Annotated in this window: 52 protein-coding genes and 4 tRNA genes; 20 read left to right on the top strand and 36 right to left on the bottom strand. The window is 63.5% G+C overall.

Annotated features, from left to right (window positions below):
* Nucleotides 1-402 precede the first annotated feature (402 nt).
* From pnp to NOV74_RS14305, 3 genes are all read left to right on the top strand, one after another.
* A complete protein-coding gene (gene pnp / locus NOV74_RS14315) occupies nt 403-2,598 on the top strand; it encodes a polyribonucleotide nucleotidyltransferase (RefSeq protein WP_257313859.1) in 2,196 nt (731 codons plus the stop codon).
* A gap of 269 nt (nt 2,599-2,867) precedes the next feature.
* Complete coding sequence (locus NOV74_RS14310; protein WP_257313855.1) at nt 2,868-3,989, top strand: DUF1972 domain-containing protein; 1,122 nt, start codon at nt 2,868-2,870, stop codon at nt 3,987-3,989.
* 52 nt (nt 3,990-4,041) lie between these two features.
* Nucleotides 4,042-4,899, top strand: a complete 858-nt coding sequence (locus tag NOV74_RS14305; RefSeq protein WP_257313851.1) for a polysaccharide deacetylase family protein — start codon at nt 4,042-4,044, stop codon at nt 4,897-4,899.
* Nucleotides 4,900-4,910: 11 nt separating this feature from the next.
* Here NOV74_RS14305 and NOV74_RS14300 read toward each other — a convergent pair whose 3' ends face one another.
* From NOV74_RS14300 to NOV74_RS14290, 3 genes are read right to left on the bottom strand one after another with little or no spacing between them, the layout of a single operon-like run.
* On the bottom strand, nt 4,911-5,984 hold the full coding sequence (locus tag NOV74_RS14300; protein WP_257313849.1) for a GNAT family N-acetyltransferase: 1,074 nt from the start codon (nt 5,982-5,984) through the stop codon (nt 4,911-4,913).
* Nucleotides 5,981-6,727, bottom strand: coding sequence for an SDR family NAD(P)-dependent oxidoreductase (locus tag NOV74_RS14295; RefSeq protein ID WP_257313847.1), 747 nt, complete (start codon nt 6,725-6,727; stop codon nt 5,981-5,983). Before NOV74_RS14295 ends, NOV74_RS14300 begins: the two co-directional genes overlap by 4 nt.
* 41 nt (nt 6,728-6,768) lie before the next feature.
* Nucleotides 6,769-7,725 (bottom strand): 3-oxoacyl-ACP synthase III family protein, encoded by a 957-nt coding sequence (locus tag NOV74_RS14290; RefSeq protein ID WP_257313845.1) that lies wholly within the window; start codon nt 7,723-7,725, stop codon nt 6,769-6,771.
* 297 nt (nt 7,726-8,022) lie between these two features.
* Here NOV74_RS14290 and NOV74_RS14285 point away from each other — a divergent pair, with 297 nt between their 5' ends.
* Both NOV74_RS14285 and NOV74_RS14280 read left to right on the top strand, forming a co-directional pair.
* Entirely contained in the window at nt 8,023-9,120 is a 1,098-nt protein-coding gene (locus NOV74_RS14285; protein WP_257313869.1) for a glycosyltransferase family 4 protein, read from the top strand.
* Nucleotides 9,121-9,165: 45 nt separating this feature from the next.
* Entirely contained in the window at nt 9,166-10,488 is a 1,323-nt protein-coding gene (locus tag NOV74_RS14280; RefSeq protein ID WP_257313843.1) for a hypothetical protein, read from the top strand.
* 47 nt (nt 10,489-10,535) lie between these two features.
* Here the strand turns inward: NOV74_RS14280 and NOV74_RS14275 are convergent, their stop codons facing one another.
* The 27 genes from NOV74_RS14275 to frr all read right to left on the bottom strand — a co-directional run bounded on the left by NOV74_RS14275 (nt 10,536) and on the right by frr (nt 36,252).
* Nucleotides 10,536-11,390, bottom strand: a complete 855-nt coding sequence (locus NOV74_RS14275; RefSeq protein WP_257313840.1) for a glycosyltransferase family 2 protein — start codon at nt 11,388-11,390, stop codon at nt 10,536-10,538.
* A 108-nt stretch (nt 11,391-11,498) separates the two neighbouring features.
* On the bottom strand, nt 11,499-12,800 hold the full coding sequence (locus tag NOV74_RS14270) for a flippase (RefSeq protein WP_257313838.1): 1,302 nt from the start codon (nt 12,798-12,800) through the stop codon (nt 11,499-11,501).
* On the bottom strand, nt 12,797-13,771 hold the full coding sequence (rfbB, locus tag NOV74_RS14265; RefSeq protein WP_257313836.1) for a dTDP-glucose 4,6-dehydratase: 975 nt from the start codon (nt 13,769-13,771) through the stop codon (nt 12,797-12,799). Before rfbB ends, NOV74_RS14270 begins: the two co-directional genes overlap by 4 nt.
* An 86-nt stretch (nt 13,772-13,857) precedes the next feature.
* On the bottom strand, nt 13,858-14,706 hold the full coding sequence (rfbD, locus tag NOV74_RS14260; RefSeq protein ID WP_257313833.1) for a dTDP-4-dehydrorhamnose reductase: 849 nt from the start codon (nt 14,704-14,706) through the stop codon (nt 13,858-13,860).
* 136 nt (nt 14,707-14,842) lie between these two features.
* On the bottom strand, nt 14,843-15,250 hold the full coding sequence (locus NOV74_RS14255) for a GxxExxY protein (protein WP_257313830.1): 408 nt from the start codon (nt 15,248-15,250) through the stop codon (nt 14,843-14,845).
* Nucleotides 15,251-15,290: 40 nt separating this feature from the next.
* Nucleotides 15,291-15,791: a dTDP-4-dehydrorhamnose 3,5-epimerase family protein gene (locus tag NOV74_RS14250; RefSeq protein ID WP_257313827.1), complete on the bottom strand. Its 501-nt coding sequence runs from the start codon at nt 15,789-15,791 to the stop codon at nt 15,291-15,293.
* Nucleotides 15,792-15,793: 2 nt separating this feature from the next.
* Entirely contained in the window at nt 15,794-16,537 is a 744-nt protein-coding gene (locus NOV74_RS14245; protein WP_257313824.1) for a sugar phosphate nucleotidyltransferase, read from the bottom strand.
* Nucleotides 16,538-16,539: 2 nt separating this feature from the next.
* Entirely contained in the window at nt 16,540-17,520 is a 981-nt protein-coding gene (locus NOV74_RS14240) for a GumC domain-containing protein (protein ID WP_257313822.1), read from the bottom strand.
* Nucleotides 17,521-17,634: 114 nt separating this feature from the next.
* A complete protein-coding gene (rpoC, locus tag NOV74_RS14235; RefSeq protein WP_257313819.1) occupies nt 17,635-21,858 on the bottom strand; it encodes a DNA-directed RNA polymerase subunit beta' in 4,224 nt (1,407 codons plus the stop codon).
* Nucleotides 21,859-21,900: 42 nt separating this feature from the next.
* A complete protein-coding gene (rpoB, locus tag NOV74_RS14230; protein ID WP_257313815.1) occupies nt 21,901-26,295 on the bottom strand; it encodes a DNA-directed RNA polymerase subunit beta in 4,395 nt (1,464 codons plus the stop codon).
* A 375-nt stretch (nt 26,296-26,670) separates the two neighbouring features.
* On the bottom strand, nt 26,671-27,048 hold the full coding sequence (gene rplL, locus NOV74_RS14225) for a 50S ribosomal protein L7/L12 (protein WP_257313812.1): 378 nt from the start codon (nt 27,046-27,048) through the stop codon (nt 26,671-26,673).
* 54 nt (nt 27,049-27,102) lie between these two features.
* Complete coding sequence (gene rplJ, locus NOV74_RS14220; protein WP_257313809.1) at nt 27,103-27,591, bottom strand: 50S ribosomal protein L10; 489 nt, start codon at nt 27,589-27,591, stop codon at nt 27,103-27,105.
* A gap of 10 nt (nt 27,592-27,601) precedes the next feature.
* Complete coding sequence (rplA, locus tag NOV74_RS14215; protein WP_257313806.1) at nt 27,602-28,291, bottom strand: 50S ribosomal protein L1; 690 nt, start codon at nt 28,289-28,291, stop codon at nt 27,602-27,604.
* 135 nt (nt 28,292-28,426) lie between these two features.
* Complete coding sequence (gene rplK / locus NOV74_RS14210) at nt 28,427-28,858, bottom strand: 50S ribosomal protein L11 (protein WP_257313804.1); 432 nt, start codon at nt 28,856-28,858, stop codon at nt 28,427-28,429.
* Nucleotides 28,859-29,155: 297 nt separating this feature from the next.
* Complete coding sequence (gene nusG, locus NOV74_RS14205; RefSeq protein WP_257313801.1) at nt 29,156-29,794, bottom strand: transcription termination/antitermination protein NusG; 639 nt, start codon at nt 29,792-29,794, stop codon at nt 29,156-29,158.
* A 13-nt stretch (nt 29,795-29,807) separates the two neighbouring features.
* The gene (gene secE / locus NOV74_RS14200; RefSeq protein WP_257313799.1) at nt 29,808-30,002 is read right to left on the bottom strand and encodes a preprotein translocase subunit SecE; all 195 of its coding nucleotides are present in this window, start codon (nt 30,000-30,002) and stop codon (nt 29,808-29,810) included.
* Nucleotides 30,003-30,071: 69 nt separating this feature from the next.
* A tRNA-Trp gene (locus tag NOV74_RS14195) sits at nt 30,072-30,147 on the bottom strand.
* Nucleotides 30,148-30,201: 54 nt separating this feature from the next.
* Nucleotides 30,202-30,351: a 50S ribosomal protein L33 gene (gene rpmG, locus NOV74_RS14190; protein WP_257305623.1), complete on the bottom strand. Its 150-nt coding sequence runs from the start codon at nt 30,349-30,351 to the stop codon at nt 30,202-30,204.
* Nucleotides 30,352-30,385: 34 nt separating this feature from the next.
* Nucleotides 30,386-31,579, bottom strand: coding sequence for an elongation factor Tu (tuf, locus tag NOV74_RS14185; RefSeq protein WP_257313797.1), 1,194 nt, complete (start codon nt 31,577-31,579; stop codon nt 30,386-30,388).
* 56 nt (nt 31,580-31,635) lie between these two features.
* Nucleotides 31,636-31,710 (bottom strand) — tRNA-Thr (locus NOV74_RS14180).
* Nucleotides 31,711-31,784: 74 nt separating this feature from the next.
* Nucleotides 31,785-31,860 (bottom strand) — tRNA-Gly (locus tag NOV74_RS14175).
* Nucleotides 31,861-31,893: 33 nt separating this feature from the next.
* Nucleotides 31,894-31,980 (bottom strand) — tRNA-Tyr (locus tag NOV74_RS14170).
* A 181-nt stretch (nt 31,981-32,161) separates the two neighbouring features.
* Nucleotides 32,162-32,887, bottom strand: coding sequence for a 23S rRNA (guanosine(2251)-2'-O)-methyltransferase RlmB (rlmB, locus tag NOV74_RS14165; RefSeq protein WP_257313794.1), 726 nt, complete (start codon nt 32,885-32,887; stop codon nt 32,162-32,164).
* A 23-nt stretch (nt 32,888-32,910) separates the two neighbouring features.
* Nucleotides 32,911-34,281: an OmpP1/FadL family transporter gene (locus NOV74_RS14160; protein WP_257313792.1), complete on the bottom strand. Its 1,371-nt coding sequence runs from the start codon at nt 34,279-34,281 to the stop codon at nt 32,911-32,913.
* A 111-nt stretch (nt 34,282-34,392) separates the two neighbouring features.
* Complete coding sequence (locus NOV74_RS14155; RefSeq protein ID WP_257313790.1) at nt 34,393-34,680, bottom strand: hypothetical protein; 288 nt, start codon at nt 34,678-34,680, stop codon at nt 34,393-34,395.
* Nucleotides 34,681-34,723: 43 nt separating this feature from the next.
* Nucleotides 34,724-35,497: a TSUP family transporter gene (locus tag NOV74_RS14150; protein WP_257313788.1), complete on the bottom strand. Its 774-nt coding sequence runs from the start codon at nt 35,495-35,497 to the stop codon at nt 34,724-34,726.
* Between the two features lie 182 nt (nt 35,498-35,679).
* Nucleotides 35,680-36,252, bottom strand: coding sequence for a ribosome recycling factor (gene frr, locus NOV74_RS14145; RefSeq protein ID WP_257313786.1), 573 nt, complete (start codon nt 36,250-36,252; stop codon nt 35,680-35,682).
* 88 nt (nt 36,253-36,340) lie between these two features.
* Between frr and NOV74_RS14140 the strand changes: the two genes are divergently transcribed.
* Nucleotides 36,341-37,240 carry an alpha/beta hydrolase gene (locus NOV74_RS14140; RefSeq protein ID WP_257313784.1) on the top strand — a complete coding sequence of 300 codons (900 nt, stop codon included), beginning with the start codon at nt 36,341-36,343 and terminating at the stop codon, nt 37,238-37,240.
* A gap of 142 nt (nt 37,241-37,382) precedes the next feature.
* Here NOV74_RS14140 and aceA read toward each other — a convergent pair whose 3' ends face one another.
* Nucleotides 37,383-38,657 carry an isocitrate lyase gene (gene aceA, locus NOV74_RS14135; RefSeq protein ID WP_257313781.1) on the bottom strand — a complete coding sequence of 425 codons (1,275 nt, stop codon included), beginning with the start codon at nt 38,655-38,657 and terminating at the stop codon, nt 37,383-37,385.
* A gap of 154 nt (nt 38,658-38,811) precedes the next feature.
* On the opposite strand from aceA, the gene NOV74_RS14130 reads away from it, so the two are divergent.
* A complete protein-coding gene (locus NOV74_RS14130; RefSeq protein WP_257313780.1) occupies nt 38,812-40,254 on the top strand; it encodes a helix-turn-helix domain-containing protein in 1,443 nt (480 codons plus the stop codon).
* Here the strand turns inward: NOV74_RS14130 and NOV74_RS14125 are convergent, their stop codons facing one another.
* The 3 genes from NOV74_RS14125 to purM all read right to left on the bottom strand — a co-directional run bounded on the left by NOV74_RS14125 (nt 40,255) and on the right by purM (nt 44,370).
* Complete coding sequence (locus tag NOV74_RS14125; RefSeq protein WP_257313778.1) at nt 40,255-41,346, bottom strand: acyltransferase family protein; 1,092 nt, start codon at nt 41,344-41,346, stop codon at nt 40,255-40,257.
* A 75-nt stretch (nt 41,347-41,421) separates the two neighbouring features.
* A complete protein-coding gene (locus NOV74_RS14120) occupies nt 41,422-43,176 on the bottom strand; it encodes an NAD-dependent malic enzyme (protein ID WP_257313776.1) in 1,755 nt (584 codons plus the stop codon).
* 159 nt (nt 43,177-43,335) lie between these two features.
* Complete coding sequence (gene purM, locus NOV74_RS14115) at nt 43,336-44,370, bottom strand: phosphoribosylformylglycinamidine cyclo-ligase (RefSeq protein WP_257313774.1); 1,035 nt, start codon at nt 44,368-44,370, stop codon at nt 43,336-43,338.
* A 498-nt stretch (nt 44,371-44,868) separates the two neighbouring features.
* On the opposite strand from purM, the gene folE reads away from it, so the two are divergent.
* The 5 genes from folE to NOV74_RS14090 all read left to right on the top strand — a co-directional run bounded on the left by folE (nt 44,869) and on the right by NOV74_RS14090 (nt 49,729).
* The gene (gene folE, locus NOV74_RS14110) at nt 44,869-45,432 is read left to right on the top strand and encodes a GTP cyclohydrolase I (RefSeq protein ID WP_257313771.1); all 564 of its coding nucleotides are present in this window, start codon (nt 44,869-44,871) and stop codon (nt 45,430-45,432) included.
* A gap of 86 nt (nt 45,433-45,518) precedes the next feature.
* Nucleotides 45,519-47,495 carry a fibronectin type III domain-containing protein gene (locus tag NOV74_RS14105; protein ID WP_257313766.1) on the top strand — a complete coding sequence of 659 codons (1,977 nt, stop codon included), beginning with the start codon at nt 45,519-45,521 and terminating at the stop codon, nt 47,493-47,495.
* A gap of 303 nt (nt 47,496-47,798) precedes the next feature.
* Nucleotides 47,799-48,200, top strand: coding sequence for a hypothetical protein (locus NOV74_RS14100; RefSeq protein WP_257313763.1), 402 nt, complete (start codon nt 47,799-47,801; stop codon nt 48,198-48,200).
* 344 nt (nt 48,201-48,544) lie between these two features.
* Nucleotides 48,545-49,195, top strand: a complete 651-nt coding sequence (locus NOV74_RS14095; RefSeq protein ID WP_257313761.1) for a YidC/Oxa1 family membrane protein insertase — start codon at nt 48,545-48,547, stop codon at nt 49,193-49,195.
* 216 nt (nt 49,196-49,411) lie between these two features.
* Nucleotides 49,412-49,729, top strand: a complete 318-nt coding sequence (locus tag NOV74_RS14090; RefSeq protein WP_257313759.1) for a hypothetical protein — start codon at nt 49,412-49,414, stop codon at nt 49,727-49,729.
* A gap of 22 nt (nt 49,730-49,751) precedes the next feature.
* Here the strand turns inward: NOV74_RS14090 and NOV74_RS14085 are convergent, their stop codons facing one another.
* Both NOV74_RS14085 and NOV74_RS14080 read right to left on the bottom strand, forming a co-directional pair.
* Nucleotides 49,752-50,648: a CPBP family intramembrane glutamic endopeptidase gene (locus NOV74_RS14085; protein ID WP_257313756.1), complete on the bottom strand. Its 897-nt coding sequence runs from the start codon at nt 50,646-50,648 to the stop codon at nt 49,752-49,754.
* 98 nt (nt 50,649-50,746) lie between these two features.
* Nucleotides 50,747-51,205 (bottom strand): SRPBCC family protein, encoded by a 459-nt coding sequence (locus NOV74_RS14080; protein ID WP_257313754.1) that lies wholly within the window; start codon nt 51,203-51,205, stop codon nt 50,747-50,749.
* A 253-nt stretch (nt 51,206-51,458) separates the two neighbouring features.
* Between NOV74_RS14080 and NOV74_RS14075 the strand changes: the two genes are divergently transcribed.
* The 8 genes from NOV74_RS14075 to NOV74_RS14040 all read left to right on the top strand — a co-directional run bounded on the left by NOV74_RS14075 (nt 51,459) and on the right by NOV74_RS14040 (nt 55,154).
* Nucleotides 51,459-51,758 (top strand): YciI-like protein, encoded by a 300-nt coding sequence (locus NOV74_RS14075; RefSeq protein ID WP_257313751.1) that lies wholly within the window; start codon nt 51,459-51,461, stop codon nt 51,756-51,758.
* Between the two features lie 89 nt (nt 51,759-51,847).
* Nucleotides 51,848-52,234: a DoxX family protein gene (locus NOV74_RS14070; protein WP_257313748.1), complete on the top strand. Its 387-nt coding sequence runs from the start codon at nt 51,848-51,850 to the stop codon at nt 52,232-52,234.
* On the top strand, nt 52,231-52,455 hold the full coding sequence (locus tag NOV74_RS14065) for a hypothetical protein (protein WP_257313746.1): 225 nt from the start codon (nt 52,231-52,233) through the stop codon (nt 52,453-52,455). The genes NOV74_RS14070 and NOV74_RS14065 overlap by 4 nt, the downstream gene beginning before the upstream one ends.
* Complete coding sequence (locus NOV74_RS14060; protein ID WP_257313744.1) at nt 52,455-52,988, top strand: NADPH-dependent FMN reductase; 534 nt, start codon at nt 52,455-52,457, stop codon at nt 52,986-52,988. Before NOV74_RS14065 ends, NOV74_RS14060 begins: the two co-directional genes overlap by 1 nt.
* Nucleotides 52,985-53,458, top strand: a complete 474-nt coding sequence (locus tag NOV74_RS14055; RefSeq protein ID WP_257313741.1) for a YaiI/YqxD family protein — start codon at nt 52,985-52,987, stop codon at nt 53,456-53,458. The genes NOV74_RS14060 and NOV74_RS14055 overlap by 4 nt, the downstream gene beginning before the upstream one ends.
* Nucleotides 53,459-53,505: 47 nt before the next feature.
* A complete protein-coding gene (locus tag NOV74_RS14050; protein ID WP_257313738.1) occupies nt 53,506-53,679 on the top strand; it encodes a hypothetical protein in 174 nt (57 codons plus the stop codon).
* A gap of 66 nt (nt 53,680-53,745) precedes the next feature.
* The gene (bla, locus tag NOV74_RS14045) at nt 53,746-54,618 is read left to right on the top strand and encodes a class A beta-lactamase (protein ID WP_306672509.1); all 873 of its coding nucleotides are present in this window, start codon (nt 53,746-53,748) and stop codon (nt 54,616-54,618) included.
* A gap of 56 nt (nt 54,619-54,674) precedes the next feature.
* Complete coding sequence (locus tag NOV74_RS14040; RefSeq protein WP_257313735.1) at nt 54,675-55,154, top strand: HugZ family pyridoxamine 5'-phosphate oxidase; 480 nt, start codon at nt 54,675-54,677, stop codon at nt 55,152-55,154.
* Nucleotides 55,155-55,208: the final 54 nt, after the last annotated feature.

Here is a 55,208-nt window from a genome sequence, read left to right as displayed (position 1 = left end):
CCACCCCCCATGACTTCCGGCACCGCCGGAAGCCGCCTCCGGCGGGCCCATGCGGGAAGCATCCGAGGCCCAATCACCATCATCACTGTAATCAGCGGCAAAAATGCCTTTCGCTGAGAACCAGCCAAACCCCTGGTTCGCCAGCACCGCCCCATCGCCCCGATCATCGGCTAAGCCCAGGCCTGCCAGGCTGAAGCCCCAGAAACGGCCAGGCCCGGCCCGTGGTATCCTGGCCAAGCCGATTTTCACCTGCTCCCCTTCGGCGGCGACCTCTGCAGGAAGCCCACCTCCCCCTCCTGGCTCAGGATTCGGCGGACGGGTTTCATGGAGCGATCGCGGGAGATCCGGACGCGAGAGCCGGTCTCAGGGGAGCCCAGTGGGCCCGAGGGCCCAGGAGCTTGCATGAACGCATTGAAATTCAACCCCACGACCGTCTCGGTGGACCTGGGCGACGCGCCCATCAGCCTTGAGACCGGCCGTATCGCCAAGCAGGCCCACGGCGCCGTCGTCGTCCGCCAGGGCGACACCATGGTGCTTGTGGCCGTGTGCTACGGCACCCCCCGCGAAGGCATCGACTTCTTCCCCCTCACCGTGGACTACCGCGAGCCCGTGCTGGCGGCCGGCAAGATCCCCGGCGGCTGGTTCAAGCGCGAGGGCCGCCCCACCACCAAGGAAACCCTCACCAGCCGGCTCATCGACCGCCCCCTGCGGCCCCTCTTCGAAGAGGGCTACAACGGCGACACCATGATCACCGCCCAGGTGCTCAGCTACGACGGCCAGCACGCCCCCGAGACCCTCGCCATGGTGGGCGCCTCCGCGGCCCTCATCATCAGCGAGATCCCCTTCGTGAACCCCGTGGGCGGCGTCCGCGTGGGCCGCGTCAACGGCCAACTGGTGGTGAACCCCACCGTCGAGCAGCGCGCCGACAGCGACATCGACCTGCTGGTGGCCGGAACTTCCGACGCCCTGGTGATGGTGGAGTGCGGCGCCAAGGAAGTGCTCGAAGCCGACATGGTCAAGGCCCTCGCCTTCGGCCATGAGCAGATCAAGACCCTCGTGAAGCTGCAGAAGGATCTGCAGGCCAAGGTGGGCAAGCCCAAGGTCGCCGCCGCCAAGGCCGAGCGCAACGAGGCCCTCTACAAGGAAGTGGCCGCCGCCTTCGCCGAAAAGCTCTTCGCGGCGCTGACCATGAAGGTGAAGATCGAGAGCTACAAGGCCATCGACCTCCTCAAGAAGGAAGCCGTCGCCCAGTTCTGCGCCGACAAGCCCGAGCTGAAGAAGGATGCCTATACTCCTAAACAGCTTGGCGCCTGCTTCGACGAGCTGAAGGAGACCCTCTTCCGCAACGCCATCCTCAAGCAGGGCGTGCGTCTGGACGGCCGCAAGTTCGACCAGATCCGCCCCCTGAACATCGAGATCGGCGTCCTGCCCGCGGCTCACGGCAGCTGCCTCTTCACCCGCGGCGAGACCCAGGCCCTGGTTACCACCACCCTGGGCACCATCAACAACACCCAGATCATCGACGGGCTGGAGGAGGAGTACAAGAAGAAGTTCTACCTCCACTACAACTTCCCCGGCTACAGCGTGGGCGAGTGCAAGCCCAACCGCGGGCCCGGCCGTCGCGAGATCGGCCATGGCATGCTGGCCGAGCGCAGCCTCTTTGCCGTGTTCCCCACCCCCGAAGAGAACCCCTACACCGTGCGCGTGGTGTCGGACATCACCGAGAGCAACGGCTCGTCCAGCATGGCCACCATCTGCGGCGGAACGCTGGCCCTGATGGACGCCGGCATCAAGCTCAAGTCCCCGGTGGCGGGCGTGGCCATGGGCCTCGTCAGCGACGGTGACAAGTACGTCGTCCTGTCCGACATCGCCGGCCAGGAAGACCACTACGGCGACATGGACTTCAAGGTCGCCGGCACCGAGAAGGGCATCACCGCCCTGCAGATGGACATCAAGATCGGCGGCATCACCACCGAGATCCTCACCAAGGCCCTCGATCAGGCCAAGGCCGGCCGCCTGCACCTGCTGGATCTGATGGGCAAGGTGCTCGCCGCCCCCCGCGCCGAGTTCGCCAGCAACGCCCCCCAGATGCAGAGCGTCCAGCTTCCCAAGGAGAAGATCCGCGACGTCATCGGCAAGGGCGGCGCCACCATCCGCAACATCATCGAGGTGAGCGGCTGCGAGGTGAACATCGACGACGACGGCCTCTGCCAGGTCGCCGGCCCCACCCAGGAAAAGCTGCAGATCGCGATGAAGATGATCGCCGACCTCACGCAGACCGCTGAGGTTGGCAAGACCTACCTGGGTAAGGTCGCCAAGGTGGTCGAGTTCGGCGCGTTCGTGACCATCCTCCCCGGCCTGGACGGCCTGCTGCACGTCAGCGAGATCGCCCATCACCGCGTGAAGGAGCCAGCCGATGAGCTGACCGAAGGCCAGGAAGTCATGGTCAAGTGCATCGGCATCGACGAGAAGAGCGGCAAGATCAAGCTCAGCCGCAAGGCCCTCATCCCCAAGCCCGAAGGCATGGAAGAAGAGCCAGCCAGCGAAGGCGGCGAAGAACCCCGCCGCGAGCGTCGGCCGAGGCCCCGGCGGTCATAGCCGATCAAGGGTTCGCACACCTCAAGCATTTGAAGGATGGGGCCCGCTACGGGCCCCATCCTTTTTCAGTAGTGCCTCACGAGCAAGGTCCCCGGGTAGCCTTGATGGTGGGGGGTTTCAGCGATGAAAGTGTTCGTCATTGGACCGCCCAGATCTTTCGACCGCCCACCTGAGCAGGCTCGTAGAGACCTCGGAGCCTTCGATTAAAGGGCCTTTGCAGAGGCAGTTGTATGCAAGGCCAGAAGTGAGAACCAACTCCTAGGAGCCGCATGAAACCGATCAAGATCGCCATCCTTGGAACCCAGGGAATTCCGGCCCGCTACGGGGGATACGAAACGTTCGCAGAAGAGTTATCCACCAGATTGGTGCAACAGGGATTCGAAGTCACAGTCTACTGCCCCGTATCATCGGGCATCCCCCAACCTCCAATCCACCAAGGGGTCCGACTTAGATACATCAAGTCACCTGGACGGGGAGGTCTGGCAAACATCCTGTTCGATGTCTGGTGCCTCTTTGCTTGCCTAGGTAAGCACGACATTGTCTATCTCTGTGGGTACGGTGCCAGTTTTCTCGCCTTTCTCCCCCGCATCTTCGGAGCCCGCGTCTGGATCAACCTCGGCGGCCTGGAATGGAAACGAAGCAAATGGCCGGCTCCCGTTCGAGCCTACGTCAAGGTTTCCGAGTGGCTGTGCGGTCAGACGGCGAATCGCCTGATCTGCGATGCCAAGGCCATTCTCGCCTACTATGCATCGGAGTATCGATCCCGGGCCGAACTGAGCTTCCTTGCCTATGGGGTTGCCCCATTACCCCTGAGCGAAAAAAGCCGGGATTTGCTGCCCCCCCCTCTCACACCCTTTGGTTATGACGTCCTGGTATCTCGATTGGAACCGGAGAACAACATCAAGGAGATTGTCGAGGGTTACATGGGTAGGCGTGGCCCACGCCCACTGGTGGTGATCGGCAATCTCGATAAGCGCCCCTATGTGGATGCGCTCAGATCACTCGCAGACGATCGAATCATTTTTCTTGGCGGTGTGTACGACAAGGAAAAGTTGGCGGCCTTGCGCAGGTTTGCCTTCATCGCGTTCCATGGGCATTCCGTGGGCGGAACGAATCCGTCTCTGCTGGAGGCCATTGCCGCTGGCCGACCGATCCTGGCGCACGACAATCCCTTCAACCGTGAGGTGGGCGGTCCACTGCTCAGATTCTTCAAAACACCTTCCGACATCCCTGACCAGCTCGCCCTGATCGAAGCGCAGGGGCCCGCCGAATCACTCGACCAGAGTCAGCGTGCCCAGGCCTGGCTGGACGAGCACTACTCGTGGGACCAGATCGCCTCTGACTACGCCTCGCTTTTTCGCGAGGATCTGAAGTGCACCGCAAATGCCTGAAACACAATCACCCTCCAGCGGGTTCTCCCCTACTCTCCCCACTGGTGCTCTGGTGCGATCGCCCATCATCACCATCGACCTGGAGGACTGGTTCCACCTTCTCGAATGCGATGCCATTCCTGGGCCCGAAGCCTGGGGCACCTTGGAATCCAGGATCGAGCGGAACACGAACCGGGTGCTGGCGCTTCTTGCCAACCATGGCATTCGAGCGACATTCTTCACCCTAGGCTGGGTTGCAGAGACATACCCATCCCTTTTAAAAACGGTGGCATCCCAGGGGCATGAAATCGGATGCCACTCAGGCCTTCACACCCTCATCCACCAACAGACCCCTGAAGCATTCCGCATGGAGACCCGAAGGGCCGTTGATGCCATCTCCGGGTGCATTGGCCTGCCCGTGACGGCCTACCGTGCGCCCGGTTTCAGCCTGACCAGCCAATCCCTATGGGCCTTCGAGCTCCTAGGCGAGTTGGGCATCACCACGGATTGTTCTGTCTTCCCTGGTCGGCATGCCCACGGAGGAACAGGCGGACTCTTCCCGCCCGGCCCCTTCAAGCTCGAATGCCGCAATGGCATGCAGCTCCGCGAGTTCCCCATGACGCTGGCCCAGGTGGGGCCTTTGGACATCGCCTTCGCGGGTGGCGGATATTTCCGTTTCTTTCCCTACGCCATGATTGCCCGATGGATCCGCGCCAACCCGGACGCCATGACCTATTTCCATCCCAGGGACTTCGATGAAGGTCAACCCAGGATCCAAGGGCTGTCCGCCCTACGCAAGTTCAAAGCCTATGCGGGGCTCAAAGGTGCCCACCAGAAATTGGATCGGTTCCTTCATGAATTCGGCGGCCAATCCCTGGGAGAGGCCAGCGCCCGGATCGACTGGGATCAGTCCCCACTTGTACGGCTATAAATACCCCGCCATCACAGGTCGTCCGAATCAATCCACATGAGATGCCAGGCCTCCGGTCCGATTGGAAGCTTGGCCTGGGCCTTGGGACTCAGCCGTTTCACGATGAAGGAGAACACGGTCGGCGTCCGGAGGAAGCCGAGGCGCCATAGCCCCATCTTGGCGGCGTGATATTCGCTCAGCATCATCACCACAACCTCGCGCCCCCAGCGCCCCGCAAGCTCCAGCCACCCCCGCCGCATGGCCCAGAGAATCCGGCGATCTTCGCCGAGATGCATCAGGTCCAGCACCGCGAGAGAAGGCACCTGCTCCGGATCGCAAGCCCTCACGATGGAGATTCCCACCAGCTCGTTCCCCTTCTTCACTGTCACCACGCGGTAGTCAACCTCCTGGATCGAAAGCCTCCAATGAAGAAACTCCGGGGTCTTTTCCAGCGTCACCTTCCGGGTGGAAGCCCAATCTGCGACAAATGCGGGAAAGTCATGCGCCCCCAGGAAGGCCTTCCAGTCCCAGATCTCATGGACATACCCCCCTGCACCTCTCAGGCCGAGCAATCCCTGCATGGCCCACAGACAAGGATTGATCAGGCCCGCTAACCATCCGAAACCCTTGGTACCAAGCACACCATCAGCCTTGATCGGCAATAGGTACATCGGAAGCCGGAAGGCGATCTGCCAACCTACCTTCAAGTGGCCAGGAATCACGGCTGCCCGCCTGGGGTAACCCGTCACGAAATCGAAGCCCGCCTCCGTGATCTGCGCCAGGGAGTAGGCCCCCAGCTTGGTGAACACCCCCTTCCCCTGCATCCTCGGGGACGTCATCACATCGCACACCATGCCGCACCGGAAGGGTTCACCTTCGATCCGGTAGGTAAAGGGGATCGCGGCGTAATAACCCACGAATCCCGCTTCATCCTCGGCCACGTACTCCTGGGATGGGATCTGCGCCGGGTAGGACCGGAATTTGCGGTGGTAGTAGGCTTCGGTCTCCACGGGGAGTCCGGCGTTTTCGGGGAAGCTTTCAGAGAACAACTTCCGTTGGGCAGGCAACTTCTCTCGCCAATCGAATGGTGAGAACGACAAGCTCATAAGTACAGACCGCCATTCAGGTGGAGGATCTGGCCGGTCATAAATCCGGCATCTGGGCTGAGAAGGTAGCCCACCAGGGGCGCCAGCTCATCCGCGCTTCCCAGTCGTTTCAGTGGAACACGGCTCTTGATGACTTCCAGCATGTCGGCTGGAACATCGGCGATGATGCCCTGGTCGAAATAGCCGAGCGCCAGGCAGTTCGCGGTAATCTTCTTGGAAGCCACCTCTTGGGCGACGGCCCGGGTGAATCCTTCGATTCCCGCCTTCGCCGCACAGTAGTGGGACGCCCCGGCGATGCCGGTATGGGCGATCACGCTCGAGACATTGATGATGCGGCCTCCAGCCTGGTCGCGCATCCCCGGCAGGAATGTCTTTGTCGTCAGAAAGGTGGACACAAGGTTCGACTCCAACACCCGAGTGAACTCCTCCCTGGACATCTTCCAGGACATGGCGTTGGAGGAGGCCCCCGCGATGTTGACCAGCCCCCAGACGGGCCCGACCCGCTCAAGTACAGCCTTGCCCATGGCCGTAACCGCAGTTTCATCTGTCAACTCGGCCTGAAACAAGTGCTGCGCAGGATCCAGCCCATGGCTCGCAAGGAGCTCCGCGACAGCCTCTGACGAGGATCGGTAGTGGCAGGCAAGATTCGTGATCCCGGCTCGCAGCAGTCCTGCGACCAGACGAACGCCCAGACCGCCGTTCGCCCCCGTGATGAGCACCGCCCCTGGCAAGCTGTTCGACATTTCAAGCTCCCATTCAATCCCGATCCACACGGCCGGATGTGTTAATCCTGCCATCGATACAGGGCCGCGCCCCAGGTCCATCCCGAACCGACCGCAGCGAACACGACGAGATTCCCAGACTGGATGCGACCACCCCTGACGGTCTCATCCAGCAGAATCGGAATGGTGGCCCCAGCCGTGTTCGCATAGCGATCCATGTTCATGGCGACCCGCTCCGCGGGAAGTCCGAGTACTTCCGCGGTCCGCCGAAGCACACGAACCGAAGGTTGGTGAGGTATCAGGTGCGAGACGTCCGCCACCGACAGACCGTGCTTGGCCAACAGCCCTTGGATCGTCTGGGGGAGAACCGTGGTGGCCGTCTCGTAGACAGCCCTGCCGTTCATGGTGAAGTGCGGATGGCCTGGGTACACCGTGAAGTTGTCCTGCCCCCGGCCATCCGCCGACAATTCGAAGCAGAAGAATCCATCCTCCACTTCCGTCCTCTGGAGGATGACGGCACCGGCCCCATCACCGAAGAAGACGCAGTCCCGCCGGTCCCAGTTCGTGATTCGGGAAAAGGTGTCCGCACCGATCACCAGGACGTTCCGGTAGATCCCGCTCTGGATGAATTGGCTTCCCACCGACATGGCGTACAGGAACCCCGAACACACCGCGTTCAGGTCGAAGGCCGGGCAGCCGTTCGTCACACCGAGCTTATGCTGGACGATGCAGGCCGTGGAGGGGGACCCCCGATCTGGTGTGGCCGTGGCCACGATGATCACATCCAGATCATTGGGACCAAGCCCAGCAGCCTCGAGCGCACGTCGGGCCGCCTTCGTTCCAAGATCAGAGCAGAATTCGCCTGGCCCGATCACCCTGCGCTCGCGGATGCCCAGGTTCTCGACCACCCAGGATTCCTGCGTCCCAGCCCTGGCCACCAATTCGGCGTTGGATACGACCCGATCAGGCACGCAGGATCCCGTCCCAGCGATCCGGATGCATGAATTCACTTGGTGCATGGGAGCTACCTAAATAATTGACGGGAGAAGCCATGCCATTTCGAGGGAAACGGTTCGGCAAAGGACTGATCTTGGTGCCTCACCCCACTTGAGTTGCTGGGGGAAGCCGAACCATTCATGATCATATGATGACTGGGGTAGGCAAATCCGGAAAAACCTCAATGGCCAGCTGCTGGAAAAATTGTTAGAGCCACCGTGCTAATAGCACTTGGATCACGCCTCTCTGGAGCCTTCTTGTCTGTTCAGTTGAATCCAATCTCTGTGTCGATCATTGAGCCTGTGGGCGGGCACGGCGGAATGGGTCCCTACGACTTCAATCTGTGTCGGGGTCTGAGCCACAGCAGTGTGAATGTGGCGCTGTATACCTCAGACGCCACCTCGCCACCGACTCATCCAGACTTTGCCTTCCGGCCCGTTTATTGCGGGATATTCGGGAGAGGTTCGGTATTGCGGCGGGGTTTCCGTTACCTTCGGGGGACTCTTTTGGCCCTGCTGAGCTCGGTCCGGGAAGGACGACGTGTCTGCCACTTCCACTTCTTCAGTGTAGGGCCCCTAGAGTGGATGAACGTGACTCTGGCCCGTCTTCTTGGACGCCGGGTCGTCATAACGGCCCACGATGTGGAAGCATTCGTCAGCACTCAGGATACCCCGGGTTTGCCCAGGTTGGCCTACGGGATGGCCCATGCGGTCATCGCCCATAACCACATTAGTCGGGAGGAACTCCTTAACCGGATGGGGCTTCCCCAAGATAGGATACATGTGATTCCGGCAGGGAATCATTTGGAGTCTATCCCAAAGGTGTGCACACCTGCTGAAGCTAGGGTCCATTTGGGTCTTCCTGATTCCGGCGCAGTGCTTCTGTTCTTCGGCCAGATCAAGGAGGTTAAGGGCCTGGATGTGCTCCTGGAAGCGATGCCCAGCATCCTGTCCCAGCACCCGGACACGACCCTAGTCATCGCTGGGCGCCCCTGGAAATTGGAGTTCGAGGAATACCAGGGCCTGATCGACAAACTTAGCCTAAATGCGAATTGCATCACGCACATCCGATTCATCCCTGATGATGAGCTCCCCCTTTACTACCAGGCCTGCGATCTAGTCACCCTTCCTTACCGTAAAATCTACCAAAGCGATGTGGTACTTATGGCTATGAGCTACGGCAAGGCTGTCGTCACTTCGAACATCCCAGGCATGACCGAGATGATCCGGGACAGAGACACTGGATTTCTGTTCCAATCTGGCGATCCCATGGATCTTGCGAGGGTTGTTGGCCAAGCACTTTCCGACCCAGAACTCCGTGGAAAAGTGGCCTCTGGCGGATTGGACCTAATGAGAGAGAAATTTGGGTGGGATTCGATTGGCCGAGCTACGGCCGCACTCTACCGTTCTCTTTACTGATGCTTAAGGCTTCGCCATGGCACAGTCTTTAATTGAGCCGTTCACATGCCTACTAATCAACGTTCTCTAATTTTTCGCAATCAGACCGTTCGCCTAACCATCCTTTGTGTATCGTTTGCGCTATCTTTTCGCTCATTTCAGTTTTTCCCGGGAATGGGTCTCGTCCAGGAGGCTTGGTTCGTTCTTGCGGCTTTGGCTCTTGCAACTGTTTATCTCCGCTGGAAATTACCTCAAGGTCTCCACCCGAGTCGGTTTGAAGCATATGTATTTACGATCATGGTCATCATGCCATTTTGGTCAGCCTATGTGGCCCAGCAGGAATTTGGTCAACCATTGATATACGGGCTTTTAGCTCAACGTGGCATGGTCCTGATTGCAGCGGTTCCACTACTAACCCTCCAAGCCCTGGCGACGCGAACCATCAGCTTGAAAGATATAGAACGGGTCCTTATTATTCTTGCATGGGCCACCTTGGTGCTGTACCTCGGCATGGCCTTATTCTTAGAGCCCGGCTCCTACTTCAACACCTATGGTATAGGTTTCGTGACTGGCCCCGAGAAGGAGGCCGTATTCAAATTTGACGTGGTATTCATTGTATTCGGCTTCTATTATTATGCTTTTAAGGGAGTCAGGCGAAATTCCCTTATTTCATATTTACAGAGCGGAATATTCCTTCTATTTCTTCTGTTAATCATAAATGGTCGGTCATTGCTGCTATCTCTCATTGCCGCTTTCCTATGGTTCGCGGTTCTCTGGGCTCCAAACAAAGCTCGTTTGCTTGCATTTCTGCCAAAAGTCGCTCTTGCTATTAGCCTCATTTGGATCGGCCTTTATCTCCTCAATCATGATTTATATATCGCCTTGGTTGATAAATTTTCAAATGCTTTCACAGTTCTATTCACCGGAGAATTAACCGACGATCCCTCGGCAAATGCTCGAATTCACGAAACAGTTCTTGCTTATCCGTACATGATTAAACATTGGACCATGGGAAACGGGATGGTCAGCACACAATGGAACGGCGGGTTTGAAACCGCCATGTCTGGTTACTTCCACCCTTCAGACATTGGCATCTTAGGCGTGATCTTCCTCTACGGTATTCTAGGGGTCATTCTCTATCTCGGTGAGTTTTGGTTTGCTATTTCTTCCTGTAAAAGAACGAACCCGACTGCAACCCAATATCGCACATTGCATGATTCCACAAAGGGTTTGATTCTATTTTACGGTATACGATCACTGGCCACGGCTCATTTTGTGCATTATGCCGAGGTTATTTTATTCTTTGTAGGGTTGCTTATATATATTCAGAAAAATCATCCACTTGCCTCTAAAGAGAAATCCCCTACACTAAAAGTGGCAAGCTATTAACAAATTTCCGGAAATCTCAATTTGAACAATAATTGACAAACGTTAGCCTATTTTTGGGCATATAGTTTATTTCTCCGATTTTTTGCTCCATCGAAGAGGGCCTTTGCAAACAAATGACATAATTTGAAATCAAACTCAAAAATAGGTTTAATGACCCGCCAACAGTACCAAAATCCAGCTGAAAGAACCCACGATTGGCGATAGTGAGTGTACAGAAATTTCACCATGGATCGAGTCGAATAATAATACCTTAGCTGTGAAGCCCTTCCAATTGACGAGCTTTCGTCATGGAGGATGGAGGCGTCCAAGGCCACGTGTAGTTCATATCCGTGTTCGCGAAGACGATAACAGTAGTCTACATCCTCCCAGTAAAGAAAATAGTCTTCGGATATGAAGCCGATCGCCTGAATCACTGGTGTGGGGATGAGGATGGAGGCACCAGTCAAAAAATCTAACTTGTTTACATCTTCTAGCTTGGTGACGTGCCACGCGCGGGCAATCAAGGGGAACAACCGCCCCCCTCCCATCGCCAGCACCCGACTTGGATCTTGCTCGTCACGAATTACACATCCCACCGCCCCAGTCTTAGGATGTAATTGCGCCTCGCGGACCATGGCCGACAAGGTTGTGGGCATCACTTGAGTGTCGTTATTAAGCACCCAGACATAGACTGCCCCCCACTCTAGGCATCGTCTGACACCCAAGGCATTGCCACCGGCGTAGCCGAGGTTCTGATCGCTTTGGATGAGTTCAACTCCTGGGCTTCCCTGAGCAATCTGTTCAGCAGACCCATCCAATGATGCGTTATCAACCACGACAATGCGGTGATTTTGATAGTCCAATTTGGCCAGGGACTCAAGACAAGCAAGTGTCTTCGTGGCCCCTCGATAGTTGAGGACCACTATACCCACGAGGCCATCAGTCTTGTCGGGGAGATTCATTTTGTGTAAGTGTAATTGCATTAATATTATTCCCCGAGCTAAAATACAATTCAAAAAATATAAACCGTATTACGAATTACTAAATACGGTTAATCGGCTTTGAATCCTGCGAGCTGCCACTTCCAGAAGGATAAGGTCCAATGCGACCCTTAGTGTCCAGGCCCAAGCCACACCCAAAATTCCCAGGCGACTTCCCAGGCTCATTAATAATATTATATAAAGTGGCCCTTCAATTAAGTGGAATTTAGCTGTCAAATCCGGCCGGGCTGCCCCCTGAATAAAGGCGAAGGGAACGGCGGCCAGAGAGTTGGCCAAGACCCCCAGACACAGGATTTGCATAATGGCGCTGCCCCGCTGCGCGAAAGTTGGTCCTAGCCAATGCAGGAGGAGCCAGTGAGCCCCGAGGCCGAGCGCCAGAAGGATGGGAGCGAGCACCAGGAAAATAGTCCTCATCCCCTTACGATATAGTCGGATGGCCTCGAAGGGGTTCGCTCGGTGGAGTGCACCAAACATCGGGAATAACACGGACACCACCGCCCCGGATATGACGAGGAGTTTTGTGACCATGTCGAAGGGAGTCGCGTAATAGGCAATGGCTCCGACCGATAGGAAGGCCCCGATGAAAAACCGGTCCATGTTCACCATCAGGGGACTGATGATGTTGCTCACCGTCATCCAACCGCCAAATTTAAGCAAGACCTTCCAATGATTGGATTGAAAGGAAGCAGGCATGGTCATTTCAGGCACGACTCTGCGGCACATCCAGTAATGAGCGCCAAGGGCCGCATAGCGCATCACCTCCAAGCTAAGTACTACCCAGAAGAGATGCGTCGTCTTGAAGGACACCAGCCAAGGGCCCAAAAAGGTGAAGACACCCATGGCCAAGCGAAGCAGGTTGATCTCCAGGAAGTGCTGCCTCGCCTCAAGGAGGCCTCGAAGGCCCGCCAGAAGGGTGACCGCCGGAACTGAAAAAGCCATCAACCCAAAAGCATAGAGGACTTCCCTATGAAGGGCGGGAGACATCCTCAGAACCCGCCCCACGACCAGCGGGGAAGCCGCGCCGAGACACACTCCACCCACCAGACCAAGCCCCAGCATCATGATCAAGGCGGTCCGGATGATGTCTGGCAACGCTTTGTCGTTACCAGTCCCCGAACGCTCCGCCACCAGCTGGGTCAGCGCTCTGCCCAGCCCCAGATCGAACAGGCTGAAATAGCCCATCACGGCCCAGGTGAGGGTCAGAATGCCGAAACGGTCCACACCCAGCGCATGAACCAGCCTCGGGATGGTGATGAGGCCCACCAGCATGGGCAAGCCCTGACCCAGAAGGTTGTAGATCGAATTCCGGGTCAGGTTGCCGATCTTCATCATGGCTTCAGGTACCAGGCTACCGTCTGGCTAACCCCTTCCCGGAAACCGGAGCCCGCCTTCCACCCCAGTTCCGCCTGGATCTTCGTGGCGTCAATGGCGTATCGCCTGTCGTGCCCGGCGCGATCCTGGACGAAGGTCTTGAGCTTGCGGCTGGTGCCCTGGGGGCGGCCCAGGTGCTGGTCCACCAGGTCGCAGAGCAGGTCGATCAGGGCGAGGTTGGTCTGCTCGTTGTCGCCACCCACGCAGTAGGTTTCGCCGGCCACGCCCTTCAACATGACGGTTTCCAGGGCGGCGCAGTGGTCCTCCACGTAGAGCCAGTCGCGCACGTTCAGTCCGTCGCCGTAGATGGGGATGGGCTCGCCCTTGGCCATGCGGGTGATGGCGAGGGGGATGAGCTTTTCGGGGTGCTGGCGGGGGCCGTAGTTGTTCGAGCAGTTGGTGGTGACGACGTTCAGGCCGTAGGTGTGGTGGTAGGCCCGCACCAGGTGGTCGCTGCCGGCCTTGCTGGCGCTGTAGGGGCTGTTGGGGGCGTAGGCCATGGTTTCATGGAACTTGCCCGTGTCGCCCAGAGAGCCGTAGACCTCGTCCGTGCTGATGTGCAGGAAGCGGCAGTCCTGCTGACCGGCCCAAACCTGGCGGGCGGCTTCCAGCATGGCGAAAGTGCCGCCCAGGTTGGTCTGGATGAACTCGGCGGGTCCCGTGATGCTGCGGTCCACGTGGCTTTCCGCCGCCAGGTGGAAGACCTTGGTGACGCCGTTCTTATCAATGAGGTGGCGGGCCAGCTCCAGGTTCTGGATGTCGCCCACGACCAGTTCCACCCGGTCCAGGCCTTCGATCTGCTTCGGGTCCGCCGCGTAGGTGAGCTTGTCCAGCACCTGGATGCGGTCCTGCGGGTGGTTCCGGTGCCAGCGGTGGACCAGGTTGCTGCCGATGAAGCCGGCGCCACCGGTGATGAGGATGGTTTCAGGCATGGAATCTCACGAAAGATGAAAAGCGAATGAAACCACCGATGAACACCGATGGACACCGATGAAAGGCACTCTTTTTATATCGGTGTTCATCTGTGTTCATCGGTGGTTCCTTCTTTAAGGACTTCAAGAAGGGCCTCGTGCCAATGGGACATGAGGTCCGAGCCAAGGCTGCGGCGGCGGGTGCCGTCGAGGACGGAATAGGCGGGGCGCTGGGCGGGGGTGGGGTAGTCGGCGGTGGTGCAGGGGTGGAGGTCGGCGGCGATGCCCTTGGCCTCGAAGATGGCCTTCGCGAAGCCGTGCCAGGTGGTCTCGCCGGCGCAGGTGGTGTGGACGAGGCCCTGCCAGCCCTGCTCGGTGGCCACCTTGAGCTGGCGGGCCAAGGCCCGGCAGGTGGTGGGGGCGCCCCGCTGGTCATCCACCACGCGCAAGGCCCGTCCCTGGGCGGCGGCGGCCAGCATGGTGTTGAGGAAGTTCTTGCCCCAGGCGTCGTAAAGCCAGCTGGTGCGGGCGATGAGGTGCCTAGAACAACGGGCGGCCTGGCGCTCGCCCTCCAGCTTGGTGCGGCCATAGACGGAGACTGGGTTGGTGGGGTCGTCCTCCCGGTAGGGCCGTGTGCCGGTGCCGTCGAAGACGTAGTCCGTGCTGATCTGGATGAGCATGGCCTGCTGCGCCTCGCAGGCCTCGGCCAACCAGCCCACGGCGGTGGCATTGATGAGGTGGGCCAGATCGGCCTCGGACTCGCAGCGGTCCACCTGGGTGAAGGCGCCGCAGTTGACCACCACGTCCGGGCGGGTTTTGGAAACCACCGCCTGGATGGCGGCCTGCTGGCTCAGGTCCAGCACCGCTTCCTCAGGCAGGACCAGGTCATGCCCCGACCAGGTCTGGCGAATGGCGTGGGCCAACTGACCCGAGGCGCCGGTGACGAGGACCTTCATGACACGCCACCGCAGGAAAGAGCGATCACTGAATGAAAAGAAGAAGAAACCACCGATGAACACCGATGGACACCGATGAAAAACAAAGATTCGTTTTTATCGGTGTGCATCGGTGTCCATCGGTGGTTCCAAGCATTCATAGGGATATCCGCTTGATCTGGAGTTTGGGGGTGCCGAAGTTGAGCAGGAGGCAGGTGTGCAGACCGGTGGCCTTGAGGTAGTTCAGGCACTGGGCGATGTGGATGTCTTCGAGAGCCTTGCAGGCCTTCAGTTCCACGATCAGGCTGTCTTCGACTAGGAGGTCCGCGACATAGTTGCCGACCACCTGGCCATCGTAGGTCACCTGGATCTGGGTCTGCTGCACGACGACAAGGCCTGATTTCCTGAGGTCGTGGGCTAAGGCATTCTCATAGACCTTCTCGAGAAAGCCCGGCCCCAGGGTATTGACCACCTTGAAGGCACACCCCAGGACGGACTCGGTCAGAGCGTCGTGCTTCCACAAGGCTCCCTCGGCTTCCTTCAATCGGTGTCCATCGGTGTTCATCGGTGGCTCATCTTCTTTTTCTGCGACTTCTGAACGGTGGCTAGCAATGCACCCTTCGCGCCAGCTCGTCCTGCACGAACGGGTTCTCGGGATCGTCCTCGTGACGAATCTCGTCGATGGGTTCGGCTTTGGCCTTGCCCATGAACAGGCGGTCGGGGCAGTTGATGACGAAGCCGGGATCAACGCTGATGCAGCGGTAGCAGTGGACCACGCCCTTGGGGATGACGGCGGAGCCGGGGTGGTTGGCGCCCATCGCCACTTCCATGCGGTTCCGGTAGGTGGGGCTATCCGGGCGGTTGTCCCAGAGGGTGAGCTTGAAGTCGCCGGGCCCCACCCAGCAAAACAGGTCGGCCTGATCCACATGCTCGTGGGGCCCGCGCAGGACGCCTGGGTTCGTGACGCTGACATAGGACATCTCGGGACGAAACCAGGCGGGCAGCTCGTCATGCCGGAAGATCTCCGCCAGCCAGCCGCGCTCATCCACAAACTTGCGGAAGGGGGTGATCACCACGCCGTCGATGGGGCCTTTCTGGAATGCCATGCCTAGCTCCTGCCGTTGGCACGAGGAAACGGAGTGGTCTCCTTCAACGCCAGCTCGCTCGCATGGGCCAGGCTCGGGAAGGTGCCCGCGTCGGTCCACCAGCCCTGGAAGGTGCCGAAACTCAGCTGGCCCTTGGCAATGTAGGCGTTGTTCACGTCCGTGATCTCCATCTCGCCGCGACCCGAGGGCTTCACGGTGCGAATGATGTCGAACACGGAGGCGTCGTAGAAGTAGATGCCAGTCACAGACAGGTTGGACTTGGGCGCCTTGGGCTTCTCCTCGATGCCCAGTACCCGGCCATCCTTCACCTCGGCCACACCATAGCGCTGGGGATCCTCCACGGGCTTCAGCAGGATGCGGGCGCCCTGCCCCTGCTTTTCGTAGGCTTCGACCTCAGGTTTCAGGCTGTCCTGGAAGATGTTGTCGCCCAGGATCACGCAGATGGGCGAGCCCCCCGCGAAGTTCTCCGCCAGCCCCAGGGCCTGGGCGATGCCGCCAGCCTCGTCCTGCACCTTGTATGTGAAGCGGCAGCCGAAGTCCTTGCCGGACCCCATCAGTGCCACCACATCGCCCATGTGCTCGGTGCCGGTGACGATCAGGATCTCCTCGACCCCGGCCTCCTGGAGCTTCCACAGCGGGTGCCAGATCATGGGGGCCATCCCCACCGGAAGCAGGTGCTTGTTCGTCACCTTGGTCAGCGGGAACAGTCGAGAGCCGGTGCCCCCGGCGAGAACAACGCCCTTCATGATCACTCCTGGACAGGGGTTACGGATTCATCTTCGTCGGCCAGAAGCCGGGCCCGCACCCACTCGCGGTTGAGCCAGGTCCATCCCCCGGCACCCACCAGCAGCGTCACGAGGAGGACAATCACGGACCTGGCCGGCTTGCTTTTCTCGATGGGCAGGTTGCCCGGATCCAGCACGTTGAGGATAGGGATATCGTTCTTCTCTTCCAGCAACGCCTGCTCGCGGTTCATGGCGAGGGTGGTGACGAGCTGCTGGCGGAGGCGGAGCTCAGTCTCCAGACGGGAGCCCTTGAGGCGCACGGCAGGGTCGCCGCTGGTCTGGTAGTTCCGGTTGCCTTCCAGAAAACGACGGAAGGCCTCTTCGGCCTGGTCCATCTCGCCGCGGGCCTCGGCCAGACGGGCTTCGGCGAAGAGGACCTTGGCCCCGCCCCGGGTGTGGCCTTTATCCTGCAGGAAGGTTTCCAGCAGCTTCCCGGCCCGTTGCACCACCTGCTGGGACAGTTCGGGGGATTTGGTCTCGGCGCTGATGGTGATGACCTTGGATTTCAGGTCCCGAGTAGCCGACAGGACCACACCCACCTTCTTGACGGCGCGGTCCATGTTCTTTTCGTCCACGTAGTCGTAGAGAGTGCCCTTTCCCAGGCGTTCGGCGTCGAAGCGCCAGGAGCGGGCGTGGTACCGAAATTCGGTCTGGAGGAGCTGCTCCTTCAACCAGCGGCTGTTCAGGACATCGACGAAATTCGCATCGTTGCCCTCACCTCCTGGCACGCTGACGCCGAAGGCGGCTGCGGCGGTGGCGAGCCCACCGAGGCCACCGCCCAACCCCTTGGATTCCACCGGCAGGAGTCGGGCTTCGGAGCGGTAGTAGTTCGGCAGGAAGAGCGTGATGAGCGCGGTCAGGAGACCTGCGGCGAAAGCCCACTGGAGAGGCTTCTTCAGGCTGGCCTTGAGGTCGAGGACCGGAGGTTCAGTCGAGTTGGGCATAAGGGCATAGACTATCAGATTCCAGGCAGAGACTGCCTCGCGGATCCTGTGCTGGCGGGCACAAAAGCAAGGGCGGGATCGCTCCCGCCCTTGCTGGTGCTCTGAAGATTCCGGCTACAGGTCTTCGCCGTCGATCTCGGTCATGCCTTGCAGCTCTTCGACGTGCTGGGCCATGCGAGCGTATTCGTCGTCGAAGTCCTCGCCGCCCTGGAACTCGTTCTGGGTGGGCTCGGGATACTCGCCCTCCTCGATCTCCAGGTTGCGGTAGTGGGCCATGCCAGTGCCGGCGGGGATGAGCCGGCCCAGGATGACGTTCTCCTTGAGGCCGCGGAGGTAGTCCACGCGGCCTTCCAGGGCGGCCTCGGTGAGGACGCGGGTGGTCTCCTGGAAGCTGGCGGCGGAGATAAAGCTCTCGGAGGTCAGCGCGGCCTTGGTGATGCCGAGCAGCAGGGGCTCGCAGGTGGCGGGGGTGCCGCCATCCTTGAGGGCCTGCTCGTTGATCTCCTTGAAACGGTGCTTGTCCACCTTCTCCTCGACGATGAGCGGGGTGTCGCCCACGTCGGTGATGAGGACCCAGCGCATCATCTGGCGGATGATCACCTCGATGTGCTTGTCGTTGATGACCACGCCCTGGGCCCGGTAGACCTCCTGCACTTCGTTGACGAGGAAGGCCTGGAGGGCACGGTCGCCCTGGACCTTGAGCAGATCGTGGGGGCTGACGGCGCCCTCGGTGAGCTTCTCGCCGGCGCGGATCTCATCGCCGTCCTGCACCTGGATGTGCTTGCCGCGTGGGATGAGGTATTCGCCCTTCTCCCCGGTCTCCGCCTCGACGATGACCTTCTGGTTGCCGCGGACGCGGTTGCCGTACTTCGCGATGCCGGTGACTTCGCTGATGATGGCGGGTTCCTTGGGCTTGCGGCCTTCGAACAGCTCGGTGACGCGCGGCAGGCCGCCCGTGATGTCGCTGGTCTTGGCCTGCTGACGGCTGGTCTTGGCGATGACGTCGCCCGGCAGCAGCTCCTGGCCCTCTTCCACTTCGATGTAGGCGCCGGTGGGGATGTTGTAGCGCTTGAGCACCTTGTGGTTGTCCCCCTTGACGTTGATGTGGGGGTGGATCTTGTCGTCGGTGGGATCGATGACCTTCTTGCGGAAGTTGCCGGAGATCGGATCCTTTTCTTCCTGGTACGAGACGTTGACTTCGAATTCCTTGAAGTCCGCGATGCCGCCCACTTCGGTGAGCAGCACATCGTTGTAGGGATCCCACTCGGCGAGCACGGTGCGGGGCTCGACGGCCTCCTTGTCCTTGACCTTCAGGATGGCGCCGGAAGTGATCTTGTAGCGCTCACGCTCGTTGCCGTCCGTGTCGGTCACCAGGAGGTAGCCGTTGCGGGTGAGGGCCACGGTCTCGTCCTTGCGGTTGACGACGGTGCGGCCGTCGAGGCCTTCATACCGGACGATGCCGGCGATCTGGGCCTCGTGAGTGCTCTTCTCGGAGGTGCGGCTCGCGGCGCCGCCCACGTGGAAGGTACGCATGGTGAGCTGGGTGCCGGGTTCGCCGATGGACTGGGCGGCGATGACGCCCACGGCCTCGCCCAGATCCACCAGGCGGCCGGTGCTGAGGTTCAGGCCGTAGCACTTGGCGCAGATGCCGCGGCGGGCTTCGCAGGTGAGCGTGGAGCGGATCTTGACCTTGGCGATGCCGCTGGTCTCGATCTTGAAGGCCAGTTCCTCGGAAATGAGGGTGCCGGCCGGGGCCCGGACGATCGTGGGATCGTAGGGATCCACGATGTCTTCGAGGCAGACGCGGCCCATGATGCGGTCGCGCAGGCGGGAGCGGATGGTGCCGTCGCTGTTGACGATGGCCTCGACCTCGATGCCGCCCATGGTTTCGCAGTCATCCTCGTTGACGATGACGTCCTGGGCCACGTCCACCAGCTTGCGGGTGAGGTAGCCGGAGTCGGCCGTCTTCAACGCGGTGTCCGCGAGGCCCTTGCGAGCGCCGTGGGTCGAGATGAAGTACTGCAGCACCGAGAGGCCTTCCTTGAAGTTCGCGGTGATGGGCGTCTCGATGATGTCGCCGCTGGGCTTGGCCATGAGGCCACGCATGCCGGCAACCTGGCGGATCTGCGTCTTGGAACCGCGGGCGCCGGAGTCGGCCAGGATGTAAATGGAGTTGAGGAACTTGTCGTTCTCGTTCCGCTTCTCCAGCTCCTTCATCATGTCGCTGGCCACCTGGTCGCTGGTCTTGCCCCAGACTTCCAGGATGCGGTTGTAGCGGGTGGACGAGTCGAGGCGGCCCTCATAGGCCTCCTTCTCGATGGCGCGGACATCCTCAGTGGCCTTCTTGAGCAGCTTGGCCTTGGTGTCGGGCACGACAAGGTCGTCGATGCCCACGGACACGCCGGCCTTCATGGCCCACATGAACCCGGTGTCCTTCATCGCGTCAAGCATGCGGATGGTGACTTCGGGGCCGTTGAGCTTGTAGGCGCGGTTCACGAGGGAGAGCAGGCCCTCCTTCTTGAGCAGGCCATTGATGAAGGGCAGCTCGGCCGGCAGGGCTCGGTTGAAGAGCACGCGACCCACGGTGGTGGTCTTGATCTGGTGCTTCACGGTCTCGGCGGGGGCCTCGAAGACTTCCTGTTCAGAGTTCTTCTTGGGATCCTTCGCGTGCCAGGCCTCGGTGTCCACCCATTCGCCGGTATAGCGCAGCTGGATGATGGCGTGGGTGTCGACCACGCCGGCCTGATGGGCGGCGACCACGTCATTGACGTTGCCGAAGACCATGCCCTCGCCCTTGCGGTTCAGCCGCTTCTTGGTGAGGTAGTAGCCGCCGAGGACGATGTCCTGGCTGGGCACCACGTTGGGGCGCCCGTTGGCGGGGTTGAGGATGTTCTGGGTGGACATCATCAGCACCTTGGCCTCGATCTGAGCCATGGGGCTGAGGGGGACGTGCACGGCCATCTGGTCGCCGTCGAAGTCGGCGTTGAAAGCGGTGCAGACCAGGGGATGCAGACGGATGGCCTTGCCTTCGACCAGCACGGGCTGGAAGGCCTGGATGCCGAGGCGGTGCAGGGTCGGGGCGCGGTTCAGCAGGACCGGATGGTCCTTGATGACCTCTTCCAGCACGTCCCAGACCTCGGGACGGCCTTCCTCAACCATCTCCTTGGCCTGGCGGATGGTGGCGGCATAACCCTTGTGCTCAAGCCGATTGAAGATGAAGGGCTTGAAGAGCTCGAGCGCCATCTTCTTGGGCAGGCCGCACTGGTGCAGCTTGAGGTCGGGGCCCACCACGATGACGGAACGGCCCGAGTAGTCCACGCGCTTGCCGAGCAGGTTCTGGCGGAACCGGCCCTGCTTGCCCTTGAGGGCGTCGCTGAGGGACTTGAGGGGGCGGTTGCTGACGCCGCGCAGGAGGCGACCGCGCTTGCCGTTCTCGAAGAGGGCGTCCACGGCCTCCTGCAGCATGCGCTTTTCGTTGCGCACGATGACATCGGGGGCCTTGAGCTCCAGGAGCTTCTTGAGGCGGTTGTTGCGGTTGATGACGCGACGGTAGAGGTCGTTCAGATCGGAGGTGGCGAAGCGGCCGCCGTCGAGTGGCACCAGGGGGCGCAACTCGGGGGGCAGCACAGGCACCACGTCGAGGATCATCCACTCGGGCTTGTTGCCGGAGCGGTGGAAGGATTCCGCCACCTTGAGGCGCTTGGCGACCTTGCTGCGCTTCTGGCTGGAGGTTTCCTTCTTCATCAGGTCGCGGAGCTCGATGGTGAGCGCCTCGATGTCGACCTGCTTGAGCAGTTCCTTGATCGCTTCGGCGCCCATCTGGGCCTTGAAGCCCTCGCCATGGAGGCTGCGAGCCTCACGGAACTTGTCCTCGTTGAGGATCTCGCCTTCCTTCAGGGTGGTGCCGCCGGATTCGGTGACGGCATAGGCCTCGAAGTAGAGCACGCGCTCCAGATCCTTCAGGGGGATGTCCAGCAGGTAGCCGATGCGGCTGGGGACGCCCTTGAAGAACCACACGTGGCTGACCGGGCTGGCCAGCGCAATGTGGCCCATGCGTTCGCGGCGCACGGACTTCTTGGTGACTTCGACGCCGCACTTGTCGCAGGTGACGCCTTTGAACTTCTGCCGCTTGTACTTGCCGCAGAGGCATTCCCAGTCGTTCACGGGGCCGAAGATGCGGGCGCAGAAGAGGCCATCGCGCTCGGGCTTCAGGCTGCGGTAGTTGATGGTCTCGGGCTTGGTGACTTCGCCCTTGGACCAGGAACGCATCTTGTCCGGGCTGGCCAGGGACACCCGGATGCACTCATAGGCGTTGATGTTTTGCTGCTCAGGATACATGGGGACCTCTCAGGATTCGTCGGGAACGGAAGCGGAAGGAGATCAGCCTTCGATGGAGAAGGCGGCGGGTTCTTCTTCCACGAGGCCTGGATCCAGCTCTTCGCGGGTGAGCATCTCGACATCGATGCAGAGCGCGTTGAGTTCCTTCTTCACGACGTTGAAGCTCTCGGGGAGGCCGGGATCCTTGATGGTCTCGCCCTTGATGATGGCCTGGTAGATCTGGGTGCGGCCGTGCATGTCGTCGGATTTGTAGGTGAGGAGTTCCTGCAGCACGTGGGCGGCACCGTAGGCTTCCAGCGCCCACACTTCCATCTCGCCGAAGCGCTGGCCACCGAACTGGGCCTTGCCGCCGAGAGGCTGCTGCGTGATGAGGCTGTAGGGCCCAATGCTCCGGGCGTGGATTTTGTTGTCGACCAAGTGGTGCAGCTTGAGCATGTAGACGCAACCCACGTTCACGGGCTGCTCGAAGGCCTCGCCGGTCATGCCGTCGAACAGCATGGTCTTGCCGGTGACATCGGGGCCCAGCTTGTGGTTCTTCTCCCAGGCCTGGACGAGGAAGCCCTTGATGTCGGCTTCCCGGGCGCCGTCGAAGACGGGCGTGGAGAAGTGGACGCCGAGGGTCTTGCCGGCCCAGCCGAGGTGGCACTCGAGCACCTGCCCGATGTTCATACGGGAAGGCACGCCGAGGGGGTTCAGCACGATGTCCACGGGGCGGCCATCGGGCAGGTAGGGCATGTCCTCCACGGGGAGGATGCGGCTGACCACGCCCTTGTTGCCGTGGCGGCCGGCCATTTTGTCGCCGACCTGCAGCTTGCGCTTCACGGCCACGTAGCACTTCACCGTCTTGAGGACGCCGGGCATCAGCTCGTCACCCTTGAGCAGGCGCTCCATGCGCTCGTCGAGGATGTTGCGCAGGACCTTGAGCTGGCTCTCGGTCTTGTCGAGGATGTCGAGGACTTCCGTCTCGATGCGGTTCTTGCCCGCGGCCACGGAGATCTGCCGGAAGCGGTGGTAGGACACGGCTTCGAGCATGTTTTGGGTGAGCTTCTTGCCCTTGGGCAACAGCTCCTTCTGGCCCTTGTCGTCGGTGAGGGGCTCGGAGAGCTCCTTGCCCTTGAGGAGGGTCACGATCTTCTTCTTGGCCTCGGCGCGGATGATGCGCTCTTCGTCGGAGAGATCCTTCTCCCACTTGGCGATCTGGTCGCGCTCGATCTGCTGGGTGCGGAGATCCTTCTCCTGGCCCTTGCGGGTGAACACCTTGATGTCCACCACCGTGCCTTCGATGCCCGGGGGCACGGTCAGGCTGGCATCCTTCACGTCGCTGGCTTTCTCGCCGAAGATGGCGCGAAGCAGCTTCTCCTCGGGGGAGAGGATGGTCTCACCCTTGGGCGTGACCTTGCCCACCAGGATGTCGCCGTGGCGCACGGTGGCGCCGGTGCGGATGATGCCGCTGTCGTCGAGGTTCTTGAGGGCCTCTTCGCGGACCTGAGGGATGTCGCGGGTGATCTCTTCAGGGCCCAGCTTGGTGTCGCGGGCGTGGACCTCGAACTCCTCGATGTGGATGGTGGTGTAGAGGTCTTCCTTCACCACGCGCTCGGAGATCAGGATCGCGTCCTCGAAGTTGTAGCCGCGCCAGGGCATGTAGGCCACGACCAGGTTGCGGCCCAGGGCCAGCTCGCCGTGGTCGGTGCAAGGGCCGTCGGCGAGGATCTGGCCCTCGGTGACGTACTCGCCCTTCTTCACGAGCGGGGTCTGGTTGAGGCAGGTGTTCTGGTTGCTGCGGGCGAACTTCACCAGGGTGTAGATGTCCACGCCGGATTCGACGCCCTCGGTCTCGGGATCATCCTCGACACGCACCACGATGCGGTTGGCGTCCACGGTCTCGACGATGCCCGAACGGCGGCAGACCACGCAGGCGCCGGAATCCTTGGCGGCCACGTACTCCATGCCGGTGCCCACGATGGGGGCCTCGGTGCGGATCAGGGGCACGGCCTGGCGCTGCATGTTGGCGCCCATGAGGGCGCGGTTCGCATCGTCGTTCTCAAGGAAGGGGATGAGCGAGGCGGCCACGGAGACCACCTGCTTGGGGCTCACGTCCATGAGCGTGACCTTGTCGCGGGTGAGGATCTTGGTCTCACCGGCGACACGGACGGTCACGTCCTCTTCCGTGATGGCGCCTTCGGCGTCCACGGGCACGTTGGCCTGTGCGATGACGTGCTCGTCCTCCTCCCACGCGGAGAGGTAGAAGGCGTGCATCTCGAACTTGGCGGCGCGTTTGCCGGCCTTGGTCAATTTCTTGTTCTCGTCCTCCAGGTCAGCCAGACGGACCACGTCCATGTAGCCGAACTTGGAGTCGCCCACGCTGGTGACCTTGGCGAAGTGGACGATGCGGCCGTTCTCCACCTTGAGGTAGGGGCTTTCGATGAAGCCGAACTCGTTGATGCGGGCGTAGCAGGAGAGCGAGCTGATGAGGCCGATGTTCGGGCCTTCCGGCGTCTCGATGGGGCAGATGCGGCCGTAGTGCGACGTGTGCACGTCGCGCACCTCGAAGCCCGCGCGGTCGCGGCTGAGGCCGCCCGGTCCGAGGGCCGACAGACGGCGCTTGTGGGTGATCTCGGACAGCGGGTTGGTCTGGTCCATGAACTGGGAGAGCTGGCTGCTGCCGAAGAACTCCTTCATGGCCGCGATGACCGGCTTGCTGTTGATGAGGTCATGCGCCTGCAGGGGGCTGTTGGGATCCTGCGCGATGCTGAACTTCTCCTTGATGGCCCGCTGCACGCGCACGAGGCCGACGCGGAAGCCGTTCTCCAGCAGTTCGCCCACGGACCGCACGCGGCGGTTGCCCAGGTGGTCGATGTCGTCCGCGCGGACGGGGGCGATCTCGCCGATGTCCTGGCGGGTGGTGTCGTACTTCTTCAGGCGCAGCAGGTAGTGGACGGTCTTCACGAAGTCGTCCGTGCCCAGGGTGCGGAAGTCCAGGTCGGTGCTGAGGCCGAGCTTGGCGTTGATCTTGTGGCGGCCCACCTTGCTGAGGTCGTACTTCTGGGGGTCGAAGAACATGCCGAAGAGCAGCTTTTTGCTGGATTCCAGCGTGGCGGGTTCGCCGGGCCGGATCTTCTTGAAGAGCTCCTTGGCGGCCTCTTCGCTGTCCTCGGTGTGATCCTTGGCCAGGGTCTCGGAGAAGACCTTCCCCGTGAGATCGGCTTCCGGGAAGCAGACATCGAAGGACTGGATGTCGTTGGCCAGGAACATCTCGAGGTGGGTCTGGAGGAAGGGCTCGTTGGCCTCCATGAGCACTTCACCGGTGCCCATGTTCACGATGTCCTGCAGCAGCACGGCGCCGTCGAGCATCTCGCGCTCCACGGGCACGTCCTTGATGCCGGCCTTCTCCATCTGCTCGAGCACGCGGCGCGTGATCTTCTTGTCCTTGGCGAGGATCTCTTCCTTCGTCTTGGGGTGCTTCACGGCCTCGCCGAGCTTGCGGCCGGCCAGCAGGTCGCTCAGGGCCACGCTCAGCTTGCCCTTCTTGAGGAAGAAGGTGGCTGGAGCGTAGAAGTGACGAAGCATCGCTTCGTTGGAGCCGAGGTCCTCGTTGAAGAGGCCCAGGGCGCGCATGAAGGTGGCGCCGAGGAACTTGCGCTTGCGGTCGATGCGGGCGTAGAGCAGGCCCTTGGAGTCGAGCTCGAACTCGATCCAGGAGCCGCGATAGGGGATGATCTGCGAGCTGTAGAGGCTCTTGTCGGAGGCGATGCTGAAGAAGACGCCGGGGCTGCGGTGCAGCTGGCTGACGATCACGCGCTCGGTGCCGTTGATGATGAAGGTGCCGCGGTCGGTCATGATCGGCAGGTCGCCGAAGTAGACTTCCGAATCTTGGCTCTGCTTGAAGCGGCGGTTGCCCTTGTCGTCCTTCTCGAACTGGTTGAGGCGCACGCGGATCTTCAGGGGGGCGGCCATGGTGGAGCCGCGCTCGACGCACTCGTCCATGCCCATCTTCTGCTTCATCGAGACGGGCTCTTGGCACACGTCACAGATGGTGGCGGCGTTCTTGTTGCGCGTGCCGCACTTGGGGCAGTCCACCGTGGGATCCTTCGGGTGGTCCGACACGATGCTGTGGCCGCACTGCTTGCACGCGGTGCGGAGGTGTTCCAGGCCCAGGTACTTTTCGCACTTGCAGGCCCAGTGGCCCACGGTGTAGTCGAGGAACTCGACTTCGAGGGTGGCATCGGTGCCGTCGGGATTCTTCCCGTTGTGCACGGGGAACATCGACTCGAACACGGCCTTGAGGCCGCGCGTTTCCCGCTCGCTGTGGAGCAGGTTCATCTGGAGGAACTCGTCGTAGCTCCGCTTCTGAATGTCGATCAGGTTCGGGATGGGGACCAGGGACCGGATCTTCGAGAAGTTGTGGCGCTGGCGGTAGATGTTCTGCTGAACACTCATGGTTCGCTCCAGGTGAAGTTGGCGGAACCTTCGATGAACGGCACGCGGCGGGAAACTAGGCTATGCTGCGGGCCTTGAGCAAAGACGGCGAAGCCCCCGGAGCCGCGGCCCCGGGGAAAGGATCAGGGATGACCGGCGCGAAGCACGCAGACACATGCGCCGAAGGCCACTCGGCCACCCATCGGTGGAGGGAGCGGCCCAGCAAAAAATAGATTGGCGCATCGGCGGAAGGCGTTTCGCAACCAGGGGCCTTTGAAGGTGGCGGGACCACCCGAGGGATCGGGCGGAAGGAATAATCGTACCATGTCCAGACAAGACCGCAAAGCGTAAGGTGCAAGAGACACCCTACGCTTTGCGTTAGTACTGGAAAAGGAACTACTTGACCTCGACCTTGGCGCCAGCGGCTTCGAGCTTTTCCTTGATCTTGGCAGCTTCGTCCTTGGTGACACCTTCCTTGACGGGCTTGGGGGCGCCGTCAACGAGGTCCTTGGCTTCCTTCAGGCCCAGGCCGGCGACGATCTCGCGGACGGCCTTGATGACGTTCAGCTTGTTGGCACCGGCCTCGGTCAGGATGACGTTGAACTCGGTCTGCTCTTCAGCAGCGGCGGCAGGGGCGCCAGCGCCAGCGGCGGGGGCGGCCATGGCGGCGGCGGAGACGCCGAAGCGCTCCTCAAGGGCCTTGACCAGGTTGGCCAGATCAAGCACGGTCATGGTTTCGATTTCAGCGATGAGCTGATCAGCAGTGAGAGCCATGATGGTCTCCTAAAATTCGAAATGGGTTTTGGGTTCGGGGTTGAGCAACTCGTCCTACTCGCCAGCCTTCTGCTTGCGGATGCCCTCGAGGGCGACCGCCAGACCGGAGATCGGATAGGTCATGAGGTAGAGCAGCTTGGCGATCAGCACGTCGCGGCTCGGCAGCTCGGCAAGAACCTGGAGCTGCTTGGCATCGATCTGCTTGCCATCCATGATGCCGGCCTTGAAGGTGGCGGCGGGATTGTCCTTCAGGAAGCCATTGACCGCCTTGGCCAGGGCGACGACGTCGTCCTTGGTGGTGGCCACGGCGCTGGCGCCCTTGAAGTGACCGCCCAGGGCCTCGAAGGTGGTGTCCTTCACGGCCAGGCGGAGCAGGGTGTTCTTGCTGACACGGTACTGGGCCTTGCTCTCGCGGATGCTCTTGCGGAAGGCAGTGTCCTTCTCAACCACGAGACCCTTGAATTCGATCACGACGGCCGAGGTGGCGGAGGTGAAGGTTTCCTTGAGTTCGGCTACTTCGGAGATCTTCTGGTTCTTTTCCATGGTCGGCCTCCTACTTCTCAACAGCGGTGTTGAGGGTGACCGAGGGGCCCATGGTGGAGGCGATATACATCGTCTTCACGTACTTGCCCTTCGCCGTGGCGGGCTTGGCCTTGTGGACGGCATCGATGAGCGCCTTGGCGTTCTCTTCCAGCTTCTCGACGCCGAAGGAGAGCTTGCCGACGGGCGCGTGGATGATGCCGGTCTTGTCGACGCGGTACTCCACCTTGCCAGCCTTGATCTCCTTGATGGCCTTGACCACGTCAAAGGTCACGGTGCCGGTCTTGGGGTTGGGCATCAGGCCACGGGGACCCAGCACCTTACCCAGACGGCCAACGCCCTTCATCATGTCGGGAGTCGCGACCAGGGCATCGAAGTCGAGGAAACCACCGGCGATCTTCTCCACCAGCTCGTCCCCGCCCACGATCTCGGCGCCCGCCGCTTCCGCTTCCTTGATCTTCTCGCCACCCGCGATCACCGCTACGCGCATCGTCTTGCCCGTTCCGTGCGGCAGGACGATGGTGCCACGGACCATCTGGTCCGCGTGACGGGGATCCACTCCGAGCCGCATGTGCACTTCGACCGTTTCGTCGAACTTGGCGTAGGCCGCGTCCTTCACAACGGTGAGCGCATCCTTCAGCTCGTAGGGGCGATCTTCGATCATGGCCGCGGCAGCCCGGTACTTCTTTCCAGGTTTTGCCATATTGGCTCCATTCGAACAATCTCCCGCGATGACGGTCGCGGTGGCCGGGATCGCCGCACGGCGCGGCTTTCCAACAAAATCAAAGGCAAGAAAGAACGTCGCGTGGGCTTGGGACCCACACGAAAAACATCGGCGTTAATCGATGACTTCGACGCCCATGGAGCGGGCGGAGCCGGCGATGGAACGGACGGCGGCCTCAAGGCTGCCGGCGGTGAGGTCGGGCATCTTCACCTTGGCGATCTCGGCGAGCTGCGCCTTGGTGATCTTGCCGACCTTGTCCTTGTTGGGGGTGGCGCTGCCCTTGGGCAGGCCAAGCTTCTTCATGATCAGCACGGCGGCGGGCGGGGTCTTCAGGATGAAGCTGAAGCTGCGGTCGGCGTAGACGGTGATGACCACGGGGAGGGTGGTGCCCTTCTCCACGGAGCCGACCGACTTCGCGTTGAACTGCTTCACGAATTCCATGATGTTGACGCCGTGCTGGCCCAACGCGGGACCAACGGGAGGGGCCGGCGTGGCTTCGCCCGCGGGCAGCTGCAACTTGATGTAGCCGGTAACCTTCTTTGCCATGTCGATGCTCCCGCGGAGGATTCCGGCACATGCCGGCGACGTCCGCCTTGTAGGGTGGGGATCCTGCGGATCACCCAGCCGGGTTGAAAACGTCCCGATCCAGACGGACCGGGACGTGAAAGTCTACCTGAAGGACCGGAGAAAGTCTTCAGGAAATGTGGGGAAAGCCGTTGCCCGGCTGCGCCGGGCGAGGGCGCTCCGGGGGGAGGCTCCATCTCCGCGGCCGGTCTGCAGGAGCACAGCGCGGGGCGCTATGCGTCAGATGGAGAGCGCGCAGCGCGGTCCCCCGGACAGCATTCACCGCTTCTCGACCTGGATGAAGTCCAGCTCGACGGGGGTGGAACGACCGAAGACCGTGACCATGACCTTGATGGTGGAGCGCTCCTCGTGGATCTCGTCCACGTCGCCCTCGAAGTTGGCGAAGGGGCCGTCGATGATGCGGACCTTTTCGCCCTTCTCGAAGTGGTACTTGGGTTTGGGCTTTTCCTGGGTCTCTTCCGTGTGGTGCATGATCTGGCGGACTTCCTCGTCCGTCAGGGGCGTGGGCCGCTTCTTGTTGGCGCCCACGAAGCTGGTCACCTTGGGCGTGTTGCGCACCAGGTGCCAGTCGGCGTCAGCCATCTCGACGGAGCCGCCGGGCTTGCGCTCCACCTGGATCTGCACGAGCAGGTAGCCGGGGAACGACTTGCGCTTCTTGACGACGCGCTCCTTCTTGCCGGACTTGGCGTCGACCTTCATCTCCTCGTAGGTCTCCTCGGGGATCTGGATGTCCCCGAAGTTCTCGTCGCGCTCTTCCATCTTGATGCGCTGACGGAGATGCTCCATCACCTTGGCTTCATAGCCCGAATAGGTGTGGATGATGAACCACTTGAGCTCGCGACCCTGCGTCTGGGGCGGAACCACCGTGTCCTGGGGGGTGCTCACGAAATCGGTCATGGTTGCCTCCGGCTCAGCGTGTCTTCAGGAAGAAGTACGCGAAACCCTTGGAGAGGACCCAGTCCACGGACCACAGGTAGACGCCGACAAACACCGAGACGATCACGACCGTCCATGTGGAGCTGATGACCTTCTCTTTACTAGGCCAGTCCACCCGGTCGAGTTCCGCGAACAGATCCCTGGCCTGCTGCTTGATGGCGCCGATCACGTTGGACCCCGTGGAAAGGATTCGGTGAGAAAAACCTGGCCCCGAGCAGGATCGCCGGGGCCGGGAAGGTGGCAGGGGAGACAGGCTTCGAACCCGCGACCTGCGGATTTGGAGTCCGCTGCTCTACCAACTGAGCTACTCCCCTGTGGGACCACCCGGCTGTTGGTAGCGCCGGGTGGGAAACCCCTCGACCGGAGACCTACTTGGTCTCGCGGTGAATCTTATACCCGCCACAGAAGCGGCAGAACTTGTTGAATTCAAGCTTGCCGGTGGTGGTCTTCTTATTCTTGGTGGTGCTGTAGTTCTTGCGCTTGCAGTCTTGGCACTGCAGGTGAACGATGTCGCGCATCTGGACCTCCTAAGTCGGAGGGCGGATCAGGCCATTAGGCCAGGATCTCACCCACGTTGCCGGCGCCCACGGTACGTCCACCCTCGCGGATGGCGAACTTCAGGCCCTTGTCCATGGCGATGGGCTGGATCAGCTCCACCGTCAGGGTGACGTTGTCGCCGGGCATCACCATTTCGCGGCCGGCCTCGAGCTCGATGGAGCCGGTCACGTCGGTGGTGCGGAAGTAGAACTGAGGACGGTACTTGTTGAAGAACGGAGTGTGGCGGCCGCCTTCTTCCTTGGTCAGCACGTACACCTGGGCATTGAACTTGGTGTGGGGGGTGATGCTGCCGGGCTTGGCCAGCACCTGACCGCGCTCCACGTCCTTGCGCTCCACGCCGCGGAGCAGGATGCCGGCGTTGTCGCCAGCCTGACCCTGATCCAGGGACTTGCGGAACATCTCGACGCCGGTCACGACCTTCTTGACGGTGTCCTTGAGGCCGATGATCTCGATTTCCTCACCAACCTTGACGATGCCCTGCTCGATGCGGCCGGTCACCACGGTGCCGCGGCCGGTGATCGTGAACACGTCCTCGACGGGCATGATGAAGGGCTTGTCGATGGCGCGGACAGGATTGGGGATGTAGGCATCGACGGCATCCATGAGCTCAAGGATGCACTTGCAGTCCGGGTGCTCGGGGGTGTCGGCGTGATCCAGGGCCAGGCGGGCGGAACCCTTGATGATGGGGATCTCGTCGCCGGGGTACTGGTAGGAGGAGAGCAGGTCGCGGATTTCCATCTCGACCAGCTCGGCGAGCTCGGGATCGGCGATGTCGATCTTGTTCATGAAGACCACGATGTAGGGCACGCCGACCTGACGGGCCAGCAGGATGTGCTCGCGGGTCTGGGGCATGGGGCCGTCGGTGGCGGCGACCACGAGGATGGCGCCGTCCATCTGGGCCGCGCCAGTGATCATGTTCTTCACATAGTCAGCGTGGCCAGGGCAGTCCACGTGGGCATAGTGGCGCTTCTCGGTCTGGTACTCGACGTGGGCGGTGTTGATCGTGATCCCGCGGGCCTTCTCTTCAGGCGCGGAGTCGATCTGGTCGTACGACTTCGTCTCGCCGCCGAACTTCTTCGCGAGGATGAAGGTGATGGCTGCGGTCAGAGTGGTTTTGCCGTGGTCCACGTGGCCAATGGTGCCGATGTTGACGTGGGGCTTGGAACGGTCGAATTTCTCTTTGGCCACGGGTGCCTCCTGAAGGGTGGAAGAGAGAATGAAGGAAGGTTGAACAGTGCGAAGGGTGGAGCCCACAACCGGGCTTGAACCGGTGACCTCTTCCTTACCAAGGAAGTGCTCTACCACTGAGCTATGTGGGCTTTGAACCTTCCCGCCGTGAGGCGGGGGGCCTTGCCGTCGGGCCGGGTGGAACCGGCGGGACGGGGGAGGAGGGTGGAGCGGGAAACGGGGTTCGAACCCGCGACATTCAGCTTGGAAGGCTGACGCTCTACCAACTGAGCTATTCCCGCGATGGAATCCCGAGAACTTAGGGTCCAGCGGACTGGTGCCGAGAGAAGGATTCGAACCTCCGTAACGCGTTGCGTGGCAGATTTACAGTCTGCTGCCATTAACCACTCGGCCATCTCGGCATGCTTGTCCGTCGCCCCTCCCGGGGCTTGTCAATGCTTCCCGGAAAGCCCGGAAAACGTCCCCTCGGAACCCCTACCGGGGCTCCGTGTCAGGGTCGCTGCGAGGCAGGGCTTTCCTGACAGGGAACTCGAAAGATATCACGCGTCCACGGGTGCCTCAAGGGGAAACTTCCGGGCGCGCTCACGACTGCCGCCGGGCCAGGACCCGGAAGAGGGTTACTGCCGCGGCCGCGGAGACATTCAGGCTCTCGATGCCGCCCGGCATGGGGATGTACAGCAGGCCGTCGCAGCGTTCCCGGATCTTGAGGTGCAGGCCCTCTCCTTCGGCCCCCATCACCAGCACTGTGGCGCGATCGAAGGGCTCCTGCAGGTAGTCCCGGCTGCCCTCGCCCGCCGCCAGGCCGTAGATCCAGCCACCGGCCTCCTTGAGCTCATCCAGCGTGCGGCCGAGGTTCACCACGCGGCAGACAGGCACGCGGCCCGCCGTGCCCGCACTGGCACGCACCACCGTCTCGTTCACCGCCGCCGACCGCCGTTCCGGCAGGATCACGCCATCCACCGCGGCGGCCGCAGCCGAACGCAGGATGGCCCCCAGGTTGTGGGGATCGGTGACCCCATCCAGGGCCAGCACCAGCGCGGCATCACCCTTGGCCTTGAGGCGAGCCACGATCTCCTCGAACTCCGTGTAGGCGAAGGGACCGCCCTCGCCCAGCACGCCCTGATGGCGCTGGCCCTGCGCGCGGCGATCCAGGCCCTCCATGGGTTCGCGGTGGATGACCACGCCCGCGCCGCGGGCCTCGGCGATGAGTTTCGCCATTCGTCCGAACGCCGCTGGCGCGAGCCAGACCGTGTGGAGCTCGCCCCTGGCCAGGGCCTCTTCACACGCATGGGGGCCGAGGTAGCGCATCTAGAAGCCAGTCCCGAGGCTGCTCAGAACGCCCTCCTGTACCCGATGGCCATGAGGTGCCCCATCCCTTCGACCCTCGTGCGGGTGACGCCGGTGCGGAAGCCCGTGTCGCTCCAGACGCCGGTGAGGCGGTGGGTGTCCTGGTCCTCGCTCTGGCGGTACTGGTAACCGATGCTCCACTCGCCACCCCAGGCTTTGTACCCGGCACCCACGGAGAAGGCCGCGGTTCGCGAGCCACCCAGCAGGGGCTCGGTCATCGACTCATCCACCGAGCGCTGGTCGAGGCTGAGGCCGCTCCGCAGGGTCCAGTCCTTGTCCAGTTCGATTTCCACCGAAGCGCTGAGTCCGAAATGGCCTTTGCCGCGGGGCAGCTCCGCCGGGGCAGTCACCGGACCCGAAGGGGTGGCCACCAGGGCGAAGGCAGGTACCCGCAGGCCCGCGGACGTCCAGCGGAGATCCGCCTCCCAGGTCACCATGGGATGGGCGCGATGCCGGAAGCCCACGGTGGTCTGAGAAGGCAGTTCCAGTGTTCTCGACCCGCCCACCACCGGGGTCGAAGCCCCTAACAGCGCCGTAGCCCGGGTTCCTGTGCCCAGGTCGGCGCTGCTGAGGCCATCATTGGCGTAGAGGCCCAGATATGGATCCTGGAAGCCGGCGTGCATCGCCAGATCGCCCTTCAGGCCGGACTGGTGCGTGGCACCCAGGGTCCAGCGGGGGTTGATGGCCCAGCGAAAACCCAGCGAATAGCTTGGAACCACCTTGTTCCCGCTCTGGCCCACCCGCTGTTCCACCAGGCCCTGCACGGGATTGGCTCCCGACACGGGCTGGGAGGGATCGAGTGGCACGCCGAACCGCATGACGCTGCTGGAATCGTAGCTGAGTCGGGCCACACCGAGGCCTAGGCCAACGGACATGTTGGGGTTGAGGGCCCAAGCAGCCTGCCCTTCCAGGCGACGAGCCGATAGATCGATGCCATCGCCGAAGTAGCGGCTGGGGGCGTTATCCAGCAGCTTCTCGTGGCGGAGGTACGGTTCATCCAGCTTCAGACCCAGGGTGAGCGTCGCCGAGAGGCGTTTGGCCAGCCCGAAGCCCCCAATGACTCGGTTGCGGTCGAAACTGTATAAGGTCTTCTGGTTCGACTCCAGGCTCTGCTGCGTGGAGGCCATTTCCAGCCCTGCCGCCAGGTAGAAGCCGGTCTTCTCCTTCTGGGAGGCCAGCAGCGCAGGATTGGCCGTAGCCGCCTCCAGGCTGTAGCCATAAGCCACCTGGGCGCCGCCGCGGGCGATGCCCACGGGGTCCACGGCCGGGAGGGCTAGACTCTGAGCTGCCACCGGCAGGGCGGCCACGCCCAGCAGCAGTCCTACCCCGAACATTCCACGAACTGCCTGCGCCATATCGCCACGCCTCCGAGACACGCTTCTTGAATGGCCCGAACCCGGAAAGGGTTCAAGCCCAAGGCTCCAGGATCGCCAAAAGGGTCCGATTCACCAAGCGGAGTGTTCTAACTAGTGCTCCGACTCCCCCATGAATCGCACCAGCAGGCGATCCACCAGTTCCCAGACCTCCAGGAGGGCCGCCAGGCACATCACCAGGCCGAAACCCAGGGCCAGGGCTCGTCCCCAAGGCCCCATGAGGGCCCGGCAGAGTTCCGGCCAATGCCAGAAGGCCGGCGGCAGCTTCAACCGGCCATAGAAGGCCAGCGTGGACAGGAGCATCCCGCCCCACAGCAGGTAGAAGAATCTCAGGGTTCGAATGAGGACGTCCCAGGTGAAGGGACGGGGACGGGAGGGCATCGCATTAGCCTAGGCGGGCACCGCGGGAATTGGAATGCCCGTTTCAGCCGCGAAGCACTTGCCAGCCCAGGCGCAGAATCAGGGCCGCCACCACGGTGATGAAAAGGCCCCGCACCCAGCGGCTGCCCTTGTTGAGAGCCATGTGGGCACCGAAGTAGCCCCCCACCCCGTTGGCCGCGGCCATGCCGAGGGCCACGGAGGGAAGCCAGCTGCCCTGCCAGACAAAGAGTGCCATGGCCGTGAGGTTCGAGGCCCAGTTCACGCTCTTGGCCAGGGCGGACGACCGCAGGAAGTCGAACCCCAGCACGGCCACAAACAGGAAGATCAGCACCGACCCCGTCCCGGGACCGAAGAAGCCGTCATAGAAGCCCAGGGCCATCGCGATGAGCGCCGCCAGTCCGCGCTGGTGGTGCAGGCCGTAGCGGGGTGCGTGCAGGCGGCCCAGGTCCGGCTTCAACAGCGTGAAGGCCAGCATGGCCACCAACAGCCCGAGCATGACCGGCCGGAGGAAGTCCGCGTGCACCCGGTAGGTGAGCCAGACTCCGCCCGAAGCGCCAAGGGCCGAGGCCAGCACCGGCACCACCATCTCCCGCCAGGGGAGGGTGCCCGAGCGCAGGAACTTGCCGGCCGCCAGGGTGGTGCCCGTGACGGCCACCACCTTGTTCGTGCCCAGCAGCGTGGGCAGCGGCGTGCCCGCGGGCAGACCGAGCATGAGCGCCGGCACGGTGATGAGCCCGCCCCCGCCCACCACCGCGTCGATGAACCCCGCCAGCAGCGCGGCGAGCATGAGGAGGAGAAGCTCGGGAAGGCTGGGCATGGAGCAGGCATCCAGTGCAATTGCCCGTGCCGGACCTCGTCCCACTCAGGCGTGATTCTGACCCTCGCCGGGTCCCGGCTTCGGTGCCGCGTGGGATCGCGTCCCATTCGGTCGTTATTCTGACCCTCGCCGGGTCCCGGCTTCGCGCGCTGCACGGCAGCGCGCTCCGCCACCCGGCGGGGTCAGACTTTCAGGATCTCCGCTTCCTTGTGCTTCAGGGCCTCGTCGATCTCCTTGGTGTGGAGGTCGGTGAGCTTCTGGATGTCCTCCAGGGCCTTCTTCGCGGCGTCTTCGGAGATGTGGCCTTCCTTGAGCTTCTCCAGCTTCTTCACGTCCTCGTTGGCATCCCGGCGGATGTTGCGCACACCGGTCTTGATCTCCTCGCCCAGTCGGTGGAGCACCTTCACCAGGTCCCGGCGGCGCTCCTCCGTGAGCATGGGGATGGGCAGGCGGATCACGTTGCCATCGTTGCCGGGGTTGATGCCCAGGTCGGACTTGAGGATGGCCGTCTCCACGGCCTTGATGGCGCTCTTGTCGAAGGGCGTCACCACCAGCATCCCGGCTTCGGGCACCGAGACCGTGCCCATCTGATTCAGAGGCACCATGGAGCCGTAGTACTCCACATGCACGTTGTCCAACAGGCTGGCGTTGGCCCGACCCGTGCGGATGGTGGCCATCTCCTTCTTGAGCGCCTCCACGGACGCATGCATGCGGCGCTTGGTTTCCTGCAGGATGGCGTCGGGGGTCTGGGACATGGGCACCTCGAAAGAGCGGAAGCCTTCTTTTATACCTCAGGGGCGCAGGAACTTGGGTGCTACAGTAGGGCACTTTCACGAGGTCCCCATGCGCACACCCCGTCTGCTGGCTCCTCTCGCGGCCCTGATCCTGGCCGCTCCACTGGCTGCCCCGCTGGTGGCCGCGTCTTCCACCACCGACATGGCTCTCACCAGTGCGGACGGCTTCGCCCTCAAGGGGACGCTCACCCTGCCCACCGCCAAACCCAAGGCCAAGGTCCCGGTGGTGATCCTCGCCCACCAGTTCCACTCGGACCGGACCGGCTGGGCTCCCCTCACCGACAAGCTCCTGGCACGGGGCATCGGCGTGCTGGCCCTGGATCTGCGTGGCCACGGCGAAAGCGCCATGAAGAACGGGACCGAGGTCCGGGTGAGTGCCGACTTCGCCACCTCCGCCACGGCCGTGGGCTTCGACAAGATCCCTGCTGACCTGGCCCAGGCCGCCGTCTGGCTCCGCAAGCAGCCCGGCGTGGATGGCCGCCGCATCGGCCTGGCCGGCGCCAGTGTGGGCGCCTTCGCGGTGCTTCTGGCCGCGCCCGAAGTGAAGCCCGTGGCTGTCCTCAGCCTCAGCCCCGCTGGCAGCAGCGCCTTCGGCGCCGACGCCCGGGACCGCCTGAAGGGCGCCGTGCTCCGCAGCCGACCCTCCATCCTGGTGCTGGCCGCCAGCGGCGACAAGGAGGCCGCCGAGAACGCCCAGGTCGTGAAGGACCTGCCCGGCGTGGCGGTGGACCTGAAGGAGGGCGAGGCCCACGGGTTCGCCTTCTTCAAGGACTGCAGCGATCTCATGGCGGTCTACTTCGGCGAATACCTCACCTACCACCACACCGGAAAGACCTACGAGGCTGGGCGTGCGAAGGCTGCCGCCCCGGCCCCCGCCACCACGGAAGGCGTCACCGGCGGTCAGAACCCCGCGGAAAAGAAGACTGAGCCCACACCCGTGACCAAGTAGCCCAGCCTCCAGATTTTGGAGTTCCTTCCGGGCCCTGTCCGGAAAAGCCTAGGGTCTGTTTTCAAAGTAGGGTGCGGCCGGACGTCGTCGCGGCTCGCATTCACTTTGAAGACAGACCCTAAAGTACTCCAGGCTCAAGCCGTCAGTGGAACTGCTGGGACTCTGTGGATCCCACCAGGGCCAGGGTGGAAGCCAGCCCGCCACTGATGGCCTGGGCCACCTCGTCGAAGTAGCCCGTGCCCACCTCGCGCTGGTGCTTGGTGGCCGTGTAACCCTGGGCCTCGGCGGCGAACTCGGCCTCTTGCAGCCGCGCGTAGGCGGTCATGTGCTCGGTGCGGTAGGCGTTGGCCAGCTCGAACATGCCGTGGTTGAGGCTGTGGAAACCCGCCAGGGTGATGAACTGGAACTTGTAGCCCAGCGCGTTCAGCTCCCGCTGGAAGGTGGCGATCTCCTCGTCCGAGAGCTTCTTCTTCCAGTTGAAGGAGGGCGAGCAGTTGTAGGCCAGCAGCTTGCCGGGGAACGCAGCGTGAACACCCTCCGCGAACTCGCGGGCCTCCTTCAGGTCGGGCGTGGAGGTCTCGCACCAGATGAGGTCCGCGTAGGGGGCGTAGGCCTTGGCGCGGGCGATGGCCATCTGGACGCCGCCGGTGATCCGGTGGAAGCCCTCGGGCGTGCGCTCACCCGTGAGGAAGGGCCGGTCGCGCTCGTCGATGTCGGAGGTGATGAGGCGGGCCGAGTCGGCGTCCGTGCGGGCGATGATGAGGCTGGGCACGTCCATGACGTCCGCCGCCAGGCGGGCCGCCACCAGGGTGCGGATGAAGTGGCCCGTGGGGATGAGGACCTTGCCGCCGAGGTGGCCGCACTTCTTCTCGCTGGAGAGCTGGTCCTCGAAGTGGACGCCGGAAGCACCCGCCTCGATCATGCCCTTCATGAGCTCGTAGGCGTTGAGGGGGCCGCCGAAGCCCGCCTCGGCGTCCGCCACGATGGGCAGGAACCAGTCGCGGCTCACGCCGCCTTCGCCGTGCTCGATCTGATCGGCCCGCTGCAGGGCGCCGTTGAGACGCTTCACGAGGGCGGGGACGGAATTCGCGGGGTAGAGGCTCTGGTCCGGGTAGGTCTGGCCCGACAGGTTGGCGTCCGCCGCCACCTGCCAGCCGGAGCAGTAGATGGCCTTCAGGCCGGCCTTGGCCATCTGGACGGCCTGGCCGCCGCTGAGGGCGCCCAGGGCGCGGGTGGGCTCGTCGTTCTGGAGCAGCCTCCAGAGCTTGCGGGCCCCCAGCTTGGCCAGGGTGTGCTCGATGCGGAGGCTGCCGCGGAGCTTCTTGACCGTCTCAGGGCCGTAGGGCCGGGTGATGCCCTCCCAGCGGTGCGCCTGGAAGTCGTCCTCGATGGGCGGGATGGGGAACTTGGGGGTCATGGGGCACCTCGGGGTGGGGGTTGGGTGTGGCGTAATGTCAAAGATTGACCTATTCTGGGGTGAGTCAATGAACCGCTGATTTGATAGGGGTTGACTTGAAAATATCTGTCAATTCTCTCCATTGATTTTGTAAATTGATGTAAACGAGGTAGCCATGCCTTCCGCCGCTCCCACCAAGCCCGCCGCCCGCCTCGGCGCCAAGATCCGCCTCCTCCGCCGCCAGGAGGGCCTCAGCCAGGTCCAACTGGCGGAATCGCTGGGCATCAGCCCCAGCTACCTGAACCTCATCGAGGGGAACAAGCGGCCCCTCACGGCCCCTCTCCTCATCCGGCTGGCCCAGCAGTTCCACCTGGATCTCAAAGCCCTGGCCCCGGAGGAGGACCAGCGCCTGTCCGATGACCTCATGGAGGTCTTCGGCGATCCGCTCTTCGAACCCCAGGGGCTTCAGGCGCAGGATGTGCGCGAGCTGGTGCAGAACAGCCCCCAGCTGGCCCGGGGCGTCTTCGAGCTCTACCGCGCCTACCAGCACTCCCAGGAGAGCCTCGCCACCCTGGCCGCCAAGCTGAGCGACGGCCAGGGTTTCGATCCCGAAGCCACCCGGCTGCCTTCGGAAGAAGTCGGCGACTTCATCCAGCAGGCCATGAACCACTTCCCGGAGCTGGAGTCCGCCGCCGAAGCCTTGTGGACCAGCGCCGCCCTGGACGCCGACCATCCCTACCCGGGCCTGGTGGCGGCCTATGAACTCCGGGGCATCCAGGTGAAGGTCCACCGGCTCTCCGAAGGCCCCGGCCTGTTGCGCCGCTTCGACCCGAAGCAGCGGACGCTCAGCCTCTCCGAGCTGCTGCCGCAGCGCAGCCGGGCCTTCCAGCTCGCGCATCAGCTCGCGCTGCTGGACCACAGCGACCTACTGGACGAGCTCGCGAACCATCCCCTGCTGCGCACCGACGCCTCGCGCGCCCTGGCCCGCGTGGCCCTGGCCAACTACTTCGCCAGCGCCGTGCTCATGCCCTACGAGCGGTTCCTGAAGGCGGCCAAGGCCGAGCGCTACGACATCGAGATCCTGGCCCGGCGCTTCCAGGCCAGCTTCGAGCAGGTCTGCCATCGGCTCACGACGCTGCGGCGGCCGGGTTCCGAAGGCGTGCCCTTCCACTTTCTGCGCATCGACATCGCCGGAAACATCTCCAAGAGCTTCTCCGCCTCGGGCATCCGCTTCGCGCGCTTCTCCGGCGCCTGCCCGCGCTGGAACGCCCATGCGGCCTTCCTCACGCCGGGGCTCATCCGCACCCAGATCAGCGAATTCCCCGATGGTCGCCGGTACTTCTGCATCGCCCGCACCATCCAGAAGGACACGGGCGGCTACCGCGGGCAGCACGCCATGCAGGCCCTGGGCCTGGGCTGCGAGATGGGCCACGCCAAGGAGCTGATCTACGCCGACGGCCTGCGCCTGGACCAGCCGCCGGTCCCCGTGGGAGTCACCTGCCGCCTCTGCGAGCGCACGGACTGCGAGCAGCGCGCCTTCCCGCCCCTGCAGCAGGCCTTCAAGGTCGAGGAGAACCTGCGCCGCACGAGCTTCTACGCGCGGGTCGGCGGCGCTTGATCAGCGGCTGCCATCGCCCTTTTTGCCCCGCCCCAATTTCCCCAACGGTTCCTCGATCCAGCGGTGGAGCGCCCAGGCGGCGATGATCGCCAGGCCCAGGGCCAGACTGAAGCCCAGGCGGCCGGCGACGTGCGGTGCCACGAGCTTCATGGTGAAGGGATGCACCAGGTAGAGGCCGTAGCTCCAGGCCCCCAGCTGGGTGAGCCGCCTTCCGGTCCAGCCCAGGCCGGTGTGCCGGGTGAAGGCCGCCAGCGCCACCAGGCCCGTCACCACCAGCAGGTAGCCGTAGCGGAGCCAACCCGTGAGGGCCGCCATATGGTCGAAGAACCGAGGCGTCGGTTTGATCAGCAGCCACACCAGCGGCAGGGCCAGCAGCAGAGCCAGCTTGGGCTCCAGCCGCTTCTCCGTGACGCCATGGAGCCCCGCCAGCAGGGCGCCCCAGGCCAGCAGGAACACCTGGTTGGACGCCGGGACGTAGGTGTGGAAGCGGTTCCACTGGGGCTGGTCCATCACCCCATGCAGGGTGGCGGGCAGACTCCAGGCCCACAGCCCCAGGGCCAACGCCGCGAGCAGGACGAGCCCGCCCAGGGACCCACCCTTCGCCTGCAACCAGGCCAGCACGGGATAGGCGAAATACAGCAGGGCCACCAGGCCCACGTACCAGCCGCCGGTCACCAGGGCGAGGTTGGGATGGATGGCGCCGAAGGTGAGGGTCAGGTTCTCCAGGATGCGCACCCAGGTGGGCTCTGGCCCCATGCCCAGGCGGAAGACCACGTTCACGGCGCAGAGGAGGTAGAACACTGGCGCCAGCCGCAGGAAGCGCCGCTCGTAGAACCGGCCCACGCCCTCCTTCTGGAGGCGGCTCCAGGGCGTGGTTCGGAACAGCACGAAGCCGCTCAGCACGAAGAAGGCCGACACGCCGTAGTTCCCCAGGCGGGCCGTGGCCATGTTCAGGCCCGAACCCGATTCCGAAATGGCAAACCAGACGCTCAGGTGGTACACCGCCACACACAGCGCCAGGATGCCGCGGAGCGGATCCAGCAGGCCGAGGCGGGCGGGGCGGGCTTCCACGGGTGTGCTGGTCAGGGCCATCCTCCCTCGTCAGGGGTCAGTGGACCACCGATGGGCCGCCTTGGCCACCGTCCGATTGGGCCGCTCCGTCTGCTCTCAAACCAGGGTCACCTCCGGGTGCCGCTCGATGGCAGGTTCCGGCGCGGGGTCGGCCGGCAGGTAGCAGGGGTTCCACATGGCCGCCGCGATGGCGCCGGGGATGTCCTCGTCGGCCAGGGGCCGGGCCGCCACGCCCATCTCCCGGGCCTCCCGGACCACGGCCGCGGCCACGTGGGCCGTGACCTCCCGGATCCGGCTGGCGGCGGGGAAGAGGCTGCCCACCGACAGATCCTCGGGCCGGACCTCCTCAGCCAGCTGCTTGGCGGCGGCTGCGAACATGCCGTCGGTAACTTCACAGGCCTCGGCCACCAGCACGCCCAGACCCACCCCCGGGAAGATGAAGACGTTGTTGCTCTGGCCGATGCGGTATTCCCGGCCCTCGTACGACACCGGATCGAAGGGGCTGCCTGTGGCCACGAAGGCCCGCCCCTCCGTCCAGGCGAGCACATCCCTGGGCTTGGCCTCGCACTTGCTGGTGGGGTTGGACATGGGCAGCACCACCGGCCGCTCCACCTGGGCGGCCATCGCGCGGATGGCCTCCTCCGTGAAGGCCCCGGCGGTGCCGGAGGTGCCGATGAGCATGGTGGGCTTGAAGGCCTTCACCACGGAAAGGAGATCCCGCTTCTGGTCGCGGCCCAGACCCATGCGCTCGGCCAGCAGCACCGGCCAGGCGAAGTCCCGCTGCAGCGGATCCAGGCCGGGGTCGTCCTCCAGGAGGAGCCCCTGCACATCGAGGTTGGCCATGGCCAGCACCAGGTCCTCGCCTTCCAGGCCTTCCCGCCGCAAGGTCGATCGCACCAGGCGGGAGATGCCGATGCCCGCCGCGCCGGAGCCTAGGAAGAGGATCCGCTGCCGCCGGAGCGGTGTCCCCGTGGCCCGCGCCCCGGCGATCAGGGCCGCCACGCCCACCGCCGCCGTGCCTTGGATGTCGTCGTTGAAGCTGGTGAGCACCTTCCGGTAGCGGTCCAACAGGTGGAAGGCGTTGAACTTTTTGAAATCCTCCCACTGAAGCAGGGCCTTGGGGAAGACCTGGCGCACCGCATGCACGAACTCGTCCACCAGGGAATCGTACTCGGGGCCCCGCAGGCGGCGCGAGCGCCAGCCCAGGTAGAACTCATCGTCCAGCAGGTCCAGGTTGTCCGTGCCCACATCCAGGCTCACGGGCAGGGTCTGCCAGGGCGGGATGCCCGCGGCCGCGGTGTAGAGGGCCAGCTTGCCGATGGGGATGCCCATGCCGCCCACGCCCTGGTCGCCCAGGCCGAGGATGCGCTCGTTGTCTGTCACCACGATGAGCCGGATGTCCTCGAAGGCCGCGTTCCGAAGCACTTGCGCGATGTGGCCGCGGTGCTCGGGCGTGATCCAGATGCCCCGCGCCCGACGGAAGATGTGGCTGAACTCCTGGCAGGCCCGCCCCACGGTGGGGGTGTAGACGATGGGGAGAAACTCCTCGATGTGATCGATGAGCACCCGGTAGAACAGATGCTCATTCCGGTCCTGCAGGGCCGCCAGGCCGATGTACTTCTCCAGGGGATCCTGCTTGCGCTGGATGCTGGCGTACACGCGGCGGGCCTGCTGCTCCATGGTGGTCACCGAGTGGGGCAGCAGGCCTTCCAGACCCAGGGCCAGGCGCTCCTCCTGGGTGAAGGCCGTCCCCTTCGTGTACATGGGGTTGCGCAGGAGCCGCACGCCGCGGAAGGGCACGGCCAGACGCTTCCGGCCGCTGGGTTCACATTCCACTCCAAAGCGTTCCATACGACCTCCTCCGCCGGGACAGGGCTCCTCCATGGCACGGGCCATGCAGGCGATCCGCCCCCCTCGGAGAGCCTTCCCGCGGACAGGGGGAGGCGGCCGGAAACCCGGGCAACGCCCCAATATGCGTCCCGGCTTCCGGCCGGGCCAACAATTGATGATCTAGCGGTAGCGAACGACTCCGGCGCCCTGCACCAGGCGCCCCAGCACCCAGGCGGGCTCCTCGTCGGCGTGGAGGAGGGCCAGCACGTCGCCGGCCAGTTCCGGCTTCACCACCAGCACCATGCCCACGCCCAGGTTCAGGGCCTGGCGGGCGTCGTCGATGCCCAGGCCGCCCTTCGCCATGAGGAAGCGGAACAGGGCCGGGATCTGCCAGCTGGCGGTGTCGATCTCGGCGTCCAGCGTCTTAGGAAGCACGCGGGGGATATTATCGGTGAGGCCGCCGCCGGTGATGTGGGCCATGGCCACCAGCTTGTGTGCCTTCACCAGGGGCATGACGGGGGCGAGGTAGCTGCGGTGGATGGCCAGCAGGGTCTGGGCCACGGTCTGCGAGGTGCCGGGCAGAGTGTCGGTCACGTCGAGCTTTTCGAGCTCGAAGCAGACCTTGCGGGCCAGGGAATAGCCGTTGGTGTGCAGACCCGAGCTGGGCAGGCCGATGAGGACGTCACCCTCGGCCATGGCGTCGAGCCGCGGCAGCAGGTCCGCCTCGTCCACCACACCCACGATGGTCCCGGCCACATCCACTTCGCCTTCGGCGTAGACGCCGGGCATCTCCGCCAGTTCACCGCCGATGAGGGCCGCGGCGGCCGCCTGGCAGGCCGTGGCCATGCCCTTGACGATCTGCTCGATGACTTCTGGCTCCAGCTGCTGGGCGGCGATGTAGTCCAGGAAGAACAACGGCCGGGCGCCCTGCACCAGAATGTCGTTGATGCAGTGGTTCACCAGATCCTGGCCCACGGTGTCCCAGATGCCGGCCCGCCGGGCCACCTTCATCTTGGTGCCCACGCCATCCATGCTGCTGACGAGGATGGGCTTGGCCTCGGGGAACTGGGCGCTGTACAGGCCGCCAAACAGGCCGATGTCGCTGCGAACGCCGGGGGTCTTGGTGGCCTTCACCAGGGGCTTGATGCGCTTCAGGGCCTCGTCCTGGCGGTTGATGTCCACGCCACTGGACGCGTAGCTGACCTTCTCGCTCATCACCCCTCCCGAATCCCCCATGATCCCACAGGGATCTTTCGAGTCCGAGGCCAAACCTCGGGAGACGGCCTATTCCACTGGAAAGGCCTTTTTAGCCACTGATGGACGGTGATTGCGGTGATTGCGCCTCGGAGGATTCCCGCATGGGCCCGCCGCAGGCGGCTTCCGGCTTCGCCGGAAGTCATGGGGGTGGGGGGGGGGGGGGGCCCCCAACAGCCGGGCCGCGCCCCCCCCCCCACCCCCCACCGCCCGGGGCCCGCCGGGCTCCCCCGCATGTCTGGGGGGTGCCGGGGCCGCGCTCCCAAAAAGGCGCGGCCCTGCCACCCCCCATGAGCCCATGCTGCGTTGGAACGGCGACTTCTTTCATCACTGGAATCACTGAAATCAGTGGCAAAACAGCTTTTCTCTTTTGGCCTTTGCTTTCGTGCCCCTTCGCGCCATTCGCGGTTCCAGGCTTTCCTCCTCCGGCGCCAAGCCCGGGCGTAGACTGACCGGACCATGGCTGATTCCCCCGTCCCGTCCTTCGACCGCGCCGCCTCCGAGGCCGCCGTCCGCGCCCTGCTGCGGGGCCTGGGGCAGGATCCGGACGCGCCGGAGCTGAGGGACACGCCCTCCCGGGTGGCGGAGTTCTGGGCCGAGCGGCTGGCGGGCTACGGGGTGGACCTGGGCGCGGAGCTGAAGCCCTTGCCCGGCGACCTCTCGCCCGTGCCGGTCATCCTCGAGCGCATCCCCTTCGTGAGCACCTGCGAACACCACCTGGCCCCCTTCGAAGGCCACGCCACCGTCGGCTACCTGCCCGGAGAAGGCGGAACCGTGGGCCTCAGCAAGCTCGTGCGCGTGGTGCAGGCCTACGCCTGGCGCCTGCAGGTGCAGGAGCGCATGGCCCAGCAGATCGCCGACGCCCTCCAGAGCCACCTCCGCCCCGCCGCCTGGGGCGTCCAGCTCGTGGCCGTCCACACCTGCATGGCCCACCGCGGCGTGAAGACCCCCGGCGTCCCCGTGCGGACCACGCTGATGGGTGGAAGCTGGGCCACGAACCCGCCTGCACCGTTCAGGGGCTGAATCGAGACCGTTCAGGGTCAGGCCGGCTCAGAAGACCGGGGACGTGAGTATGCTGACTCCGCAGCTTCTCCCTTCGAGGTACTCCCATGAAACGAGCCTGGGGCTTCGGTCTTGCGTTCTGCCTGCTGTGGATCGGTTGTGGCGGAGGTGGTGGTTCCTCGGCTACCCCGCCAGCACCGCCTCCGGCTGGCCCTGCAGCGATGCAGCTCAGTGCGCTCTATGACGCCGCGAAAACCGAGATCTCGTTTACCTGGTCGCTGCTCACGGGAACGGCTGACGGCTACAACCTGGAGGGCCGGGTCAGTCCGGGAGCGTATTCCCAGCTCAACCAGACCCTGATTCCCAGCAATGTGACCATGGGAACCCTGACCTTCACCTCGGCCCCTCCAGAGCTGACGATCCTGGATTTCCGTATTTATGCCGTCAAGAACAGCATCAACGGGCCCTATTCCAATATCGCGGAGGTCAAGGTCCCCCTGACTCCCGCGGCGAATCTGCAGGCCGGTTTCTCCACCACGGATGGAGGCGTTGCCGTGAGCTGGTCGGCACCCTCCCTGGTCGCGGACCGGTACGTCCTGGAACGGGCCACCTCCGATCTGACCGGCGTTCCTTCCAGCCCCTGGTCCAGCCTCCCTTTGCCGATCCCCCTTGCCACCGGATTCGTGGACAAGGACGTTGCCGAAACCCTGGGCTATGTCTACCGCGTCACGGCCTGGGCCGGGAATGTCTCCAGCGCCGCAACGGCGCCCACCCCACGAATCAGCATTCCTCCCCTGGCCCCCACCTCATTCGCGGCCCACTCCCTGCCCACCGCGGTGGGCCTCACCTGGGTCAATCGGAGCCAAACCGCCACGCAGATCCAGATCACCCGTGGCCCTGCCGGGTTCGGCGCGCCGGCCGTCGTGGCCACCCTGCCACCTTCGGCGACCTCCTACCAGGACAACAACCTGTCCCTTGGCTACTACACCTATGGCATCAACGTCTCGGATGGCGTGAACTCGACCACGGGGCCGACCCTCACGGCCGCACCCGCCGATACGCCCGGGTCCCCCATCCTGGTGGCCACGCCCCTCCCGTCCCTCTCGCAGATGAATACCGCGGCACTGTCCCCCGGCGGTCTTTGGGCCTTTGGGCTGGCCTTTCCTTGCACCATTTTCCCCACCACCTGGGGGAACTGGACCACTTGGTCTCCGTCCAGCGTGTACGCCCAACAGGATGGATTCCTGAGGCTGGACGCGCAGTCTCTGCCACACGCCGTGTACCAGAGCCAATCCAACACCTCGACCACCTTGACCCATGCCTGGTTCGACGGGACCGCCTGGAAGACTGAGGCTGTCCTGCAGCTGCCGGTGACCTATGGTTCCCTGAGCACCGCCTTCTGCCTCGACCAGGCCGGAACCCCCCAGGTGCTTCAGGACACGGGTATCGGCGGGAACATCCCAGGTCTCGTCTATCTCCGCAAAGTGGCTGGAAGCTGGGTCCAGGAAAGCCTCGAAACCACGAGTTCGTGGGATCCGTTCAGCGGAACACCCCGCCTCTTCCTTGATCCCTCCGACACACCCCATGTACTCGTCCCCACTTGGTTCAACACTCGAGAGCTCTCCCGGAATGCCGATGGCACCTGGACCTCGCAGGTTCTGCCCAACACGGTGCCTTCCGGCGGCGGCTATTACTTTGAGGATGGTGTATGGGCCGATGCGAACACGGCCTGGGCGTTCTATCAGGTTCTCGATACGAACCCCATGAATGACGCCTTCTGGGTGGTCCAGAAAGTCAATGGCACCTGGCAACCGCCCGTCCTCCTGAAGACGTTTGCCCACATGGGAACAACCCTGGTGTCGGTTGCCCTCTCCCCCGATGGAACCCGCGTCGCGGCGGTCTGCCATACGAACCTCGGCCTCATCCTCTTCACCCAGACCACCCAAGGCTGGGCCGAATCCGTCCTGCCGGTCACGGGCCTGAGCTATCCCTACTTCAAGACCAGCTTCGATGGCGCGAACCATCTGCATATCGTGGTCAAACCGTCCGCCTACACAGCCGACATCTTCGATTTGCATGAGTAGGCGCCTCTTTACCCCCTTCGCCCAGCCACCCGGGCTGGCCGATTCGCGCCCTGCCCACCGGCATGGGTACCTCCGGGCCAGGAGGTTCCGGGTTATGGCGGGCCACCTATCCAACCACCAAGAAGTTCGTTCGAGTTAAGGTTCAGTGACTACCCACGCATAGGGCGTCATAGGAATTGATATGAAGTGCATGATCGACCCCCATCCGGTTGTTCTCCAGCACTTTGCATCACGCACTTGGTTCAGCTTTCAGAGGCATGTCTGACTGCATCTTTGATGCCTTTCCTAGGCCATGGAGGCAACATGAAAACCCTCGCCGTCATCTTCGCGCTGGTATTAACTGGATGCATTCCGCCCTCTATTAGAAATCAGACCACCCCTGAAGTGACCTTAGACGTGGTTCTGCTTGCGAAAATCCCTCCTGTCCCCAAACCGTCGGGTAGTGAGGTCGCGCTCCTCTCGCAGTTTCCTTCGGCTCGCCAATACGAAGAAGTGGCGATAGTTGCAGCAACCACAGATACAGGCACCTTCACTCGCAAAAATTTCAACTCGATGCTGCCCTCAATCCAGGCAAAAGCTTGTGAACTTGGGGCTGATGCGATTGTTATTAAAAGCTTTGAACTGGGGGATGCACCCATTTGGAATCAGTACAATTCGAGAACCCCAAGCAAAGCCTTCTGTGTGTTCATCAAGTTCTTGAAGTAATGATTCTGTCCACAAGCCGTCAAACCTGCGGTCAACTTGAACCTCAGGCTCTGCCAATTACCTGAACATGAAAATCGGCCTCAACCATAGCTGTTAGCCACATAGAAAGGACCGAACAGGCAAGGTGCAGAACCTGTTCGGGGACTAGCGGCCACCGCAGGTATGGAAGGGCAAAAGTTTTTTTAACCACCGATGAACACCGATGAACACCGATAAAAACAAAATCATTCTTTCATCGGTGTTTATCGGTGTTCATCGGTGGCAAATAGATCTTTCTCCCACATGGCACCCACCTGTTTCAACCAGATCTGTCACCATCCTTCCACCCTGACCCAGGAGTCCCGATGCCGCTGTGGACCATGTGGACCCACCTCCTTGAAACCGCCCTCGGCTTTCTCGGAACGCACCTGGGGCTTTCGGAGGCGGCGGCGATCATCGCCCTCACGCTGATGGCCCGCACAGCTTTGATGCCCGTGTCGCTGACGGCCGCCTACAAGGCCCAGAAGAACAAGGAGGCCATGGAGCGCCTCAAGCCCGAGTTGGAGAACCTGCGCGAGCGGCTCAAGGACAACCCGACCGAGCTGGCTGCCCAGACCATGGCGCTGTACCGCCAGCATGGCATCACGTTCATGGACAAGGTGGCCGTGCTGAACATGGGCTCCCAGGGGCTCTTCGGCCTGGGCATCTTCCAGGTCCTCAAGCGCATGGTGTTCAGCTCCAGGTTCCTGTGGATTCCCAACCTCGCGCGACCCGACCTCGCGCTGACCGTCCTCGTCGGCACCCTGATGCTTTTGGGCACGGCCCTCATGCCCGGTGCCACCGGCCACACGTCCATGCTGGTCATGATCGGGATTCCCGTGGTGATCTCGGTAATCGCCGTCGCCGCCCTGCCCTCCGCCCTGGGCATCTACTGGGCCACCTCGAACGCCGTCACCGTGGTCCAGGTGCTCGCGCTGCGCGGCCTGCTGGCCCGGCGGAGGCCCCTGGTGGCCTAATTCATAGGCTTGCCACCGTCCCTGAGCTCAAGCTCAGCTGTGAATTGTTCTCCAAACTGGTGAACTGGGTGGTGCCTTGAAACTGGAAAGGCAAAAGCGTTTTAACCACCGATGAACACAGATGAACACCGATAAGAACAAAATCATTCTTTCATCGGTGTTTATCGGTGTTCATCGGTGGCAAATTTTGCTTTCTCCTCCGCTAGACTGCCCTCCATGTCCCTCCCCACCCCTGAACTCAGGCTCGGCTATGAGCTGTTCTCCAAGCTGCTGAACTGGGCGGCGGGAAAGCGGCAGTCGAAGCGGCTGGAGGCCCTGAAGTCGGCGGCCTTCCAGGAGCTCTTGAAGGGCGATGCGGCGGACCTGGATCTGGTGGCTTCGGTGCTGAAGGAGATCCACAAGGCGGCGGACACCTCCGCCAAGGCCATCCGTCTGGAGGGCCTGTACGACAGCGCCACTCGGCCCCCGGCCAAGCCGAAGAAGCCGGAGCGCCGCCGCAAGCCCGCCAAAAAGGATGCTGGCCCCAAAGGTTGAACCTTGGGGGCTGAGGCCTCGTTCAGGCGGATTCGGGACGCCAGGGTTCAGGCCGGGCGCCATCGGCGGGCCTCCCGGCCGAACCCTGCCACCGCCAGAGCAGGACGATGCCCACCAGCACCGCGATCACGCCAAGAAGGCTGGCTTCCAACCCGAAGGCCCCGCCGCTCACCCATTCGGGTTTCCCCTGGAAGACCGGATGAACCCAGCCGTGCTGGGCCGTGGTGCCGCTGACGCCGAAGCCCAGGACATTGCCCTGGGTCCAGTTCCAGCCGAGGTGGATGCCGATGGGCAGGGCCAGGCTGTGGGTGCGGAGGTAGGCCAGGCCCAGAAACACCGCAGCCAGGGAGATGTTGAGGGTGGCCCAGAGCTTCACCGCGCCGTGCATGCCAGGGTTGCCCCAATGGGCCACGCCGAAAAAGATCGCCATGATCACCTGAGTGGGCCAGACGCCCAAACCGTCCACCAGCCGCTGAAAGACGAAGCCCCGGAACAGGTTCTCCTCCCACAGCGCTACGACCATGAACAGGGCCAAGCCCAGGCCCAGGGCCCGGAGGTCGTGGGCGGGGTCCAGTTCCCAGGTGACGCCGCCCACCGCCCACAGCAGGCCGGCCGCCAGCACCATCACCCCGGCGCCGACCAGCGTGCCCCAGGCGAACTCCCTGGCCCAGTGGCCGTCCAGCCGCCAGCCGATGCTGGCCAGGGGTTCCTTGCGTAGCCGGGCACAGATCCAGGTGGCCAGCAGGGAGAACCCGAAGAGCAGGCCCACCACCCACTCCCCATTGCGAATGCCAACCCGCTTGAGCACCGGGATCAGGAGCTGGAAGCCACTGATGCAGGCCACCAGGATGCCCAGGTAGATGAGCACCCACCACCCGTTGCGCAGGACCTTGCGGTCATTGAAGAAGATCGATTCCATTCCAAGCTCCGGGTTGAAGCTGAGTTACGCCCGGAGTCGAGGATCGTTTACGGGCCCATGACGAAGCCCTGCCAAGGGCAGCGTCTTGGAGGCTGGTTTCACCCGTCCACATGGTGCTGGAGGTTGCCCATCTGCTGGACCCAGCCGCCCTCGTTCATGCGGTAGGCCTCGTCGCGCCGGTTGGCGGGCAGCCGGTCGAAACCGGATTCCGCCACCGTGACCCGCGTGCCCTCGCCCGCGGCTTCGAGCCGAAACTCGACCAGGGTGGTGGGCTCGCTGGCGTAATCCACTTTCGGATCGACCGCGGCGGGATGCCAGTGGAAGGCGAACAGGACCTCGGGTTCCAGGCGCTCGACCTGCACTTCCATGCGGAGGTGCTCGTAGCCGGGGTAGGTGATGTGCCCGGTGGTGCGCCCGCCCTGGACGAAGGGGCCGTCCAGCTTCACCCGGAACCAGGTGCCGAATTCCCCGGCGTCCGTGAGCGCGCGCCAGACGCGGGCCTGCGGTGCCCGCACCAGGATCTGCTTCTCGATGCGATCGGTGTTTGATGGGCTCATGGGCACCCTCTTGGTGGCAAGTTCATCCGGCCGCCCTGACCGGCGATCGACAGGGTACCTTTTACCCGGTTGGCCTGCCCAGCGTCCAGATCGGGCCTGGCCCCGGAGTTGCACCGACCCCTACTCCCCGGAAGGCCTAGTCCAGCCGGCACAGGTCGTGGAAATTATCGAGGGCGCGTTAGAACCCTTCGCCCCATCTTTCTGGGTGGAGGTGGCGTGCTCGGTGGCCGCTTCCCTTCTTTGAGGTAGATCCATGCACTTCCTCCTGATCTACGAAGTGGGCCCGGAGTATGTGGAGCGCCGGGCGGAGTTCCGGAAAGAGCATCTGGCCCTGGCCTGGGAGGCCCACCTGCGGGGTGAACTGGTGCTGGCCGGGTCTCTGGCGGACCCGGTGGACTCGGTGATCCTCCTCTTTCAGGGAGACACCTCGGCGGCGGCCCAGCGTTTCGCGGCAGCGGATCCCTACGTCCTCCACGGCCTGGTGCACCGCTGGCGGGTGCGCCCCTGGATCACCATCGTGGGTGCCGACGCGGCCACGCCTGCCCACGCCTAGGCTGGAACGGCCTGGGCCTGAACGACATTGACCGCCTCCTGCCGGTCCGATCTGGGCAAAATGTCACCCATGCGCCCTGGGAGGTTTTGATGTCGTGGCTTGAGAAGTACACCGATCACACCTACGCCCTGCTGCGGATCGTGGCGGGCCTGCTGATCGCCTTCCATGGCATCCAGAAGCTCTTCGGGGTACTGGGCGGCAGTCAGCTTCCGGTGGGCTCGCAGCTCTGGATCGGCGGCCTCCTTGAACTGGTGGGCGGCTTGGCCATCCTGGTGGGTTTCCGCACCCGGCTGGCGGGATTCATCCTGAGCGGCATGATGGCCGTGGCCTACCTGCAGTTCCACTGGAAGTTCCAGTTCGGCGCCGCCTTCTGGCCCGCCGTGAACAAGGGGGAACTGGCGGTGGTCTACTGCTTCCTGTTCCTGTTCCTGGCCACCCGCGGTGGCGTGATGTGGTGCCTGGAGAAGAAGGCATGAAACCAGCAAGCATCAAGTTCCTCGCGGGTCTGGCCCTCATCCTCCTGGGTCTGGCAGCCCTGATCCGGCCCGATTTTAGCTACACCAAGGACAGCCACGACGCCAAGCTGGGCCCCCTGGAATTCACCGTGAAGGAAAGGGATTCCATGCACATTCCCGTCTGGGCGGCCCTCGCGGCCATGGCGGTGGGGGTCGTGCTGGTGTGGCCGCGGAAGGGCTGATGCGTGTGCTCACCCTGGCCGGCAGCCTGCGGGCCGGCTCTCTCAACGCACGCCTGCTCCGGGAGGCGGCCCGCCTGGCGCCGCCGGACCTCAGCTTCGAGGCCTGGGAGCGGCTGGACGAGCTGCCGCACTTCAGCCCCGAGCGGGACATCGACCCGCCGCCCGAGCCGGTCGCCGATCTGCGCCGCCGCATCCAGACGGCGGAGGCCCTGCTCTTCTGCACGCCGGAGTACATCCACGCCATGCCCGCCGTGCTGAAGAACCTGCTGGAGTGGGTGGTTTCTTCGGGCGTCTGTGTGGGCAAGCCCGTGGCGGCCTGGAGCGCTTCGCCCTCACCAGAGGGGGGCGCCAAGGCCCAGGCCTCGCTGGCCCACACGCTGGAAGTGATGTCGGCGCGGGTGGTGCCCGAGGCGTCGCTCTGCCTCACCCTGGCTGCGTCCAGCCTGGACGCCGACGGACGGCTGGCCGATCCGGCCCAGGTGGCGCGGGTGGAAGCCGCCCTGCGGGCCCTGGCCGCCGCCGGTACCCCATGAACACGGAGCCCGGCATTCGCATCTTCGTGGACGCGGACGCCTGTCCGGTGAAGGACGAGGTCTTCCGCGTGGCGACGCGCTGCGGGCTGCGGGTGCTGCTGGTCTCGAACGCCCCCCTGCGGGTGCCCCGGAATCCGCTGTTCGAGTCGGTGGTGGTGGCCAAGGGGCAGTTCGACGGGGCCGACGACTGGATCGTGGAGAACATCACGGCCTCGGACATCGCCGTGACGGCGGACATCCCGCTGGCGGCCCGCTGCCTCGAAAAGGGCGCCCGGGCCCTGGACGCCAAGGGCCGGGTGTACTCGCCCGATTCCATCGGCGACGCCCTGGCCAGCCGCGAGCTGATGACGCACCTGCGGGCCATGGGCGAGCTGGGCACCGGCCCGGCCCCCTACACGGCCAGGGATCGCTCCACCTTCCTCCAGCGGCTGGACGACCTGATCCAGGCACTGCGGCGCGTGAGGCGTTAGACTACCTATAGGGCTGAGGCTTCACCCTTTTCGTGATCGGACGTGCCATGGCCAGAAAGCCCAACTACAACTTCGAAAAGCGGCAGAAGGATCTCGCCCGCCAGAAGAAGAAGGAAGAGAAGCTGCAGAAGAAGGCGCTGAAGAAGGACGCCTTGGGCAACGACATTCCAGAGAGTGACGACCCCGAGGGTACCCCTGAAGAGGGCCAGGAGACCGAGTAGGCCGCCGTCGAGCCAGATCCGAGTACTCCGTGTCGTGGTAGAAGGGAAGCCTTTCCCGGGAGTTCCATGACCTGGACTGTGCTCGCCGCCGCTTGCCTGCTCCTGCCCCTCCAGGCTGCACCGCCGCAGGTGCCATGGCCGGCGCCATCCGCCCCGGCGCGTCTGGCGGCCCTGGAAGCCCGCGCCGGAGGGCGCCTGGGGGTGGCCGTCCTCGATACGGGTTCGGGCCGCCGCCTGGACCACCGGGGCGGCGAACGCTTTCCCCTGTGCAGCACCTTCAAGGTGTTGCTGGCGGGCGCCGTACTCGCCCGGGTGGATGGAGGCCAGGAGGCCCTGAACCGCCGCGTCCCCTACGGCCAGGCGGACCTGCTGGACTACGCGCCTGTGACCACGGCGCACGTGGCGGAGGGAGGTCTGGGAGTAGGGGACCTCTGTGCCGCCGCCGTGGAGGTCAGTGACAACACGGCCGCCAATCTGCTGCTCCAGACCCTCGGCGGCCCCGAGGCCATCACCACCTTCGCCCGCACGCTGGGCGATCCCGTGACGCGCCTGGACCGCACGGAACCCACGCTGAACACCGCCCTGCCCGGCGATCCCCGGGACACGACCACGCCTTCGGCCATGGTGGACACCCTGAGGGTCCTGCTGCTGGGCGATGCGCTCAGCCCCGCCTCCCGCCAGCGCCTCGAAGGCTGGATGGTGGCTTGCACCACGGGCCGGAACCGCCTCCGGGCGGGTCTTCCGGCAGATTGGGCCGCCGGTGACAAGACCGGTTCTGGAGAACGCGGCACCGTGAACGATGTGGCCATCCTGCGCCCGCCTCACCGGGCGCCGCTCCTGGTGGCGGTCTACTACACCGGCTCCACCGCTTCCATGGATCACCGCAACGCGGTGCTGGCCGAAGTGGGACGCATCCTCGTCTCCGTCTTCAAGGAGTGAGCGCCCCTGCTGACAGGTGGAGGAGAATGGTGAGTCCGCCCTGGAAGGAGCCCGTCATGGAACCGACCACGGAAGCCATGCTCCAAGCCCTGCTCACCGAGCCCCTCGTGGCCTCCCTAGGCACGCTGCATGAGGGTGTGCCGTTCGTCTCCATGGTGCCGGTGGTCGCGGCGCCAGACGGCTCGGGTCACCTCATCCACGTGAGCCGCCTGGCCCAGCACACCCGCGACCTTCTGGCGGATAGCCCGGTCAGCCTGATGCTCATGGCGCCCCTCGATGAGGGTCAGGATCCCCTGGCCCTGCCCCGGGTGACCCTGCAAGGCGAGGCCGAGGAGATCCCCAGGGATTCGGATCGCCATGAATCCGCAGCGGAAGCCTACCTGGCGCGATTCCCGCAAGCGGAGTTGACCCTCGGGTTGGGGGACTTCTCCTTCTTCCTCCTCCGGCCCACCGCCGGGCGCCTGGTGCTGGGCTTCGGCCGTGCCCTCAGCCTGGATGCCGCCCAGATCCATGCCAGCCTCTCCAAGGTTCGCTGAATCCGCTACCTCTCGATATATCGTCAATTCGGCTCTCGACCGGTCGGGATTCTC

The organism is Geothrix fuzhouensis (genome assembly GCF_024609325.1).
Classification (GTDB): domain Bacteria; phylum Acidobacteriota; class Holophagae; order Holophagales; family Holophagaceae; genus Geothrix; species Geothrix fuzhouensis.
Note: the sequence above shows the minus strand (reverse complement) of the source record. Positions and strands in the feature narration are given on the sequence as shown.

Excerpts from the sequence above, each read along its gene's own strand:
- pnp (WP_257313859.1), top strand. The coding sequence starts at position 403 with ATGAACGCATTGAAATTCAACCCCACGACCGTCTCGGTGGACCTGGGC.
- NOV74_RS14310 (WP_257313855.1), top strand. The coding sequence starts at position 2,868 with ATGAAACCGATCAAGATCGCCATCCTTGGAACCCAGGGAATTCCGGCC.
- NOV74_RS14300 (WP_257313849.1), bottom strand. The coding sequence starts at position 5,984 with ATGAGCTTGTCGTTCTCACCATTCGATTGGCGAGAGAAGTTGCCTGCC.
- NOV74_RS14295 (WP_257313847.1), bottom strand. The coding sequence starts at position 6,727 with ATGTCGAACAGCTTGCCAGGGGCGGTGCTCATCACGGGGGCGAACGGC.
- NOV74_RS14290 (WP_257313845.1), bottom strand. The coding sequence starts at position 7,725 with ATGCACCAAGTGAATTCATGCATCCGGATCGCTGGGACGGGATCCTGC.
- NOV74_RS14285 (WP_257313869.1), top strand. The coding sequence starts at position 8,023 with ATGGGTCCCTACGACTTCAATCTGTGTCGGGGTCTGAGCCACAGCAGT.
- NOV74_RS14280 (WP_257313843.1), top strand. The coding sequence starts at position 9,166 with ATGCCTACTAATCAACGTTCTCTAATTTTTCGCAATCAGACCGTTCGC.
- NOV74_RS14270 (WP_257313838.1), bottom strand. The coding sequence starts at position 12,800 with ATGATGAAGATCGGCAACCTGACCCGGAATTCGATCTACAACCTTCTG.
- rfbB (WP_257313836.1), bottom strand. The coding sequence starts at position 13,771 with ATGCCTGAAACCATCCTCATCACCGGTGGCGCCGGCTTCATCGGCAGC.
- rfbD (WP_257313833.1), bottom strand. The coding sequence starts at position 14,706 with ATGAAGGTCCTCGTCACCGGCGCCTCGGGTCAGTTGGCCCACGCCATT.
- NOV74_RS14255 (WP_257313830.1), bottom strand. The coding sequence starts at position 15,250 with ATGAACACCGATGGACACCGATTGAAGGAAGCCGAGGGAGCCTTGTGG.
- NOV74_RS14250 (WP_257313827.1), bottom strand. The coding sequence starts at position 15,791 with ATGGCATTCCAGAAAGGCCCCATCGACGGCGTGGTGATCACCCCCTTC.
- NOV74_RS14245 (WP_257313824.1), bottom strand. The coding sequence starts at position 16,537 with ATGAAGGGCGTTGTTCTCGCCGGGGGCACCGGCTCTCGACTGTTCCCG.
- NOV74_RS14240 (WP_257313822.1), bottom strand. The coding sequence starts at position 17,520 with ATGCCCAACTCGACTGAACCTCCGGTCCTCGACCTCAAGGCCAGCCTG.
- rpoC (WP_257313819.1), bottom strand. The coding sequence starts at position 21,858 with ATGTATCCTGAGCAGCAAAACATCAACGCCTATGAGTGCATCCGGGTG.
- rpoB (WP_257313815.1), bottom strand. The coding sequence starts at position 26,295 with ATGAGTGTTCAGCAGAACATCTACCGCCAGCGCCACAACTTCTCGAAG.
- rplL (WP_257313812.1), bottom strand. The coding sequence starts at position 27,048 with ATGGCTCTCACTGCTGATCAGCTCATCGCTGAAATCGAAACCATGACC.
- rplJ (WP_257313809.1), bottom strand. The coding sequence starts at position 27,591 with ATGGAAAAGAACCAGAAGATCTCCGAAGTAGCCGAACTCAAGGAAACC.
- rplA (WP_257313806.1), bottom strand. The coding sequence starts at position 28,291 with ATGGCAAAACCTGGAAAGAAGTACCGGGCTGCCGCGGCCATGATCGAA.
- rplK (WP_257313804.1), bottom strand. The coding sequence starts at position 28,858 with ATGGCAAAGAAGGTTACCGGCTACATCAAGTTGCAGCTGCCCGCGGGC.
- nusG (WP_257313801.1), bottom strand. The coding sequence starts at position 29,794 with ATGACCGATTTCGTGAGCACCCCCCAGGACACGGTGGTTCCGCCCCAG.
- rpmG (WP_257305623.1), bottom strand. The coding sequence starts at position 30,351 with ATGCGCGACATCGTTCACCTGCAGTGCCAAGACTGCAAGCGCAAGAAC.
- rlmB (WP_257313794.1), bottom strand. The coding sequence starts at position 32,887 with ATGCGCTACCTCGGCCCCCATGCGTGTGAAGAGGCCCTGGCCAGGGGC.
- NOV74_RS14160 (WP_257313792.1), bottom strand. The coding sequence starts at position 34,281 with ATGGCGCAGGCAGTTCGTGGAATGTTCGGGGTAGGACTGCTGCTGGGC.
- NOV74_RS14155 (WP_257313790.1), bottom strand. The coding sequence starts at position 34,680 with ATGCCCTCCCGTCCCCGTCCCTTCACCTGGGACGTCCTCATTCGAACC.
- NOV74_RS14150 (WP_257313788.1), bottom strand. The coding sequence starts at position 35,497 with ATGCCCAGCCTTCCCGAGCTTCTCCTCCTCATGCTCGCCGCGCTGCTG.
- frr (WP_257313786.1), bottom strand. The coding sequence starts at position 36,252 with ATGTCCCAGACCCCCGACGCCATCCTGCAGGAAACCAAGCGCCGCATG.
- NOV74_RS14140 (WP_257313784.1), top strand. The coding sequence starts at position 36,341 with ATGCGCACACCCCGTCTGCTGGCTCCTCTCGCGGCCCTGATCCTGGCC.
- aceA (WP_257313781.1), bottom strand. The coding sequence starts at position 38,657 with ATGACCCCCAAGTTCCCCATCCCGCCCATCGAGGACGACTTCCAGGCG.
- NOV74_RS14130 (WP_257313780.1), top strand. The coding sequence starts at position 38,812 with ATGCCTTCCGCCGCTCCCACCAAGCCCGCCGCCCGCCTCGGCGCCAAG.
- NOV74_RS14125 (WP_257313778.1), bottom strand. The coding sequence starts at position 41,346 with ATGGCCCTGACCAGCACACCCGTGGAAGCCCGCCCCGCCCGCCTCGGC.
- NOV74_RS14120 (WP_257313776.1), bottom strand. The coding sequence starts at position 43,176 with ATGGAACGCTTTGGAGTGGAATGTGAACCCAGCGGCCGGAAGCGTCTG.
- purM (WP_257313774.1), bottom strand. The coding sequence starts at position 44,370 with ATGAGCGAGAAGGTCAGCTACGCGTCCAGTGGCGTGGACATCAACCGC.
- folE (WP_257313771.1), top strand. The coding sequence starts at position 44,869 with ATGGCTGATTCCCCCGTCCCGTCCTTCGACCGCGCCGCCTCCGAGGCC.
- NOV74_RS14105 (WP_257313766.1), top strand. The coding sequence starts at position 45,519 with ATGAAACGAGCCTGGGGCTTCGGTCTTGCGTTCTGCCTGCTGTGGATC.
- NOV74_RS14100 (WP_257313763.1), top strand. The coding sequence starts at position 47,799 with ATGAAAACCCTCGCCGTCATCTTCGCGCTGGTATTAACTGGATGCATT.
- NOV74_RS14095 (WP_257313761.1), top strand. The coding sequence starts at position 48,545 with ATGCCGCTGTGGACCATGTGGACCCACCTCCTTGAAACCGCCCTCGGC.
- NOV74_RS14090 (WP_257313759.1), top strand. The coding sequence starts at position 49,412 with ATGTCCCTCCCCACCCCTGAACTCAGGCTCGGCTATGAGCTGTTCTCC.
- NOV74_RS14085 (WP_257313756.1), bottom strand. The coding sequence starts at position 50,648 with ATGGAATCGATCTTCTTCAATGACCGCAAGGTCCTGCGCAACGGGTGG.
- NOV74_RS14080 (WP_257313754.1), bottom strand. The coding sequence starts at position 51,205 with ATGAGCCCATCAAACACCGATCGCATCGAGAAGCAGATCCTGGTGCGG.
- NOV74_RS14075 (WP_257313751.1), top strand. The coding sequence starts at position 51,459 with ATGCACTTCCTCCTGATCTACGAAGTGGGCCCGGAGTATGTGGAGCGC.
- NOV74_RS14070 (WP_257313748.1), top strand. The coding sequence starts at position 51,848 with ATGTCGTGGCTTGAGAAGTACACCGATCACACCTACGCCCTGCTGCGG.
- NOV74_RS14065 (WP_257313746.1), top strand. The coding sequence starts at position 52,231 with ATGAAACCAGCAAGCATCAAGTTCCTCGCGGGTCTGGCCCTCATCCTC.
- NOV74_RS14060 (WP_257313744.1), top strand. The coding sequence starts at position 52,455 with ATGCGTGTGCTCACCCTGGCCGGCAGCCTGCGGGCCGGCTCTCTCAAC.
- NOV74_RS14055 (WP_257313741.1), top strand. The coding sequence starts at position 52,985 with ATGAACACGGAGCCCGGCATTCGCATCTTCGTGGACGCGGACGCCTGT.
- NOV74_RS14050 (WP_257313738.1), top strand. The coding sequence starts at position 53,506 with ATGGCCAGAAAGCCCAACTACAACTTCGAAAAGCGGCAGAAGGATCTC.
- bla (WP_306672509.1), top strand. The coding sequence starts at position 53,746 with ATGACCTGGACTGTGCTCGCCGCCGCTTGCCTGCTCCTGCCCCTCCAG.
- NOV74_RS14040 (WP_257313735.1), top strand. The coding sequence starts at position 54,675 with ATGGAACCGACCACGGAAGCCATGCTCCAAGCCCTGCTCACCGAGCCC.